54 protein-coding genes (1 of these 54 running past the window's edge) are annotated in these 56,591 nt (G+C 66.9%); 34 read left to right on the forward strand and 20 right to left on the reverse strand.

Annotation, left to right across the window (positions count from 1 at the left end; translation table 11 throughout):
- On the forward strand, positions 1-423 hold a 423-nt coding region (locus tag VLI63_RS00005; protein WP_409154873.1), incomplete at its 5' end, for a hypothetical protein.
- A 526-nt stretch (positions 424-949) separates the two neighbouring features.
- Here the strand turns inward: VLI63_RS00005 and VLI63_RS00010 are convergent.
- Together VLI63_RS00010 and VLI63_RS00015 are read right to left on the reverse strand one after the other, a co-directional pair.
- A complete protein-coding gene (locus VLI63_RS00010) occupies positions 950-2,386 on the reverse strand; it encodes an APC family permease (protein ID WP_409154874.1) in 1,437 nt (478 codons plus the stop codon).
- A 2-nt stretch (positions 2,387-2,388) separates the two neighbouring features.
- Positions 2,389-3,510: a Zn-dependent alcohol dehydrogenase gene (locus VLI63_RS00015; RefSeq protein ID WP_409154875.1), complete on the reverse strand. Its 1,122-nt coding sequence runs from the start codon at positions 3,508-3,510 to the stop codon at positions 2,389-2,391.
- Positions 3,511-3,691: 181 nt separating this feature from the next.
- Here VLI63_RS00015 and VLI63_RS00020 point away from each other — a divergent pair, with 181 nt between their 5' ends.
- The gene (locus VLI63_RS00020) at positions 3,692-4,294 is read left to right on the forward strand and encodes a helix-turn-helix domain-containing protein (RefSeq protein ID WP_409154876.1); all 603 of its coding nucleotides are present in this window, start codon (positions 3,692-3,694) and stop codon (positions 4,292-4,294) included.
- Positions 4,295-4,353: 59 nt separating this feature from the next.
- On the opposite strand, the gene VLI63_RS00025 is transcribed toward VLI63_RS00020, so the two are convergent.
- Complete coding sequence (locus tag VLI63_RS00025) at positions 4,354-5,331, reverse strand: malate dehydrogenase (RefSeq protein WP_409154877.1); 978 nt, start codon at positions 5,329-5,331, stop codon at positions 4,354-4,356.
- A gap of 183 nt (positions 5,332-5,514) precedes the next feature.
- Between VLI63_RS00025 and VLI63_RS00030 the strand changes: the two genes are divergently transcribed.
- Both VLI63_RS00030 and VLI63_RS00035 read left to right on the forward strand, forming a co-directional pair.
- Positions 5,515-5,865 carry a cupin domain-containing protein gene (locus VLI63_RS00030; protein WP_409154878.1) on the forward strand — a complete coding sequence of 117 codons (351 nt, stop codon included), beginning with the start codon at positions 5,515-5,517 and terminating at the stop codon, positions 5,863-5,865.
- 117 nt (positions 5,866-5,982) lie between these two features.
- Positions 5,983-6,534, forward strand: coding sequence for an OsmC family protein (locus tag VLI63_RS00035; RefSeq protein ID WP_409154879.1), 552 nt, complete (start codon positions 5,983-5,985; stop codon positions 6,532-6,534).
- A gap of 104 nt (positions 6,535-6,638) precedes the next feature.
- Here VLI63_RS00035 and VLI63_RS00040 read toward each other — a convergent pair whose 3' ends face one another.
- Both VLI63_RS00040 and VLI63_RS00045 read right to left on the reverse strand, forming a co-directional pair.
- Positions 6,639-8,030 (reverse strand): NAD-dependent succinate-semialdehyde dehydrogenase, encoded by a 1,392-nt coding sequence (locus tag VLI63_RS00040; RefSeq protein ID WP_409154880.1) that lies wholly within the window; start codon positions 8,028-8,030, stop codon positions 6,639-6,641.
- A gap of 120 nt (positions 8,031-8,150) precedes the next feature.
- On the reverse strand, positions 8,151-8,279 hold the full coding sequence (locus VLI63_RS00045; protein WP_409154881.1) for a hypothetical protein: 129 nt from the start codon (positions 8,277-8,279) through the stop codon (positions 8,151-8,153).
- 350 nt (positions 8,280-8,629) lie between these two features.
- On the opposite strand from VLI63_RS00045, the gene VLI63_RS00050 reads away from it, so the two are divergent.
- From VLI63_RS00050 to VLI63_RS00085, 8 genes are all read left to right on the forward strand, one after another.
- Entirely contained in the window at positions 8,630-9,907 is a 1,278-nt protein-coding gene (locus tag VLI63_RS00050; RefSeq protein WP_409154882.1) for an NAD(P) transhydrogenase subunit alpha, read from the forward strand.
- A complete protein-coding gene (locus tag VLI63_RS00055; protein ID WP_354575582.1) occupies positions 9,904-10,242 on the forward strand; it encodes an NAD(P) transhydrogenase subunit alpha in 339 nt (112 codons plus the stop codon). Before VLI63_RS00050 ends, VLI63_RS00055 begins: the two co-directional genes overlap by 4 nt.
- Positions 10,239-11,660 (forward strand): NAD(P)(+) transhydrogenase (Re/Si-specific) subunit beta, encoded by a 1,422-nt coding sequence (locus tag VLI63_RS00060; RefSeq protein ID WP_409154883.1) that lies wholly within the window; start codon positions 10,239-10,241, stop codon positions 11,658-11,660. The genes VLI63_RS00055 and VLI63_RS00060 overlap by 4 nt, the downstream gene beginning before the upstream one ends.
- Positions 11,661-11,708: 48 nt before the next feature.
- The gene (locus VLI63_RS00065; protein ID WP_409154884.1) at positions 11,709-12,782 is read left to right on the forward strand and encodes a 2,3-butanediol dehydrogenase; all 1,074 of its coding nucleotides are present in this window, start codon (positions 11,709-11,711) and stop codon (positions 12,780-12,782) included.
- Positions 12,772-13,218, forward strand: coding sequence for a pyridoxamine 5'-phosphate oxidase family protein (locus VLI63_RS00070; protein ID WP_409154885.1), 447 nt, complete (start codon positions 12,772-12,774; stop codon positions 13,216-13,218). The genes VLI63_RS00065 and VLI63_RS00070 overlap by 11 nt, the downstream gene beginning before the upstream one ends.
- Before the next feature lie 125 nt (positions 13,219-13,343).
- A complete protein-coding gene (locus VLI63_RS00075) occupies positions 13,344-14,054 on the forward strand; it encodes a histidine phosphatase family protein (RefSeq protein ID WP_409154886.1) in 711 nt (236 codons plus the stop codon).
- Positions 14,055-14,063: 9 nt separating this feature from the next.
- A complete protein-coding gene (locus VLI63_RS00080; protein ID WP_409154887.1) occupies positions 14,064-14,627 on the forward strand; it encodes a DUF3090 domain-containing protein in 564 nt (187 codons plus the stop codon).
- Between the two features lie 2 nt (positions 14,628-14,629).
- Positions 14,630-15,397 (forward strand): SCO1664 family protein, encoded by a 768-nt coding sequence (locus tag VLI63_RS00085; RefSeq protein ID WP_409154888.1) that lies wholly within the window; start codon positions 14,630-14,632, stop codon positions 15,395-15,397.
- Positions 15,398-15,410: 13 nt separating this feature from the next.
- On the opposite strand, the gene VLI63_RS00090 is transcribed toward VLI63_RS00085, so the two are convergent.
- From VLI63_RS00090 to VLI63_RS00110, 5 genes are all read right to left on the reverse strand, one after another.
- Positions 15,411-17,477, reverse strand: a complete 2,067-nt coding sequence (locus VLI63_RS00090) for a vWA domain-containing protein (protein ID WP_409154889.1) — start codon at positions 17,475-17,477, stop codon at positions 15,411-15,413.
- A gap of 5 nt (positions 17,478-17,482) precedes the next feature.
- Positions 17,483-18,868 (reverse strand): magnesium chelatase, encoded by a 1,386-nt coding sequence (locus VLI63_RS00095; RefSeq protein WP_409154890.1) that lies wholly within the window; start codon positions 18,866-18,868, stop codon positions 17,483-17,485.
- Positions 18,869-18,913: 45 nt separating this feature from the next.
- Positions 18,914-19,843: an aldo/keto reductase family oxidoreductase gene (locus tag VLI63_RS00100; protein WP_409154891.1), complete on the reverse strand. Its 930-nt coding sequence runs from the start codon at positions 19,841-19,843 to the stop codon at positions 18,914-18,916.
- A gap of 440 nt (positions 19,844-20,283) precedes the next feature.
- The gene (locus VLI63_RS00105; protein WP_409154892.1) at positions 20,284-20,925 is read right to left on the reverse strand and encodes a response regulator; all 642 of its coding nucleotides are present in this window, start codon (positions 20,923-20,925) and stop codon (positions 20,284-20,286) included.
- Positions 20,922-22,640 carry a GAF domain-containing protein gene (locus VLI63_RS00110; protein ID WP_409154893.1) on the reverse strand — a complete coding sequence of 573 codons (1,719 nt, stop codon included), beginning with the start codon at positions 22,638-22,640 and terminating at the stop codon, positions 20,922-20,924. Before VLI63_RS00110 ends, VLI63_RS00105 begins: the two co-directional genes overlap by 4 nt.
- Positions 22,641-22,822: 182 nt before the next feature.
- On the opposite strand from VLI63_RS00110, the gene VLI63_RS00115 reads away from it, so the two are divergent.
- From VLI63_RS00115 to VLI63_RS00140, 6 genes are all read left to right on the forward strand, one after another.
- Positions 22,823-23,716, forward strand: coding sequence for a universal stress protein (locus VLI63_RS00115; RefSeq protein WP_409154894.1), 894 nt, complete (start codon positions 22,823-22,825; stop codon positions 23,714-23,716).
- Positions 23,713-25,122 (forward strand): cytochrome ubiquinol oxidase subunit I, encoded by a 1,410-nt coding sequence (locus VLI63_RS00120; protein WP_409154895.1) that lies wholly within the window; start codon positions 23,713-23,715, stop codon positions 25,120-25,122. The genes VLI63_RS00115 and VLI63_RS00120 overlap by 4 nt, the downstream gene beginning before the upstream one ends.
- Positions 25,123-25,130: 8 nt before the next feature.
- Positions 25,131-26,165, forward strand: a complete 1,035-nt coding sequence (gene cydB, locus VLI63_RS00125) for a cytochrome d ubiquinol oxidase subunit II (RefSeq protein WP_409154896.1) — start codon at positions 25,131-25,133, stop codon at positions 26,163-26,165.
- A gap of 4 nt (positions 26,166-26,169) precedes the next feature.
- Positions 26,170-27,804: a thiol reductant ABC exporter subunit CydD gene (cydD, locus tag VLI63_RS00130; protein WP_409154897.1), complete on the forward strand. Its 1,635-nt coding sequence runs from the start codon at positions 26,170-26,172 to the stop codon at positions 27,802-27,804.
- On the forward strand, positions 27,797-29,512 hold the full coding sequence (gene cydC, locus VLI63_RS00135) for a thiol reductant ABC exporter subunit CydC (protein WP_409154898.1): 1,716 nt from the start codon (positions 27,797-27,799) through the stop codon (positions 29,510-29,512). Before cydD ends, cydC begins: the two co-directional genes overlap by 8 nt.
- Positions 29,513-29,598: 86 nt before the next feature.
- Positions 29,599-30,045 carry a pyridoxamine 5'-phosphate oxidase family protein gene (locus VLI63_RS00140; RefSeq protein ID WP_409154899.1) on the forward strand — a complete coding sequence of 149 codons (447 nt, stop codon included), beginning with the start codon at positions 29,599-29,601 and terminating at the stop codon, positions 30,043-30,045.
- Positions 30,046-30,843: 798 nt separating this feature from the next.
- Here VLI63_RS00140 and mgtA read toward each other — a convergent pair.
- The 3 genes from mgtA to VLI63_RS00155 are packed head-to-tail and all read right to left on the reverse strand — an operon-like array spanning position 30,844 to position 34,724.
- Positions 30,844-33,324 carry a magnesium-translocating P-type ATPase gene (gene mgtA / locus VLI63_RS00145; protein ID WP_409154900.1) on the reverse strand — a complete coding sequence of 827 codons (2,481 nt, stop codon included), beginning with the start codon at positions 33,322-33,324 and terminating at the stop codon, positions 30,844-30,846.
- A gap of 16 nt (positions 33,325-33,340) precedes the next feature.
- Entirely contained in the window at positions 33,341-33,889 is a 549-nt protein-coding gene (locus tag VLI63_RS00150; RefSeq protein ID WP_409154901.1) for a universal stress protein, read from the reverse strand.
- Positions 33,890-33,929: 40 nt separating this feature from the next.
- Positions 33,930-34,724, reverse strand: coding sequence for an ABC transporter permease (locus tag VLI63_RS00155; RefSeq protein WP_409154902.1), 795 nt, complete (start codon positions 34,722-34,724; stop codon positions 33,930-33,932).
- A gap of 79 nt (positions 34,725-34,803) precedes the next feature.
- Here VLI63_RS00155 and VLI63_RS00160 point away from each other — a divergent pair, with 79 nt between their 5' ends.
- From VLI63_RS00160 to VLI63_RS00190, 7 genes are all read left to right on the forward strand, one after another.
- The gene (locus VLI63_RS00160) at positions 34,804-36,096 is read left to right on the forward strand and encodes an APC family permease (RefSeq protein WP_409154903.1); all 1,293 of its coding nucleotides are present in this window, start codon (positions 34,804-34,806) and stop codon (positions 36,094-36,096) included.
- Positions 36,097-36,147: 51 nt separating this feature from the next.
- Positions 36,148-36,876, forward strand: coding sequence for a VIT family protein (locus tag VLI63_RS00165; protein ID WP_409154904.1), 729 nt, complete (start codon positions 36,148-36,150; stop codon positions 36,874-36,876).
- A complete protein-coding gene (locus VLI63_RS00170; protein WP_409154905.1) occupies positions 36,869-37,588 on the forward strand; it encodes a response regulator transcription factor in 720 nt (239 codons plus the stop codon). Before VLI63_RS00165 ends, VLI63_RS00170 begins: the two co-directional genes overlap by 8 nt.
- A 2-nt stretch (positions 37,589-37,590) precedes the next feature.
- Positions 37,591-38,940 carry an ATP-binding protein gene (locus tag VLI63_RS00175; RefSeq protein ID WP_409154906.1) on the forward strand — a complete coding sequence of 450 codons (1,350 nt, stop codon included), beginning with the start codon at positions 37,591-37,593 and terminating at the stop codon, positions 38,938-38,940.
- Between the two features lie 65 nt (positions 38,941-39,005).
- Positions 39,006-40,427: a ferric reductase-like transmembrane domain-containing protein gene (locus VLI63_RS00180; protein ID WP_409154907.1), complete on the forward strand. Its 1,422-nt coding sequence runs from the start codon at positions 39,006-39,008 to the stop codon at positions 40,425-40,427.
- Positions 40,424-40,927: an FMN-binding protein gene (locus tag VLI63_RS00185; protein WP_409154908.1), complete on the forward strand. Its 504-nt coding sequence runs from the start codon at positions 40,424-40,426 to the stop codon at positions 40,925-40,927. Before VLI63_RS00180 ends, VLI63_RS00185 begins: the two co-directional genes overlap by 4 nt.
- 4 nt (positions 40,928-40,931) lie before the next feature.
- Positions 40,932-41,681, forward strand: coding sequence for an FAD:protein FMN transferase (locus tag VLI63_RS00190; RefSeq protein WP_409154909.1), 750 nt, complete (start codon positions 40,932-40,934; stop codon positions 41,679-41,681).
- A 187-nt stretch (positions 41,682-41,868) separates the two neighbouring features.
- Here VLI63_RS00190 and VLI63_RS00195 read toward each other — a convergent pair whose 3' ends face one another.
- Entirely contained in the window at positions 41,869-42,648 is a 780-nt protein-coding gene (locus tag VLI63_RS00195) for a TetR/AcrR family transcriptional regulator (protein ID WP_409154910.1), read from the reverse strand.
- 152 nt (positions 42,649-42,800) lie between these two features.
- Here VLI63_RS00195 and VLI63_RS00200 point away from each other — a divergent pair, with 152 nt between their 5' ends.
- The 3 genes from VLI63_RS00200 (at position 42,801) to VLI63_RS00210 (ending at position 44,745) form a co-directional block, all read left to right on the forward strand.
- Positions 42,801-43,262: a MarR family winged helix-turn-helix transcriptional regulator gene (locus VLI63_RS00200; protein ID WP_409154911.1), complete on the forward strand. Its 462-nt coding sequence runs from the start codon at positions 42,801-42,803 to the stop codon at positions 43,260-43,262.
- A 140-nt stretch (positions 43,263-43,402) separates the two neighbouring features.
- Positions 43,403-44,254, forward strand: a complete 852-nt coding sequence (locus VLI63_RS00205) for a universal stress protein (RefSeq protein WP_409154912.1) — start codon at positions 43,403-43,405, stop codon at positions 44,252-44,254.
- A 32-nt stretch (positions 44,255-44,286) separates the two neighbouring features.
- The gene (locus VLI63_RS00210; RefSeq protein ID WP_409154913.1) at positions 44,287-44,745 is read left to right on the forward strand and encodes a DUF2269 family protein; all 459 of its coding nucleotides are present in this window, start codon (positions 44,287-44,289) and stop codon (positions 44,743-44,745) included.
- A 52-nt stretch (positions 44,746-44,797) separates the two neighbouring features.
- Here VLI63_RS00210 and VLI63_RS00215 read toward each other — a convergent pair whose 3' ends face one another.
- Together VLI63_RS00215 and VLI63_RS00220 are read right to left on the reverse strand one after the other, a co-directional pair.
- Positions 44,798-45,079 carry a hypothetical protein gene (locus VLI63_RS00215; protein WP_354575552.1) on the reverse strand — a complete coding sequence of 94 codons (282 nt, stop codon included), beginning with the start codon at positions 45,077-45,079 and terminating at the stop codon, positions 44,798-44,800.
- A gap of 146 nt (positions 45,080-45,225) precedes the next feature.
- Positions 45,226-45,915, reverse strand: a complete 690-nt coding sequence (locus VLI63_RS00220) for an endonuclease/exonuclease/phosphatase family protein (RefSeq protein WP_409155748.1) — start codon at positions 45,913-45,915, stop codon at positions 45,226-45,228.
- Positions 45,916-46,137: 222 nt separating this feature from the next.
- Between VLI63_RS00220 and VLI63_RS00225 the strand changes: the two genes are divergently transcribed.
- Both VLI63_RS00225 and VLI63_RS00230 read left to right on the forward strand, forming a co-directional pair.
- On the forward strand, positions 46,138-46,302 hold the full coding sequence (locus VLI63_RS00225) for a hypothetical protein (RefSeq protein WP_409154914.1): 165 nt from the start codon (positions 46,138-46,140) through the stop codon (positions 46,300-46,302).
- Positions 46,299-46,478 (forward strand): hypothetical protein, encoded by a 180-nt coding sequence (locus tag VLI63_RS00230; RefSeq protein WP_409154915.1) that lies wholly within the window; start codon positions 46,299-46,301, stop codon positions 46,476-46,478. Before VLI63_RS00225 ends, VLI63_RS00230 begins: the two co-directional genes overlap by 4 nt.
- Positions 46,479-46,551: 73 nt before the next feature.
- On the opposite strand, the gene VLI63_RS00235 is transcribed toward VLI63_RS00230, so the two are convergent.
- Positions 46,552-49,965, reverse strand: a complete 3,414-nt coding sequence (locus VLI63_RS00235; protein ID WP_409154916.1) for a TM0106 family RecB-like putative nuclease — start codon at positions 49,963-49,965, stop codon at positions 46,552-46,554.
- Positions 49,966-50,031: 66 nt separating this feature from the next.
- The gene (locus VLI63_RS00240; protein ID WP_409155749.1) at positions 50,032-50,883 is read right to left on the reverse strand and encodes a phosphotransferase; all 852 of its coding nucleotides are present in this window, start codon (positions 50,881-50,883) and stop codon (positions 50,032-50,034) included.
- A 407-nt stretch (positions 50,884-51,290) separates the two neighbouring features.
- On the opposite strand from VLI63_RS00240, the gene VLI63_RS00245 reads away from it, so the two are divergent.
- Positions 51,291-52,655 carry a hypothetical protein gene (locus tag VLI63_RS00245; protein WP_409155774.1) on the forward strand — a complete coding sequence of 455 codons (1,365 nt, stop codon included), beginning with the start codon at positions 51,291-51,293 and terminating at the stop codon, positions 52,653-52,655.
- A gap of 35 nt (positions 52,656-52,690) precedes the next feature.
- Positions 52,691-53,413: a DUF2510 domain-containing protein gene (locus VLI63_RS00250; protein WP_409154917.1), complete on the forward strand. Its 723-nt coding sequence runs from the start codon at positions 52,691-52,693 to the stop codon at positions 53,411-53,413.
- Between the two features lie 63 nt (positions 53,414-53,476).
- Here the strand turns inward: VLI63_RS00250 and VLI63_RS00255 are convergent, their stop codons facing one another.
- Positions 53,477-54,394: a J domain-containing protein gene (locus VLI63_RS00255; RefSeq protein WP_409154918.1), complete on the reverse strand. Its 918-nt coding sequence runs from the start codon at positions 54,392-54,394 to the stop codon at positions 53,477-53,479.
- Between the two features lie 217 nt (positions 54,395-54,611).
- On the opposite strand from VLI63_RS00255, the gene VLI63_RS00260 reads away from it, so the two are divergent.
- On the forward strand, positions 54,612-55,112 hold the full coding sequence (locus VLI63_RS00260; protein ID WP_409154919.1) for a glutathione peroxidase: 501 nt from the start codon (positions 54,612-54,614) through the stop codon (positions 55,110-55,112).
- Positions 55,113-55,199: 87 nt separating this feature from the next.
- Here VLI63_RS00260 and VLI63_RS00265 read toward each other — a convergent pair whose 3' ends face one another.
- A complete protein-coding gene (locus VLI63_RS00265) occupies positions 55,200-55,673 on the reverse strand; it encodes a hypothetical protein (protein WP_409154920.1) in 474 nt (157 codons plus the stop codon).
- Between the two features lie 187 nt (positions 55,674-55,860).
- On the opposite strand from VLI63_RS00265, the gene VLI63_RS00270 reads away from it, so the two are divergent.
- Positions 55,861-56,591: the beginning of a RecQ family ATP-dependent DNA helicase gene (locus tag VLI63_RS00270; RefSeq protein WP_409154921.1), read on the forward strand. The gene runs 1,369 nt beyond the window's last position; only the first 731 of its 2,100 coding nucleotides appear in the window; it begins with the start codon at positions 55,861-55,863; its stop codon lies off the right edge, out of view.

The following is a 56,591-nucleotide window of genomic DNA, read 5'->3' on the forward strand; positions in this document are numbered from 1 at the left end:
AGACAGGTGATCGGGTCGAGCCTCGGCAAGCATCCGCAGCGCACGCTCACGAAACTCCGCCGGATAAGGGTTAGTCATAGTTCCATCCTCCAAAAGGAAAGAGCGGAACGATACCCAGGGCGATTCACAATCGAATTTGGCGGTCTCAAGGGGACGCGGTGGACACCCCGAGAGGGTGAGGATCCAGCAGGGAAGCAGCTCAACGCCGACGTCTACGTGTTCTGTGCTCACCTCGAAGAAGAACACTCGAAATATGATCAGCTCGATGTGAGTCAGTGGAGCTTCTTCGTCGTGCCGCGTGCGGCCCTAGTTGAGTACGGCGCTGAAAGGATCCGGCTGACCACGGTGCTGAAGATGTGCGGTGGGAAAACTGCATGGGAGAGCCTGCCGGATGCGGTCAGAAACGCTGCGGCTACTTCCTAAACGGTCTCGAACACGTTGGTTCGGGGACAGCATTCCGCATTGAGTCCGACTGATTGTGTGAATCGCGTCGGACTCCTGCACTCCCCCGGAATTGCTGGGAAGTACGGTGCTTCGTGGAATCTCGGGAGTTATCCCGTGGAATGGCTTTCGGAGCTATCGAAAAGTGGCCAATGATGGCGGGGCAAAATCAATTGTCCGAATCACCCACAGCAGTGAATTCAGCCGTTACCGGGCTGGATCTGAAGATGGGTCACGACAACTGGTCAACAGTTGTCTGACCCATTTTTTGTGCCCTGATGGAGCTCTTCTGCCCGATCGGCCACTGACAGAACATCGCGTTAACGCACGATCGGCCCGCCAGAGTGATTTCTGGCGGGCCGAACCGTTCGAGTGAGCATATGCACGAGCCGGGTGATGCGGGCGACCTGGCCTGGAGCTTGGATTGTCTCGTCAGCGTGCAGTGCTGGACCGTCCCTGCGCCGGAAGGTAGGGCGAAACAACCGCCCTGGAAAGAGCGAGACGCGCCCTATTCGACGGCGGCGGAGTCGTCCGCGAAGGTACCCGCGCGTTCGGCGACCTCCGGGTGCCGCGCCCGCAGGATCGCGTAACCGACGATCCCGATCACGAGGCCGCCGAGGAAGTAGTACGGGAGCGTGTTGAACGGGTAGGCCGGTACGGGGAAGACGTTTGCGTAGAACACGTAGGCGAGAGACGCCACTCCGATGACTCCCATCACGGTCGCGAGGAGCACGCGTTTGACGCCGAGCTTCTTGAGGAAGAACGGAGCCCCGACGCAGACCAGGGCGTAGCTCACCATGTAGCCGAAGACGCCGACCGTGTCGATGTAGGTGGTCGCTGACAGCGGCGCGACTCCCGTCGACAGCACCGCGATCGCCGGGATCGCGACGATCGGCACGATGAGCCAAATCGCTTTGGAGGGCGTCTTGTGCCGCGGATGAGCGTGGCCGAGGAAGGCGGGAAGAATGCCCTCGTTGCTCATACCGAACAGGATTCTGGCCCCCACCGTGATGCAGGCAACGACGACGGCGAAGAACGATGCACAGAAGCCGAAGTCGAGTACCGGCTGGAGGAATCCGAGGCCCCACTGGCTGGTGAGGTCATCCATGGGCGACGCGCTCTTCGCCAGCGCGGCGGCTCCCCCCTTGAACTGAGCCACCTGGGAGTAGGTCGCGAAGATGTAGAGGAAACCCGCGAGGATCGCGCTGCCCATGACGGCCCGCGGAATCGCGCGGAACGGGTCCTTGGACTCGGCTCCGAGTGATGCCGCGCTCTCGAATCCGACGAAGCCGAGGATGGCGATGACGACGGCGAAGACGATGCCACCGAAGGTCGACCCGGTCAGCGTGAACTGCGCGCTGTCGAAGACGTTGCCGCTCTTGAAGTAGATGATGACGAGGGTCACCGTGATGGCGATGATCGAGATGACCTCCAGCGTGGCGGATACCCGCGCCGACACGCGAACACTCGTGATGGTGAGGAAGATCGCCCCCGCGAGCAGCAGCAGATCGAGGATGATCTGCCCGAGGATCCCGTCCAGCGCCGTAACGCCGAAGTGGCCGAGGAAGGTCGAGAGGAAGAACCCGGCGCCACAGAGCGATCCAGCGGCGATTCCGATCACTCCGAGGAACAGCGCCCAGCCGGTGACGAATGATCCGGTCGGTCCGAGGGCGGGACGCACGAGCGAGTAAAGAGACCCCACCCCCGCCCGGCGGCGGGCGAAGGTGACAATGGAGAATGCGATCACCAGCACGATGACGGTGCCGACGAAGAACGAGAACCACGCACCGTTTCCCGCGGATGCCGCCATTTGGGCCGGCCCGAACGCGATGACGGCGCTGGGAGCGACATTGGCGACGCTTTGAGCCCCCACTTCGAAGGGAGAGACGCTGCGGCGGGCCAGGCCTCCGCTGTGATCGGTGGCGGGCGTTGAGACTGTGGACACTTCTACTCCGTTTCGATGGGGGTTGGGGAGCCGATAAGCAACTGCCGAAGGGCGCGTCCGGCGGCGAGGTCGGCTAGGGCCTCCGGCGCCTCGGACAGCGGGCGGCGCGCGGAGACGAGAGACTCGAGATCGAGCTCGCCCGACATGTAGAGGTCGACGAGCCACGGGATGTCCCGCTGCGGAACGACAGACCCGTAGTTTGATCCGAGGATGCGCTGATCGGCCTCGGCAAGAGCAAGGGGATCGAACCGGGCATGCTGCCCGGTGGGCGGCAGCCCCACGATCACGGCTGCTCCCCCGAGTCCGAGCGCGGCGATGGCCTGCTCCGTGGTGGAGATCTTGCCGATGGCATCGAAGACGTAGTCGAGACCCTCCGGCACCGCCTCCTTCAGCGCCTTCACGGCATCCGTGCTGCTGCTGTCGATGACATCCGTGGCACCGAGTCGGCGGGCGAGCTCCAGCTTCTCCGGCATGATGTCGACGGCGACGATGCGCGCGGCGCCGGCCAGTCGGGCGCCTTGAATGCAATTGAGTCCGACCCCGCCGCAGCCGATCACGGCGACGGTAGACCCCGGCTGCACATTCGCCGTCTTGGTCACCGCCCCGACCCCGGTGGCGACGGCGCAGCCGACAAGCGCGAGAACGTCGAGCGGGGCATCCTTGCGCACTCGAATAGCGCCGGAGACCGGTACGACGACCCGCTCGGCGAAGGAGGAGACGCCGAGGTAGTGGTGAAGGGTGCGGCCCTGCTGCGTCAGCCGGCTCGTACCGTCGTGCAGCACACCGAGGGGCGCAACCACCTCGGCCACCAGCACGCACTGCGCGGGCCTGCCGGCCAGGCAATATCGGCAGACACCGCAGGCGGGCACCCACGACAGCACGACGTGATCGCCGATCTCCAGATCGGTGACGCCCGGTCCGAGCGCGCTGACGACGCCCGATCCTTCGTGACCGAGTACAACAGGCGTCGAGATGTCCCAGTCCCCGGAGATGACGTGCAGATCGGAATGGCACACCCCCGCCGCGGTGATGGTCACCTCCACCTCACCGGCTTTGGGGTGCGCGAGATCCACTTCCGCGAGAACGGGCGTCGAACCCGGTGCTTCGAAAACGATGGCCTTCATCGCGGCACCCCAATCGAGTGCGGGACCGGAAGGCTTGCTAGTGCCAAGATGGCGGTGTCGGACATTGAGACCTCTTTTTCGGCGACGGCGGCGAGGTTTAGCAGCACTAAACTTTGATGCAGAGTGGCAGAGGCCGCGCGACTTGTCAACGATTCGCCGAAAATCGACCAGTAGGAGACGGATGCCGCACCAGCCCTCCGACCTGCGCGACACCTCCTCCGGCATGAACGAGGCAGGCCCGAGGCTCCGGCAGTTGCGCAAGTCCCGCAGACTGACCCTCCTCGAGGTCGCCGAGCGGTCCGGCGTGACCAAGGGATTTCTCAGCCTGCTCGAGCGCGGTCACTCGCGAGTCTCGGTGCCGACCCTGCTGCGTATTTGTGACGCGATAGGCATCACTATCGGCTCACTCTTCGACTATCCGGTCGAGACCGTAGTGCGCAAGGGGTCCCCGCTTGACATGGGCGGAGTCGACATCGATGAATACCTCTTGACCCCGCGGGATGAGGAACTGATCCAGGTGATGCGCACCCTGCTCCGACCCGGAGGAGGTTCTGCTGGTGCCTACGCCCTCGACGCCGTCACCATCTTCGCAATCGTGTTGCGGGGCGAGCTCGACCTCATCGTCGACTCGGTGCCCCGCCCACTGTCGGCCGGAGAGTCGACCACATTCTCTGCTCGTCTTCTGCACGAGTGGTCCAACGCGACCGATGCCGAAACGGAGGTGCTCTGGGTTATCGCGCCGCCACTCCCCCGTGACCTGCTGCCTCCGGCACTGCGCGGCTGAGCGATCCCAGCGGTTCAGGAATTCCGGCTGTAAGAAGGGACCGACGTCCCCTATCGCGGCTAGGCCTGCCCCGGCAGCAGCCCGAGCGTTGCCACCGCAGAGCGTTCCTCGAGCAACTCCGCCACCGAGGCATCGATGCGCGACCGGGAGAACTCGTCGATCGGAAGTCCGCGAACAACCTGCCAGTCCCCGCCCGATGAGGTTACGGGGAACGAGCTGACCAGCCCTGCCGGGACGTCGTACGAGCCGTCCGAAACGATGCCGGCAGAGGTCCACTCCCCCGTAGTCGTGCCGTGGACCCAGTCGCGCATGTGGTCGATGGCGGCATTGGCTGCGGATGCGGCAGACGAGGAACCGCGAGCCTCGATGATCGCCGCTCCGCGCTGGGCGACCGTGGGGATGAACTCGTTCTCGACCCAGCCCTGATCCACCGTGACGGGATCACCGGAGCGAAGCGCGTGGCTGAGATCCGGATACTGCGTGGCCGAATGATTGCCCCAGATGGCCAGGCGGGAGAGCGAGGAGACGGGCGCATCGAGGTGACGTGCGAGCTGTGACAGTGCCCGGTTGTGGTCGAGTCGGGTCATCGCGGTGAATCGTGAGGACGGTACATCCGGGGCGTGCGCGGCCGCGATCAAGGCATTGGTGTTGGCCGGGTTGCCGACGACCAGAACGCGGATATCGGCCGCCGCCGAATCGTTGATCGCGCGACCTTGCGGCCCGAAAATACCGCCGTTGGCCGCCAGGAGGTCACCGCGTTCCATGCCCGCCGTGCGCGGTCGGGAGCCGACCAGTAGCGCAACGCTGCTGCCGTCGAAGGCGTGCGTCGCGTCATCCGAGATGTCGATTGACGTGAGCAGCGGGAAGGCACAATCGTCCAGCTCCATCGCGATCCCCTCCGCGGCTCGCATCGCCGGCGGTACTTCGAGCAGTCGCAGCTCGACCGGGACATCCGGGCCGAGCATCTCGCCGGACGCGATGCGAAAGAGGAGGGCGTAGCCGATCTGTCCGGCTGCGCCGGTCACGGTGATTTTCACACTTCGACAGTACGCCGCTCGACCAGGAATGAAGGGCCGCAAGCCGAACGATCGGCCCGCCTCTCAGCATCCGAGGATCTTAACGGAACGCGCCGGATGCGGTGACTATGGACCTCGCCGCGATCGTGACGGACAATGTTGGCCAGCATCTTCGCAGCGCGGCGACCGAGAGGAGAACATGACATGAGCGGTGATCAGGCGGCACCGGCGTCGCGGGGCGTGTCAATCGAATTGCTCTCGGCGGTGGACCTCGGCCCCGAGATCGCGGGTATGGCGGGGCGCCAGCTGAGGATGCGAAAAGTGACCATCGACCCCGGAGGGGTCTTCGGCCCCGTGCACGACCACGTGGGCAGACCGGGCTCGGTCTATGTCCTGCAGGGAACGATCACCGACCACCGGGAGGGCGAAAGCACGGAGTACGGGCCCGGCCCGGGGTGGCCGGAAGACAGTGACACCGAGCATTGGCTGGAGAACACGGGCACGACACCAGCCGTCGAGATCTCGGTGGATATCGTGTCGGTGTCAACAGCCTGACGTGGGCCCTCCACCGACTTCCGCTTGTGCGGTAGCCGATCTCCCGGTGTTACGCCCCGAGACGCCGTGTGACGTAACGCTCGACGGATGCCGCGCGGTCGACCATATGGTGTGGCCATGACACTTCTCGACTCAGCCACAGCACCGACCTCTAGCGCGGTGGACCGTGCCGAACGACTCACCGCCGCCGGCGCCTCCTGGGGCTCACGCATCGCCGCCGACCCCGCACAGGCTCACCTCACCTACCGGGTGAAGGGCCGAGGCGAAGGCTCGGTGGCCTCCGCCATCACCGCAGGCAAGCACCGCTTCCTCGTGGACGAACCTGCCGCCCTCGCCGGTGATGACGTCGCCGCCAGTCCCGTCGAGATTGCGCTCGGCGCCCTCATTTCCTGCCAGGTCGTGGTCTACCGCCTCTATGCGCAGGCGCTCGGCATCCGGGTCGACGACATCTCGGTCGTTGCGGAAGGCGACCTCGACGCCAGCAAGCTGTTCGGCATCAATGAGGGCGTGCGTGCCGGCTTCAGCGACATCCGTCTCGACATCACCCTCACCGGACCGGAGTCGGACGAGCGGTACCAAGAACTGCGCGAGGTCGTCGACAAGCACTGCCCTGTACTCGACCTCTTCGCCAACCCCACCCCCGTGAGCGTCGCGGTGGTCAAGGGCTGACAGGCGCGAGCGCACCGCACATCCGTGTGCCGACGCCACGAGAACGGCCCGCCGGCGAAGTCACCGGCGGGCCGTTCTTCGGTCAGAAGGCGGGCTGGCTCAGATCAGAACGCAGCGTTGATGTCGACGATGTCGATGACCTTCTTGTTGATGAATTCCTGGATGCCGAGATTGGTCAACTCGTGACCATAGCCGGAGTGCTTCACTCCACCGAACGGGATGTCGGCCTTGACCATGGTCGGGTGGTTCACGTAGACCATCCCGGTCTCGATCTTGCGGGCCACCTTCTCCCCGTTGACCGTGTCCCTGGTGAACACGGATCCGCCGAGGCCGAACGGCGAGTCGTTGGCGACGGTGATCGCCTCTGCCTCGTCCTTCACACGGATGATGATGGAGACCGGGCCGAAGAACTCCTCGAAGTACGAGGGGTTCGCGCTGGTCATTCCGGTGAGGATCGTCGGCTGGTAGAAGGCGCCATTCGCGGGCACCTTCTCGCCGAGAGTCTCGGCGGTGGCGCCGCCGGCGATGGCCTTCTCGACTTGGACGGCCAGCTTGTCGGCGGCTCCCTGGGACGAGAGCGGGGCGAGGGTTGTAGCCGGATCCATCGGATCCCCCATCTTCAGCGCGGTGACTCCGGCGCGGTACTTCTCCATGAATTCGTCGAAGACCTCGTCGACCACGATCAAGCGCTTCGCGGACACGCAGACCTGCCCGGCATTCCAGTGGCGTCCGAACACGGCCCACTGCACTGTCTTGTCGATGTCGGCGTCGGCGAGCACCACGAACGCATCCGAGCCACCGAGCTCGAGGGTGCTCTTCTTCACGGCCTTGGCGGCGTACGCGGCGATGATCGCGCCCGCCTCCTCGCTGCCCGTGAGGGCGACGCCACGAACGCGGGGGTCATTGATGACGTACTCGGTGAGGTTGTGTGGGAGGTAGAGGTTCTTGAATGCCCCGGCTGGAAGACCCGCGCGCTCGAAGAGGTCGTCGAACATCGCGGCAGCCTGGGGTACGTTGCTGGCGTGCTTGAGCAGGATCGTGTTGCCGGCAAGCAGCTGCGGGCCGGCCACGCGAACCACCTGGTAGTACGGGAAATTCCATGGTTCGACGCTGAGAAGCACACCGAGCGGCTGGCTCACGATCTCGACCTCTCCCTCCGCGGCAAAAGCCACGGGCACGGTGATCGTTTCGAGCAACGACTCACCATGTTCGGCGTAGTACTGCAGGATGTCCGCCGACAGGTCGACCTCGGCCTCCGCCTCTCCGATCACCTTGCCCATCTCGAGGGTGAGGAGCTCCGCATAGCGACGTTTGTCGGCGCGCAACAGCTCGGCTGCCTTGGCGAGAACAGCCGTCCTGGTCGAAAAAGGGGTCTCCCTCCAGGCGAGGAACGCACTGTGTGCGGCAGCAATGGCAGCGTCGACCTCTTCAAGCGTCGCATCGGCGAAGGTCGCGACAGTTTCATTGGTGTAGGGATTGATCGTCTGATACGTCATGTCGAAGGACCATTTTCTGCAGCGGCGCTGCGTCGTCTTCGAGCCTCACATCGCTGCCGGACGCTACTAGGGACTTTGGGCCTTCAGCACTCCGTTCGAGCTCGGTTCACAGGCGAGTTGTCAGCTCAACGCGATCGAGAGCGAGCCCGACGCCCGGCCGGCGCGGAGGTCATCCACGGCGACATCGACTGTAGCGAAGGCGTAGACGGTGACCTCTGGCGCAAGCGCGAGGTGGTGGGCGGTCCGCAAAAAGGCATCCCCTCCGTCCTGGTTTTCGCCGTTACCGTTCGCAGATCGCGCTCGTAGAACAGGTCACGTTCGTTGTTCATGGCGGGGATGTCAGCCCGGTGGATGCCGGCAATGACGACGGTCCTGCCCCGCTCGGTGGCAGCGAGGGCCTGGGGAACGATCTCCCCGACGGGCATGGACTCTGCTTTTAAACCCAGTGCAGGGTGAGCTCGCGATCGATGCTCGGGACCTAGGTCCCTCGACTTGGATGGTGACCGGCTGTTGGACTGTAAGCCGTTCACCGCTGCGGCAACGGGCTGTCCATCGCCCGGGTCGTCGGTGAAACGCATCGCCACCCAGCAAGGGATCCCATGGAAACGTCGATCACCGCCACTCCTCCCAGCGCTCCCGGTGGAACGACGGAGCCCACTTCAGACACCACAGCGCCATCGGGCAGCGAGACCCCCGCATTGACCATCGGGCTGCTGAAGGAATCCGCGGCGGGTGAACGCCGGGTCGCCCTCGACCCCGCAGCCGTGAAACGACTCACCGCCGACGGTCGAGTCGTCTCCGTCGAGTCGGGGGCCGGAGCGAGCGCGGGCTTCGAGGATGCGGCGTATACCGAGGCCGGTGCGACAGTGGTTCCGCGAAAGCAGATCATTGCGACGTGCACGGTCATCCCCGTCCTTCGGTTTCCCGACGACTCACTCGCGGGGGCATTGCGATCCGGGCAGATGCTGGTGGGGCTCATCGATCCGCTCAATCACCTCCCCGGCATCACGGATCTCGCGGACCGGGGCGTCACCGCCGTCGCCCTCGAGCTGCTTCCCCGCACTCTCAGCCGTGCCCAGTCGATGGATGCGCTCAGTTCGCAGTCGAGTGCGGCCGGGTATCGCGCCGGAATCGTTGCGGCGGCGGCCTACAGTCGCTATCTGCCGATGATGATCACGGCATCCGGTACCGCGACCCCGGCAAAGGCCATGGTGATCGGTACCGGGGTGGCCGGGCTGCAGGCCATCGCGACGTTGAAGCGCCTGGGCGCGGTGGTCACCGGATACGACGTCCGGGCGGCATCGCGCGGTGAGGTCGAATCGCTCGGAGCCAAGTTCCTCACCTCGTCCGTCGCCCAGGGTGCCGGAAAGGGGGGTTATGCCCGTGCGATGACCGATGCGGAGCAAACCACCCAGCGGGCCGAACTCGCCAAGGCCCTTCTCGACTTCGACATCATCATCACGACGGCGAAGGTCCCCGGTCGCACTCCCCCTGAGCTGGTCTCAGAAGCCACCCAGAAGAACCTGCGCTCCGGAACGGTGTGCGTCGACCTCGGATCGAGCGATAAGGGCGGGAACGTCGCCGGTTCCATCGACGGCAAGACCATGGTCACGGCCGGAGGGGTCACGATCATCGGAGCGGGCGAACTCGCCTCCGACCTGCCGGCCTCCGCCTCCCAGATGTACGGGCGAAACGTCATCGCCGTCATCGCCTCCCTCGCACCGGCGAACCTTGTCGTGATCGACACTACGGACGAGGTGCACAAGAACATCGTCGTGAGTTACGACGGCACCGTCACCAACGCGGCGGTCCGCACGGCTTTGCAGCTCGACGCTCTCCCGGCAGAGCCTGAAGCATCGAAAGTGAAGGCATCATGATCGACACCCTGTTCGGCAATCTGGCCATCTTCATCCTGAGCCTCCTGGTGGGGGTCGAGGTGATCAGCAAGATCCCGTCCACCCTGCACACCCCGATGATGTCGGCCGCAAATGCCATCCACGGCGTGGTCATCGCGGGCGCGATCGTGATCGCGTCCGTGGCGAGCAGCCCGGCCGCCTACGTGCTGACGTTCATCGCCGCGGTGCTCGCGGCGGCGAATGTGTTCGGCGGTTACGTCGTCACCGATCGGATGCTGCAGATGTTCACCCGGCCGCATCCCGCCCCCACCGCCGCACCTGCCCCACCCGCCACGGGCGAAGAGGTCGCATCATGAGCATGTTCGAATTCCTCGTCGGAATCTTCTATCTGGGCGCGGCGACACTCTTCGTCGTCGGGCTGCACAAGATGCGCGCTCCCTCCACGGCCCGGCAGGGCAACCTGATCTCCGCCGGAGGTATGGCCATCGCCGTACTGACGACCATCGTGTTCGCCCTCGTCGACTTCGGCGGCAACGTGATCGGTTGGGGTGCCCTCGTGTTGGGGGCAGCAGTCGGCGCGAGCTACGGGGTCATCCGGGCGCGCACGGTGAAGATGACCGCCATCCCGCAACTGGTCAGCGTCTTCAACGCCGTCGGAGGTGGGGCCGCAGCGGCCGTGGCTTTCGCGGACTTCGTCGCCAACCTGAGCCGGGCATCCCTCGACCTCACGGTTTCCATTCCGATCGTGCTCGATGTGCTCATCGGCTCGATCACCTTCTCCGGTTCGCTCATCGCGGCGGGCAAGCTCCAGGGCATCATCTCCGGCAAGCCGCTCACCTTCCCGGGCGCGCGAGTGCTGAATGTGATCGTCGCCCTCATCGCGGTCGGCGCTGGAGTGCTGCTGCTCATCGTGCCGCCGAACCTTCTGATCCTCCTGGTCATCATGGTCGCCTCCCTCGTGTTCGGCGTGCTCATGGTGCTCCCGATCGGCGGGGCGGATGCCCCGGTCATCGTCTCTCTTCTCAACGCATTCACCGGGCTGGCCGTCGCCATGGCCGGCTTCGCGATCGACAACCAGGCGCTCATCATCGCCGGTGCCCTCGTCGGCGCAGCCGGCACCATCCTCACCCTGCAGATGGCCAAGGCGATGAACCGTTCGGTCGGGGCGATCATCCTGGGGGGATTCGGCACCGGTGACACGGCGACCGCGGGCGGAGCCGCCGCGGCCGATCTCACGAACGTGCGTGAACTCACCGCCGATGATGTCGCCATCCAGCTCGCCTACGCCCAGCACGTGATCATCGCGCCCGGTTATGGGCTCGCTGCCGCGCAGGCCCAGCACGAGGTCGCGGAGCTCGCCAAGTTGCTCACCGATCACGGGATCGACGTCAAGTACGCGATCCACCCCGTTGCCGGGCGCATGCCGGGCCACATGAACGTGCTGCTCGCGGAAGCGAATGTGCCGTACGAGCAGATGCTGCAGCTCGACGAGGCCAACGCGGCCTTCGGCAACTGCGATGTCGCGCTCATCGTCGGCGCTAACGACGTCTGCAACCCCGACGCGAGGAAGCCTGGCAATGCCGTCTCCGGCATGCCGATCCTCGATGTCGACCACGCTAAGTCGGTAGTGGTGCTCAAGCGGTCGATGCGTCCGGGCTATGCGGGCATCACCAATCCGCTGTTCACCGACCCGAAGACCGGCATGTTCTTCGCCGACGCGAAGAAAGGCCTGGCCGATATCACGACGGCGGTGAAGGAGTACGTCACCGCCTGATCCACCTCACGTTCACGACGACATCATCGCAAGAGAAAGCAGATTTTCATGAAAGCCGCACGTTTCCACGGACGCAAAGACATTCGCATCGACGACATCCCAGAACCAGAGCTGAGAGCGGGAGCGGTAGCCATCGACGTCGCCTGGTGCGGCATCTGCGGCACCGACCTGCACGAGTACCTCGAGGGACCCCTCTTCATTCCGCCCGCTGGTCACCCCCATCCTCTGACTCACGAGCAGGAGCCCGTGACGATGGGCCACGAGTTCTCCGGAACGATCTCCGCCCTCGGAGACGGGGTCACCGACCTCAGCGTGGGAGAGAACGTCGTCGTCGAACCGTATTTCGTCTGCGGTGAGTGTGCACCGTGCATAGCGGGCAACTACAACCTCTGCACGAAGATGGGCTTCATCGGTCTCGCCGGAGGCGGAGGCGGACTGGGCGAGAAGATCGTCGTGGACCGGCGGTGGGTGCATCCGATCGGCGACATCCCCCTTGACCAGGCCGCTCTGATCGAGCCACTGTCGGTGGGGCACCATGCCTTCGTGCGCAGCGGTGCGAAACCCGGCGACGTCGCCTTCGTCGGGGGTGCCGGACCGATCGGGCTCCTCCTCGCCGCCGTGCTCAAGGCCGAGGGGATCACGGTGATCATGTCCGAGCCCAGCGCCGCGCGTAAGGCGAAGGCCATTTCGACCGGGGTCGCGCATCACGTGATCGACCCGACGACGGACGATGTGGTCGCTCGGGTTCTGGCGCTGACCGACGGCGTCGGAGCGGATGTCGCGTTCGAGTGCACCAGCGTCAACGCGGTGCTCGATCAGCTCTACGACCTGGTGAAGCCCGCCGGTGTGATCGTCAACGTGTCCATTTGGAGCAAACCGGCCACTATCGACATGCAGAAGCTCGTGCTCAAGGAGATCGACCTGCGCGGCACCATCGCCTACGTCAACGATCACCCCGCGACCATCGCCCTCGTGCAGGCGGGAAAGGTGGATCTCCTGCCATTCATCACCGGCCGTATCACCCTCGACCGGCTCATCGACGAAGGATTCGACACCCTCATCGACCACAAGGAGACCGCGGTAAAGATCATCGTCAGCCCCGAGGTATCCGATGTCGCATGACACGACGGAAGACGGCTGGTCACCACAGGGCACGGTCGAGGAACTGTCCGATGCGGCGAGCTGGGATCTGCTGCGGGGCCGCAACTTCGGTCACCTGGGACTGAGCGAGGGCGACCGTCCGGACATCTATCCGGTCAACTATCTCTGTGACGGCGAGACGATCCTCTTCCGCACCGCCGAGGGGTCGAAACTCCGCGAGCTCACACACAATCGGCACGTTGTCTTCGAGGTGGATGCCGAGACAGACGGCGGTGTCTGGAGTGTCATGCTGAAGGGCCACGCAGCCCACCTGGATCTCGATCCCACCCTGACCGACCAGGAACTCGATTCTCTGCCGCCGTGGGTGCCGATTCAGACCTACGTCTACGTTCGAATCACCCCCGATTCTTTGCGTGGGCGACTGTTCGAGCATCGCCTGCCGATCGGACGGTTCTAGCAGTTCGATCGACTCGGGAGATGATGCGACTTCGCTTCGGTGAGACCCGCAACAACTCCCGACTCGATGCGGTTTAGGGCGTCGGCGGGTCAGTCCGCCCGGGGACGATGTCTAGGCTTGAGCACATGGCCACAGTGATCCTCGTGCGGCACGGTCGCACCACCGCGAATGTCGCCGGCGTGCTCGCGGGGCGAGCCGCCGGGGTGCGACTCGACGACCTCGGGCGTGAACAGGCGGGACGGGTCGGGACGCGTCTCGCTGCGGTTCCCCTCGTCGGAGTCGTCTCGAGTCCCCTCGAGCGCTGCCGGCAGACGGCACAGGCGATCATCGCGCACCGGGCCGATCTCGCCGGGATCGTTCTGGACAAAGGGATCACCGAGTGCGACTACGGCGAATGGCAGGGCAAAGCCCTCAAGGATCTCGCGTCTGAGGCGCTCTGGTCCGTGGTGCAGTCTCACCCCTCGGCGGCAATATTTCCCGGCGGCGAGTCGATGGCGACTATGCAGGCACGGTCCGTGGCCGCGATTCGGCATCACGATGCGGCGTTCGAATCGCAGCATGGGCCAGGCGCCGTGTGGGTGGCGGTGAGTCATGGCGACATCATCAAGTCGATCCTCGCGGACGCCCTCGGGATGCACCTCGACCTGTTCCAGCGGATCAGCGTCGGCCCGGCATCCGTTTCGATCGTGCGGTACGGGACGCGTCGACCCGAGGTCATCGGCACCAACACCGATTCCGGCGACCTCTCCTGGCTGCGCGCTGTCGCCCCGGCCGGGGACGCACCGGTGGGCGGCGGCGCAGGCAACGCTGAGGAACCACCCACATCCCCCTCGTAGGATGTGGGTATGCCAACCATCGTTCACGGTTTCGACTGGCCCGATCGGGTCGTCGTCGGCACCGTCGGTGAACCCGGTGCACGCACCTTCTACCTTCAGGCCCGGGCCGGAAGGCGAGTGGTCAGCGTCGGGATCGAGAAGGAGCAGTCCGCACTCCTCGCCGAGAAGATCGAAGAGATCCTCGACGAGCTGATGAACGCCGAAGGCAACCCGGCGAGCGTGCCGGTGGAGACTCCGATCGAGCTCGTCGACAATGATCCGCTCGAACAGCCCGTGGATGCCGAGTTCCGCACCGGGGTGATGAGCCTGGGCTGGGATCCTTCGACGGCCCAGATCGTGATCGAGGCCTACCCCCTCGTGGTGACCGAGGACGACGATGCGAGCCCCTTCGACCCGGAGCCCGTTGAGGTAGAGCCGGCGGAGATGCTGATGGTGCGGATCCCGGTCGGCACGGCTCGGGCCTTTGCGAAGCGCACTCTCGAGGTGGTGGGTGCCGGTCGTCCGATCTGCTCCGTCTGCGGGTCGCCGATCGACCCGGACGGGCACGTCCACACGCTTCCCGGCGATCTCTGACGATGCCCGCTGCCGACCTCCAGCATGGTGAGCTCGAACTCACGGGTCGCATCAGGACCGCGTCGAACGCGACCTTCCTCGCGCAGCTGGACGGCATCCCCGTGGTCTACAAGCCCATCGGCGGTGAGCGCCCGCTGTGGGACTTCCCCGACGGGGATCTCGCGAGCCGGGAGGTGGCGGCCTATCTGGTCTCCGAGGCCTTCGGTTGGGGTGTCGTGCCGCGCACCTGGCTCCGCGACGGCCCGCTCGGCACCGGGATGGTGCAGCTCTGGCAGGACGTCGATCCCGGCCAGGATGCCGTGGACCTGATGGCCACGGATGCCGTGCCCGACCACGGCTGGCGTCGGGTCTTCGACGGCACGGACCACGCGGATCGTGCGGTGACGCTCGTGCACGAGGACTCCCCCGCCCTGAGACGGATGGCCGTCTTCGACATCGTCGTGAACAATGCCGATCGCAAGGGCGCTCACGTGCTCGCGATGGCGGACGGACATCGCCACGGTGTGGACCACGGGCTCACCTTCCATGAGCAGCACAAGCTGCGAACGGTGCTCTGGGGATGGCTCGGCGAAGAACTTGCTCCAGAGGAGCTCGCCGGCATCGACCGCGTTCGATCGGCTCTCGCCGGGGACCTCGGAGCAGCCTTGGCCTCACTGATCACCGCCGAGGAACTGGCGGCTTTCGCCGGCCGATGCAACCGGCTTCTCGCCAAGGGGCGTTTTCCGGCGCCGCATGGCGAAATGCCCGCGATGCCCTGGCCGCTCTTCTAGCCGGAGCGTGGGGTCAGCCCCAACGCCCCCACCCGCGACCGAACATCCCGTCGAAGTCCTCGCCGGCGCCAGCCGATCCGCCGGAGCCTCGTGAGCCGAGGTAGGAGCTCACGACCGCGGCGCCGAGATCGTCGAGTTCGGGAGCCACCACTGTGCCGCCGACCCGCTTGGCCATCGAATCGATGAACCGGGCGAGACCGGGGTCTTCGCCGAGGCGGAAGAACGTCGTCTGGGCCCCGAGTCGCATCGAATTGTCGAGCTCCCGCACCGCCACCGCGACCGTCACGGGATGCGGCGGGTAGCTGAAGAATACGTCGCCGCTCGCCTCGAGGTGCGAGGTCGGCTCTCCGTCGGTGACGATGAGCAACACCGGTTGGGCGTTCGGATGCTTACGGAAGTGTCGGTTCGCCAGAAGGAGGGCGTGATGAAGGTTGGTGCCCTTGTCATACTGGGCGTCGAGGCCGGTGAGCTGCTCGATATCCATCACCTCGGCATGGCGACCGAAGGCGATGAGTTGCAGGTCGTCGCCACGGAATCGACTGGTGATGAGCGAATGAAGCGCGAGGGCGGTGCGCTTCATCGGCACCCATCGCCCATCCATGGCCATCGAGAATGAGGTGTCGACGAGCAGGGCGACGCAGGCCTGGGTGCGAGCCTCGGTCTCCTGAACTTCGACGTCTCCGATCTCGATGCGGATTCCGGCCGTGGTGTCGCCGCCCTCGCCCGCCGTACGGGTCAGCGCGTTGGTGATCGTGCGGGTGACATCCCAGGCCTCGGTGTCGCCGAAGGCCCACTCGCGGGTGGCGCCGGAGCGCTCTCCCGCGGCGCCGGCCTGGCGGAGGTCGCGGTTGCCCTGACGCCCGGACAGGCGTCCGGCGACATCCCGCAGCAGCGCCTTGCCGAGCTGGCGCATCGCCTTGGGGGTGAGCTTGAGCTGGCCGTCGGAGCCCCGTTTGAGCGTTCCGGAGTCGCGCAGCGCCTTCTCGAGTTGCTGGAGGGTGCGCGCATCGACGGCGGCTTCTGCTCCGAGCTGGCGTGACAGGACATCCAGGTCGAGGTCGTCCATGCGTGAACCGTCGTAGGACTGGGACAGCTGGTCGGAGAGGGCATCGAGCTCGGCGATGTCCTGGAATACCCCCGTGCCGTCACCGAGGCCGAGTCCCTGCTCCCCGTCCATCTGTTCCGATCCGCCCCAGTTCTCAGCGGGACGCAACGCGCGCAGTGTGCCGTCGAGCTGCGAGAGGGACTGCATCAGTTGCGGCGAGCCGAAGGCCTGCTGGGCGAGGGCGTCGAGTTCATCCCGCTGCTCCTGGCTCATCGAATTGCGCATGCGCTGCGCGGCGGCGGCGCGCTGGGCGAGCGAGTCGAGCAGTTCGTCGATGGTGGTGGGGTTGTCGGGAAAGTAGTCGCCGTGTTTCCGCATGAACTCGTCGAACTGCTCGGGCGTGTCTTCGCCCCGAGCGTGGGCTTCCAGCAGGGCATTGAGGTCGGTCATCATCTCGGTGATGGCGGCGCGGTCCTCGTCGATGGCGTTCTCGAGGGCGTCCTTCATGCCGGCGAAACGCTGGTCGAGCATCTCGCGACCCAGCAGATCTTTGATTTTCTCGAAATCGGCGCGCGCCTCGCTGCTCTTCCAGTCGTACGCGCCCAGCTCGCTCACCGCTGCCGCCGGGGAGGCCGGCAGCGCGTCTAGCTGCATCTCGGCCAACATCCGATCGCCGTCGTCCATCTCGGTGTCGCGGGCGAGTTGTTTGCGTTCGGCCAGGACCGCCTTCTCGAGAAGCTCCTTCACCTGCTGCAGCGTGCCGTCGAGGTTGTGCTTGCGGGTGAGGTCTCGTCGGCGCTCGGCGACCCGGCGGGCGAGGTCGTCCAGACCGGCCCGGTCGGCGCCGCCCCGGCGCAGGAACTCCCGCATCGCGCGCTCGGGCGATGAGCCAGCCATCACCTCCTCACCGATGGCATCGAGAGCCTCGGACAGGTCGATGGGCGCAGCGAGCGGATCCGGCCCGCCGTCGTACCGGCCGTACCGGGCCCGGAGGAGTCGACGATTGGCCCTAACCACGATGGTCGCTGACGACAATCGGGCTAACCATAGATGACCTCGCCGCCACCGCTCTCCTTGCTGATGCGGCGCATCAGGTAGAGACCCTCGAGGGCGAGCTCGATCGCGCCGGCGCGCTGGCCGTCGTTGGTCGCACCGAGGCGATCGCAGATCTCGTCGTAGAGTTCCGATTCGCCCAGGGCAGGGAGCCCGGCGAGGAAGTCGCGGGCGGTGACCTGCTCCCCCGTGGTGACCATGGCTCCGCTTTCGATGGCCTCGACCAGCACGGCGAAGTCGAGACCCCGAAAATGCGTGCGCACCGTCTCCGCGGTCGCGGTGCGGAGCAGGTGGTCGAGCACCTCGTCCTCCCGCCCCTCCTCGCCCGATTCGAACTCGATCTTGCCGCCGAGCACGTCGACGGCCGTCTCCAGGTCCACCGGGCGGGCCACGGCATCCGCCTCGCCCTGGCGGGTGGCCCGATGGATCGCCGCCGCGGCGATGGTCTCGGCACCCGCGATGGCGAAGCGGGCACTCACGCCGCTGCGCTGGTCGACGGCGCTCGACTCGCGGAGCGCGCGGGTGAAGCGGGCGAGGATCTCGACCAGGTAGTCGGGCACGTCGGCCACCAGGTCGGATTCCTGACGGATGATGGCGATCTCGTCGGCCATCTCCGTCGGGTAGTGCGTGCGGATCTCTGCGCCGAAGCGGTCCTTCAGCGGGGTGATGATGCGACCACGGTTCGTGTAGTCCTCGGGGTTTGCGCTCGCCACCACCAGGACGTCGAGCGGGAGCCTCAGCACATAGCCGCGGATCTGGATATCCCGCTCCTCCATCACGTTGAGCATCGCCACCTGGATGCGCTCGGCGAGGTCGGGCAGTTCGTTGATTGCCACGATGCCCCGGTGGCTGCGCGGGATGAGCCCGAAGTGGATGGTCTCCGGGTCTCCGAGGCTCCGTCCCTCGGCCACCTTCATGGGGTCGACGTCTCCGATGAGGTCGGCGACGGAGGTGTCTGGGGTGGCGAGCTTCTCGGCGTAGCGGTCGTCCCGCGCCCGCCAGGTCACCGGCAGCTCGTCGCCGAGTTCGGAGGCACGCCGCCGACTCTCCGTCGTGATGGGCTCGAAGGGATGCTCGCCGAGCTCGGAGCCCTCGATCACCGGTGTCCACTCATCCAGGAGTCCGACCATCGTGCGCAGCAGCCGGGTCTTGCCCTGTCCGCGTTCGCCCAGGAGCACGATGTCATGCCCGGCGATGAGGGCCCGCTCCAGCTGCGGGATCACCGTTGACTCGAAGCCGTGCAACCCGGGCCAGGGGTCACGTCCCTCGCGAAGCGCCGCGAGCAGGTTCTCGCGAATCTCGACGCGAAGCGTCTTCTGCACGTGGCCGGAGGACCGGAGCTCGCCGACGGTGGTCTGGGTTGGACGTATCACCCTCTGAATTTTGCGCCCGCCCCCGACCGCACTTGCTGGGCCCTGCTAGGGAAGTACGTGACCGGCAGCCGTGAAAAGCCGGTACCACTCCGGCCGCGTGAGAGGCAGGTCGGATCCGAGGGCCGAGTCGCGCATCCGCTCGATGTTCGTCGTTCCGAGCACCACCTGCATGTTGGCCGGATGACGCGTGACCCATGCCACCGCGATGGCGGCCGCTGGCACGTCGTAGGCGATCGCGAGGTCGTCGATCGCATCATTCAGCTCGGGATAGTTCTCCCGGTCCCCCAGGAACACCCCGTCGAAGAATCCCTTCTGGAACGGCGACCAGGCCTGGAGGGTGATCCCTTTGAGGCGGCAATAGTCGAGGATGCCATTGTCGCGATCGATCGACTGGTCGAGGCCGGCCATGTTGGCGGAGACTCCCGCGGCGATCAACGGTGCGTGCGTGATGCTCAGCTGCACCTGGTTCACGACGATGGGCTGGTTCAGCGACGCGGCGAGCAGTTCGATCTGCCCGGGGGTGTGGTTCGATACCCCGAACTGCCGCACTTTTCCTGCGCTGTGGAGCGTGTCGAAGGCCGCTGCGACCTCATCGGGCTCGACCAGGGCATCCGGGCGATGCAGCAACAGCAGGTCGAGGTAGTCGGTCTTGAGGGCGGCGAGGGATTCGTCGACGGACCGGAGGATGTGCTCTTTCGAGTAGTCCCAAAAGCCCGAGCGAATGCCGACCTTCGACTGGATCGTGATGGCGGCCCGGTCGGCCGGCGACAGCGTGACCGCGTCGCCGAAGCGGCGCTCGCATCCGTGGGTGGTGTCGCCGTAGACGTCGGCATGGTCGAAGAAGGTCACGCCGGTGTCGATGGCGGCGCCCACCAGGGCGCGGATCTCCTCGTCGGAGAGCGGTTCGATGCGCATCAGCCCGAGAATGATGTTGGGGACTTCGACGGATGAATTCAGCAGAGTCTGTTTCTTCATCCCCCAAGTCTGCGCCATCGCGGTTGGTCGCGCTCCGGGAGGTCAGCGGGGAAGCCTCGGTGTGGCGTCGGTGTGGCGGCGGGCCGCCGCGTGAATCCACTCGGGGCTCATGCGACTGGGCGGCGGGAAAAGTCGCCATAACTCCCGACTCGACCTAGGGCCGTCGGGAGTCCGGCGGGCCGTCGGGAGTCCGGCGGGCCGTCGGGAGTCCGGCGGGCCGTCGGGAGTCCGGGTTCGTCTCTGGGCAACTCAGGAGCCGCGAGAGGCCTCGGTAGCCCCGGCTCGGCCGGACGCCCCCGCGAGGCTGCAGCGAGTCGGGGGAAGGAGTGACTCTGTCGAAAGGCAGGTCGCAACGAGTCCCGACTCGATCGGCAGCCCGATCGGCAGACGCGGTCGGCAACACGGTCGGCACGGGCGAAGGCCCCCGGCAGAACTCCCTGTCACTCCTCGGGCGCGGGATGGGATCCCAGGTGCAGGATCGCCGCCTGGGTCCGACGCTGCAGACCGAGCTTGGCCAAGAGGCCGGACACATAGTTCTTCACGGTCTTCTCCGCGAGGGAGAGTTCGAGGCCGATCTGACGATTCGTGAGCCCCCCGGCGATCAGGGACAGGATCTGCGTCTCCCGGGCGGTGAGCGACCCGAGGCGCGGGTCGGTGTCGGTGCGGGTGTGGATGCGCTCGATCACTTTGCGAGTGAGCATCGGATCGATCAGGGACCGCCCGGCCGCGACCTTGCGCAACGAATCGACAAGGCCGCTGCCGCGGACATCCTTGAGCACGTAGCCGGATGCCCCGGCGATGACGGCCGCGGAAAGTGCCTCGTCGTCGTCATACGCGGTGAGGATGAGGCACTTGACCTGCGGATTCTGCGAGCGCACATCGCGGCAGACATCGATGCCGCTCCCGTCGGGAAGTCGAACGTCGAGCAGCGCTACGTCGGGAAGGGTCGCGGCGATGCGGGATCGGGCTTGCGCGGCTGTGCCGGCTTCACCGACCACCTCGATGTCGTGCTCGGCCCCGAGCAGTTCGGCGATCCCGCGCCGCACGATCTCGTGGTCATCCACCAGAAAGACTCTGATCATGCAGCATCCGTTCCATCGTCCGAGCCATCGATCGGCACGCTCCAGTCGACCGAGGTGCCCTCCGGCCCGGTGCTCACCGTGAATGATCCGCCGCGCGCCGTCGCCCGCTCCTCGAGGTTGGCCAGCCCACTCCGTCGCGAGGTGTCGGTGATGCCTCCGCCGTTGTCGGAGATCACGAGCCGGATGGTTCCGTCCACGATGTCGAGCGTCACCCCGGTCTGGCCGGCGTTGGCGTGCTTGGCCGCGTTGGCGAGGGCCTCTCGGGCCACCGCGACTACATCGTCCGCGAGCGTGCCGGTGACCACGAGGTCCACCGGGCCGGTGAAGGAGACCGTTGGGCTCTTCTGCAGGCCGGGAGCGAGATCGTTGGCGAGATCGAGGATGCGGTGGCGCACAGAGTCTCGGGTGTCTTGGCGCGGGGAGAGAGCGAAGATCACCGTACGGATCTGGGTGACGGCAGCATCGAGGTTGGTGACGGCCTGCAGGATCCGCTCCCGCTCCATGGGCGATTCGATCGATCCTGCGACGCTCTGCAACTCCAGACCGGTACCGAACAGCTGCTGGATGACGTGGTCGTGAAGGTCACGGGCGATGCGTCCGCGATCCTCGAGAAGCAGCATGCGCTGTTCGGACGCCCGGGCTCGCGCCAACTGCACCGCGAGGCTCGCCTGGCCGGCGAAGTCCGCCGTCATCTCGAGGTCGGCGGGGGTGAATCGCAGTCCCCCGGCCACTCGGGCGACGAGCAGCACTCCCTCGGCACGGCCGGCAGAGATCAACGGAACCGCCATCATCGGGCCGAGGGCATTCTCGATTGCGAAGACCTGCGCATCCGCACCGCCGTCCCCCACCAGTCGAGGCTGCTTGCCCTCGAGCACGCTCGCCGCGAGGGAGCCCGCCGCGGGGAAGATGCGCCCGGTGAGCTCGGTCTCCCCCTGCCCGCGGGCGACCTCGACGACAAGGGTTCCCTCGGTGGGACCGGGCAGGATCATGCAGACGAGATCGCTCTCGGCGAGCACGAGCACCCGGTTCACGATGGTCGACAGGGAATCGGACTGGTTGATGGAGAGCATCGCTGCGGTGATCTCGGCGGACGCCGCCGACCACGCCTGCCGGCGACGGGTCTCCGCGAAGAGTCGAGCGTTGTCGATGGCGAAACCGGCGGAAGCGGCGAGGGACTCCACGAGCTGCTCGTCTTCGCGACTGAAAGCACCGGAGGACTGGTTGCTGAGGTAGAGGTTGCCGTAGACCTCGTCGCGCACCCGGATCGGCACGCCGAGAAAACTCTCCATCGCGGGGTGCCCGGCAGGGAATCCGCTCGAACGCGGGTCGTCGTGCAGATGCTCGAGCCGGATGGGGCGCGGGTCGTCGATGAGGGCCCCGAGCAAGCCGTGCCCTTCGGGCAGGTGCCCGATGATGCGCGCCTGCTCGGGAGGGATGCCCACGTGGATGAACTGTTCGAGCCCACCGCCGGGAGCGATAACACCGAGGGCACCGTATTCGGAGCCGACAAGTTCGACGGCTGCCTCGATGATCCGCTCGAGAACCACGGGTAATTCCAGGTGCTCAACGACGGCGAGGTTGGCCCGGAGCAGCGCTCGGAGGCGACCCTGGGTCGCGAGCACGTCCTGGGCGCGATCGACCAGGTCGCTGAGGGCGCGATCGAGGTCGGCCCGCGGTTCGTCCGGAAAGGTGAGCCTCTCGTCGTGCGATGCCACGTGACTCCTCTGCCGGCGGTGATCCGGGCTTCACGATGGGGAAGCCGAGGTGCCTCGCGTGCCGACACATCGAGCGTAGTACGTCGGGGGCCGAGCCGATCCGAGCGCGACGGGACTTTAGGCCCGGTCGAAGCCTGAGCATCCGTACAGGCTGGGAGAAACAGAAGAAGCGGGGCGGTGTGATGAACGGAATGATCCTTGTCGGCGCGGACGGGACCTCGGCGGGTCGTGCGGCGATCAGCTGGGCGGTGCGGCGCGCGGCATCCGTCGGATCGCGGGTGATGCTCGTCCACATCGTCGATGACGAATGGGGCATGATCGGCGAGCAGTCGATCTCCGAACTCCATCCCTCAGCCTTCGAACTCGTGGAGAAGGATGCGGTCTTCGCCCGCTCCATCGATTCCAGCGTCACCGTCACCACGCGGGTGATGCTCGGCGACCCGATGGTCGAACTCGGAGTCGCCTCGCGGGAGGTCGACCTCGTGGTGATCGGCACCCACAAGACAGGTTTTCTGCACGGTCGAGCCTTCGGTTCACGCAGTCTCCAGCTCGCCGCGACGGCCTGGTGCCCGGTCGCGGTGATTCCGGAGGGATCGACGATCGAGCGACACGGCGTCGTCGCGGGGATCGACGATTCGGATGCCGGTCGGGTCGCCGTGCGCTTTGCGGCGATCGAGGCCCGTCGGGCGCACGAGGAGCTCATCCTGCTGCGCGCCTGGAACGCCGGCAGCGCATCCAGCACGGATGCGGAGCGCACCGATACCCGCGCGCGGCACGCCGCCGAGACACTCTGCGCCGAGTCCGTCTCCCTCGCCCGCAGTGCCGGAGATGATCTGCTCGTGCGAACCCGCACACTGCGGCGACCTCCGGCGGAGGCCCTCGTCGATGCGGGGATGTCGGCGGAGCTGCTGGTGATCGGCAGTTCCCGGCGACACGGGGCCCAGATGTCCGCCCTCGGCCCGGTAAGCCACGACGTGTTGCTCAACATTGCCGGCCCCACTCTCGTCGTGCACGGAGACACCGTCCCCGCCCCCGACCTCACAGCCCTCGACCAACCGATCCGGAGACATCAGTGAACGACATCCTCAGCCCCCTCGTACTGTCACAGTGGCAGTTCGGGCTCACGACGATCTACCACTTTCTATTCATCCCCATCACAATCGGCATGGCCACGACAACGGCGGTCTTCCAGACGGCGTGGTATCGCACGGCGAAGGTGAAGTACCTGCACCTCACCCAGTTCTTCGGCAAGATCTTCCTCATCAACTTCGCGATGGGAGTGGTGACCGGCATCGTGCAGGAGTTCCAGTTCGGAATGAACTGGTCGACCTACTCTCGATTCGTCGGGGACGTCTTCGGCGCTCCCCTCGCGATGGAGGGCCTGCTCGCCTTCTTCCTCGAGGCCACCTTCATCGGTCTGTGGATATTCGGCTGGGACAAACTGCCGAAGGGCATCCATCTCGCCACCATCTGGCTCACTGCGGCAGGCACGATCCTCTCGGCCTATTTCATCCTCGCCGCGAACGCCTTCATGCAGCATCCGGTCGGCTTCCGCGTCAACGAGGCTCGTGGCCGAGCCGAGCTCACCGACATCTGGGCGGTGCTCACCAACAAGGTCTCGCTCGCGTCGTTCCCGCACACGATCGCCGCCTCCTTCATGGTCTCCTCCGCGCTGGTGATCTGCATCGCAGCCTGGCACCTCGCCCGCAGGCAGAATCTCGACACGATGCGACCGGCGATGGTCTTCGCGCTCTGGACGATGATCGGTGCCGGAATCCTCACCGTGCTCACCGGCGACCAGCTCGGGCTCGTGATGGTGCAGACGCAGCCGATGAAGATGGCTGCGGCCGAAGCGGCCTACAACACGGTGAGCGGGGCGGATGCCTCGTTCTCGATCTTCACCCTCGGCACACCGGACGGGGTGAGCGAGCTGTTCTCGATCCGCATCCCCTACCTGTTGTCGTTCCTGTCAACGCACACGCTGACGGGCACGGTCGAAGGCATCAACGACCTGCAAGCGCAGTACCGCACGCTCTACGGTCCCGGTGGCTACGCTCCGGTCGTCTGGGTGACCTACTGGGCGTTCCGGTGGATGATCGGACTCGGCATGCTCTCGGTTCTGTTCTCCGCTGTCGGCCTCTGGCTGATGCGTAAGGGACGCCTGCCGCAGAACAAGTGGGTCTGGCGGATCGCCGTCTGGGCGTTCCCGCTGCCTCTCGCCGCGATGATCGTCGGCTGGATCTTCACCGAGATGGGTCGCCAGCCATGGATCGTCTTCAGCCTGCTGAAGACCAAGGATGGCGTCTCCCCCAACCTCACCGGTCTCGACGTGCTGATCTCGATCGTCGCGTTCACCCTGATCTACGGCATTCTCGCGGTCGTGGAATTCCGACTGCTCAAGCGTGCAGCCCAGAAGGGACCAGAGGGTGCGCCGGTCACCGACGCCTCCGATGCCCCGACCGCAACCGTGACTGTGTACTAGGAGCAATGATGGATCTCAATATTCTGTGGTTCTGGATCGTCGGATTCTTCTTCATCGGCTATTTCGTGCTCGAGGGCTTCGATTTCGGAGTCGGGATGGCGCTGCCGTTCCTCGGCCGGGACGACATCGATCGCCGCGTGATGATCAACACGATCGGTCCCGTCTGGGACATGAACGAGACCTGGCTGATCGTGGCCGGCGCGTCCCTCTTCGCGGCGTTCCCGGAGTGGTACGCCACCCTGTTCAGCGGGTTCTACCTCGCGCTTCTGCTCATCCTGCTCGCCCTGATCGCGCGAGGTGTCTCCTTCGAATACCGCCACCACCGGCCGGAGTCGCGCTGGAAGAAGTGGTTCGACGGCATGATCGTGGTCGGCTCGGCCGTGCCTGCCCTGCTGTGGGGTGTCGCATTCGCGAACATCGTGCAGGGCGTCGCGCTCGACTCCGGGCACAACTACACGGGCACCCTTTTCGACCTGCTGAACCCCTACGCGCTGCTCGGCGGTCTCACCACGCTCATGCTGTTCTTCACCCACGGCGTGGTGTTCGTGTCGCTGAAGACCGATGGAGACCTGCGCCTGCGTGCCCAGAGACTCGCGGTGCGGTCAGGGGCGATCACTGTCGTCCTCGCCGCGGTGTTCCTGCTCTGGACCAACCTCGCCCACGGGCAGGTCGCCTCCTGGCTCCTTGCGTTGCTTGCCGCTGTGCTGCTGATCGGCTCGTTCTTCGCCAACCTCCGTGGTCGCGAACGGTATGCCTTCGGACTCATGGCGGGCACCATCGCCATCGCGGTCGCGAGTCTCTTCGCAGCGCTCTTCCCGAATGTGATGCCCGCGAGCAACGATGTGGCCAACAGCCTCACCATCGCGAATGCCTCGAGCACGCCGTACACGCTGTCCGTGATGAGTTGGGTCGCCATCGCTGTGCTGCCCTTCGTGCTGGCCTATCAGGCCTACACGTATTGGGTCTTCCGCAAGCGCATCACGCGTGACTCGATCCCGGAAGACACGCAGCCGCTCGCGGACGCGACAGTCGTCGGCGGCTGAACCGATGCGTCCCCTCGATCCCCGGCTGCTGCGCTACGCGGCTTCCGCCCGCACCTTCATCGGAATGGGCGTCGTGCTGGCGATCGTGCGCACGGCGTGCACTCTCGCATTCTGCGTGCTGCTCTCGCAGGCCATCGTGGGCGCCATCGGGGGGCGATCGCTCGGTGAGCTCGCGCCGGGCATCCTCGCGCTCGCCGGGGTGGGAATCGTGCGGGCCGGGGCGATCTGGGCGATGGATGTCGCATCGGCCCGAGGCGCCGCCACGGTGAAGAGCCAGTTGCGTCGTCGCCTCGTGGCGGGGATCACCCGGCTCGGACCCGGCTGGCTCGGCACGCGCAACAGGGTGGATGTCGTGACCACCGCCGGACCGGCCCTCGACGCACTCGACGGCTATTTCTCACTCTTCCTGCCCCAGATCGTGCTCACCGCGATTGCGACCCCGCTCGTGATCGTCACGATCTTCCTGCAGGACGTGCTGAGCGGCATCCTCGTGGTCGTCGCCCTGCCGCTGATCCCGGTCTTCATGATCCTGATCGGGCTCGCCACCCAGGCGGTGCAGCGCCGACAGTGGTCGGTGCTCGCTCAGCTGTCGAGCAGGTTCCTCGATGTGGTCGGCGGGCTCGCCACTCTCAAGATCTTCGGACGCCAGCACCGCCAGGCCACGCGGATCGCGAGCCTGACCGAGGACTATCGCGTCGAGACTATGAAGGTGCTGCGGCTGTCGTTCCTCAGCGGCTTCGCACTCGAGCTGATCGGCAGCCTCTCCGTCGCTCTCGTGGCGGTGTCCGTGGGGCTGCGGCTCGTCGACGGCAGCCTTGCCCTGTCGGTCGGTCTCTTCGTGCTGTTGCTCGCGCCGGAGGCCTTTCTCCCCCTGCGCCAGGTGGGCGCGAACTATCACGCGGCAGCGGACGGGGTGGCGGCTGCGGAGGATGTCTTCGACATCCTCGATGCCGCAACGGCGGTGACCGCCGAGGCCCCCGCCACCCGCGGCGGGACCGGTTCGCTGGTGGAGCGCGAGCTGCGTTTCTCGGAAGTGAGCGTGCGCTATGAGGGCCGGGCTGTCGTCGATCGGTTCTCCGCGGTGATCCGCCCCGGCCGGCTGACCGTGCTTGCCGGGCCGAGCGGCTCTGGCAAGTCCTCACTGCTTTCGGCCCTCCTGGGCTTCGTACCCTCCGACGGCACGATCGAGATCGGTGATGCGGCTCTCGCTGCCGACCGGCGGTCGCTCACAGCCTGGGCCGGCCAGGGTGCGCCTCTCCTCGCGGGCACGATCAGCAGCAACGTGTCCCTCGGTGATGCGGCGCCGGATCTGCCGCTCGTGCGCCGCGCCCTGGACCTCGCCGCCCTCGCCGAGCTCGATCCCGGCACAGCGGTGACCATCACCGGCAGCGGACTCTCCGGCGGGCAGGGCGAACGCGTCGTCGCCGCTCGGGCGATGTATCGCGCGCTCGCCCGTCACTGCCCCGTGGTGGCCTTCGACGAACCCAGCGCGGCGCTCGATCGGCAGGCCGAGGACGAGCTGCTTCAGGGCCTGCGGCAGCTCGCCGATGAGGGCTACACCGTCCTCGTGGTGAGTCATCGCCCCGCAGTGATCGCCGCCGCGGATGATCTGATCGAACTGGGAGTCGTGCATGTCTGACCTCCGCGCGCGCGCCGACTCTCCGACGGCGGCCGTTCTCCGTCTCGCGCAGCCCCCGATTCGCCGGTTCGCCCCCGGGGTCTTCTTCGGGCTGGTCTCGGCCCTCAGCTCGGTCGGGCTGCTCGCGACCTCGGCGTGGCTGATCACGAGGGCGGCCGAACAGCCTCCCATCCTCTTCCTCGGCGCTGCGATCGTCGGCGTTCGGGCTCTCGCGCTGTCGCGGGCCGCCTCCCGCTATGTGGAGCGCCTCAGCAGCCACGATGCGGCGTTCCGGCAACTCTCCGCCCTGAGGATCGGCATCTACCGGCGGCTGGTACCGCTCGCCCCAGATGGGCTTCGGGGGGATGCGGGAGGCCCCGGTCGCGGCGATCTGCTCACCCGGCTGGTGAGCGATGTCGACGAGTTGCAGAATCTTCCCCTGCGAGTCGTGCAGCCTCTGGTGGTGACCGTACTCACCGCGGTGCTGAGCGTGATCGGCGTGAGCATCGTGCTTCCTTCCGCCGGCGTCACCCTCGCTGTCGCGCTCGTGCTCGCCTTCACCGCGGCGGTAGTCGTCCAGTCGGCGATCGCTGGCCGGGCGGAACGCTCGATCGCGCCGCTGCGTGGCGTGCTCTCCGACCGGCTGCTCGACTACGTCTCGAACCTCGATGTGCTGGTGGCCTACGACGCTGTTCCGGAGCGGATGACCCGGGTCGAGGCCGCCGACACGGGCTTGCGCATCGCGACCCTCGCCCGGGCAGGGGGCGCCGGTGCGACATTCGCCATTCTCTCCGCGCTGGCGACGCTGGCCTCCGTCGCGGCGCTGCTCGTGGGCATCCCGGCGTTGGGGCACGGACTGCAGGGCCCCGCTCTCACCGTGATCGCTCTGGTACCGCTCGCCGTCTTCGAGGTCGTCGCAAGTGCACCGCTCGCTCTCGGCGCCTTCCGGCAGGTGCGGGCGAGTGCCGCGAGAGTGGCGGATGCGACGCCAACCATGATCCCCGCAGAGATTCCCGACGAGGTGCCCGAGCCGGGCTCCGGCGTCGATCGCCAGCCGACGTCGTCGATGGTGGAGCTCCTCGGGCTCGGCGCCCGCTGGCCGGGTGAGACCGCGCCAGCGTTCGACGGTCTCGACCTCAGGGTGAATCGCGGCGACCGGATCGTGATCGAGGGCGCATCGGGCTCCGGAAAGACCACTCTCGCGCATGTGCTCGTTCGGTTCCTCGGCTACAGCGGCAGCTACCGCATCGGAGGGGTCGAAGCACGTGAGCTCTCCGCCGATGCCGTGCGCGGCATCGTGGGACTCTGTGAACAGTCGCCCTATCTCTTCGATGAGGACATCCGTCAGAACCTGCTCTTCGCTCATGACACGGTGACCGACGACGAACTCCTCGCGGTGCTAGCCCGCGTGGGCCTCGCCGAGTGGACGCGTGAGCGCGGTGGCCTGTCCGCGCGGGTCGGCGACGATGGGGCGCTCGTGTCGGGGGGCCAAGCCCAGCGCCTCGCCCTCGCTCGTGCGCTGCTCGCAGACTTTCCGGTGATCGTGTTCGACGAGCCGACTGCCAACGTGGATCCAGTGCGCGCTTCCGAGCTGATGCGCGACATCCTCTCCGTTGCCTCGGACGCGCACGGGGAGGATTCTCGCACGGTCATCGTGATCTCCCACACACCGGTGCCCGATGACCTCGTCACCCAGCGTGTGCGGCTCGGCGCACCGGTGCTGCCGTGAGTAACGCGCGCGCCACCGTTCTCGGGCGCAGGTGTCGCTCACGGGGGCGCAGTCCGCGATAAACAAGACGAAAGGCAAGAGGAATCATGATGGATACTGATGGCTCGACAGGGCGGTCCGGCGATGACGCCGTTCAACTGCTCACCGATGCCGAGTGCTGGCACCTGCTGGATGGCGCATCTTTCGGCAGGCTCGCGGTGAGTGTGGGCAACCAGCCCGAGATCTTCCCCGTCAACTTCCTGGCCGACGGCCACACCGTGCTGTTCCGCACGGCGGAGGGCACGAAGCTTCTCGAACTCACGATCAATTCGCTCGTCGCGTTCGAGAGCGATTACTACAGCGATACGGATGCCTGGAGTGTCGTCATCAAGGGACGCGCCCGCGCGATCGAGAGCCAGTCGGAGATCTTCGCGGCCGATCAACTGCCGCTTGCGCCCTGGATTCCCACGCTCAAATACGTCTATGTGCGCATCCAACCCACCGAGGTCACCGGGCGTCGGTTCGCCCGCGGTCCGGAGCCGGACCGTTACTGACACCCCAGCGGCGGGCTGGGTGTGGTCGCGGCTGGTGGCTGGTGGCTGGTGTCTGGCGGCTAACGGCTGACGGCTGACGGCTCGCGCGGCTGGTGCCTTGCGGCTCACCGTTCGCGGGGCTCGTGCCGAGCGCAGACGTCATCCGTCACAAACTGCTTCTTCACAGCACGGAGTCGGCAGAAAGTGACGGTTGGGCTGACGAGGTGGGCCGCTTGAACTCCTCGCGCCGGACAGCCTCTTGCTCATCCGTCGCTGGGTGCTCCCTCGTGGGGCGGAGACGGCTGTTCGTGACGGTTGGGCTGGCGAGGTGGGCCGCCTGAGCTTCTAGCGCCGGAGGTCCTTCCGCTCATCCGTCACTAAGTGCTCCCTCGTGGGGCGGAGGCAGCGGTTTGTGACGGTTGGGCTGGCGAGGTGGGCTGCGCCCAAGCTTCTAGCGCCGGAGGTCCTTCCGCTCATCCGTCACAAAGTGCTTCCTCGTGGGGCGGAGACGGCCGTTTGTGACGGATGAGTGACGTGGGAACCCCGGGTGCCCAAGGCACCCCGGCCGGCTGACGGGACACCCAGGAATCCTCGCGGGCCGCCAAGGTACCCGGCCGGCCAACGGGAAACCCTGGCGCCCGACTGGAGCCCCCGTGCACCCCAAAGGAACCCCCGTTGCACTCCAAGGGAACCCCCGTTGCACTCCAAAGGGAACCCCCGTGCACCCCACTAGGAGCCCCGCCCACCCCGACAGGAGCCAACGTGCACCCGAACAAGAGCCTCCCGCTACTGAGCCTCCCCCGCCGCGAGAGCATTCCCCTACCGAGCCGGCCCGCGATCGAAGCCCGACCACGGCGCTCTCTTCACCAGTTCGAGGCTGCCGAGGTAGACGGCCGCGAGGGAGAAGAGCAGCGCGATCATCCCGAGAGGCGGTGCGGTGAAGCCGATCGCGGCCGCCACCGGGAGGAATGGGATGACGAGGGTGAGGAGGGCGATCGCGAGCACAGCTCCGCCGAAGAGCGCATCCGGCCGGCTGCGGAGGAAGCTCCGCCGGGTTCGCAGGGTGACGAGCACGATCATCTGGGTGAGCGCGGACTCGATGAACCATCCGCTCTGGAACAGAGACTCCGAGGCGTGGAAGACCGTGATCAGCAGCGCGAACGTGGCCAGGTCGAACACGGTACTGAGCGCGCCGAACACGATCATGAAGCGACGGACGGACCGCAAGTTCCAGCTTCCCGGCCGCTCGAGGCGCTCCGGATCCACCCGGTCGCGGGAGAGCAGCATGCTCGGAAGGTCGGCGAGGAAGTTGAGGAGCAGGATCTGCCCGGGCAGCATCGGCAGGAAAGGCAGCAGGGCGGATGCGATCACCATACTGAGCACGTTGCCGAAATTCGAGCTCGAGGCGAAGCGCACGTATTTGAGGGTGTTCGCGAAGGTGCGACGTCCGAGTCGCACTCCGTCGGCGACAACCGCCAGGCTCTTCTCGGTGAGCACGATCGCGGCCGCCTCGCGGGCGACATCGGTGGCACCGTCGACGGAGATCCCGACATCTGCAGCATGAAGCGCCGAACTGTCGTTGATGCCGTCACCGAGAAATCCGACGGTTCGCCGGCCGGCCTTCAGTGCCGTGACGATCTCCTCCTTATGCCGGGGTTCGACCTCCGCGAAGACGTCGCATTCGGTGACCGCCCGTCGAAGGCGAGCGGGACTCATCCGGTCGATGTCCGCGCCGGTGACGACCAGCTGGGAGCGCAGCCCGATGCGGGACGCCACGGACTGGGAGACGAAACGGTTGTCTCCGCTCACCATGACCACCCGAACCCCGAGCCCCGAGAGGTCCGCTATCTCGAGGTTCACGTCATCCTTCACGTCGTCGCGGAAGGTCAGGATGCCCGCGAAATCGAGCGCAGCCTCCGAGGCGACGCCGATCTGCTCGCCCGCGTCGAGCGAGCGAGTCGCGAGGCCGATGGCCCGGAATCCGTCGACCCCCAGGGCGCGATAGCTCGCGCGCACGAGCTCGAAGGCGGCGGGCGAGCGGTCACCCCGAACGCTCGTGCAGGCCGCCAAGACGGCCTCGAGCGAGCCCTTCGTCACAAGGGTGGGCGTTCCTTCGAACTCCACTCCGATCGAGAGCCGTTTGCGCTCGAAGTCGTAGGGCACCTCGCCGAGAGACTCCGCCGCCGCGGGCTGGTGCACCCGCAGGATGGCGTCATCGAGGGGATTGCGGTAGCCCTTCTGCAGCGTGGCGTTGAGTGCCCCGAGTTCGAGGATTCGGGCATCCGCCGTGCCGTCCGGGGCGAGGGCCTGCGAGAACTCGACGGTTCCCCTCGTGAGAGTGCCCGTCTTGTCGGTGCAGAGGACAGTGAGCGACCCGAGGTCCTCGATCACGTCGAGACGCTTGACGATGACGTGGTGTTTGGAGAGGGCGCGGGCTCCGGCCGAGAGGCTTACCGAGACGATGGCGGGCAGCATCTGAGGCGTCACTCCGACGGCGAGGGCGAGGGAGAACAGGAGCGCATCCAGGATCGGGCGGCCGAGCACCAGGTTGATCACGAAGACGGCGATCGTCAGCGCGATGGTCACCTGAAGCAGCAGGATGCCGAACCGGCTGAGGCCGTGCTCGAATGCCGTGGGAGCCGGGTGTTTCATCAGCCGAGCGGCGACGGCCCCGAATTCGGTGTCGCGACCGGTGTAGACCACGAGGGCGATGCCCGTGCCGCTCACCACATGGGTGCCGCGGAACACGCAGTTGGTTCGTGCGGCAAGCGGTGTGTCCGAGGCGAGCGATGCCTCGGCGGACTTGTCCACCGGGAGGGACTCGCCCGTGAGCGCCGATTCATCCACGACGAGGCTCTGTGCGGAGACGAGTCGGCAGTCCCCGGGCAGGATATCGCCGGCCGAGAGGTGCAGTTCATCCCCGACCCGCACGTCCGCGAGCACCATGGTGAGCATCTCACCGCGCCGGTCAACGTCCACCGTCGATGAGACGCTGGCGAGGAGCAACTGCACATCCCGCGAGGCACGAAATTCCTGGGCGAAGCCGAGCCCGGCGCTCGCGAGCACGATGACGCCGATGATGATGCCGTCGGTGGCATCCCCCACCGCACTGGCGACAGCGGCTGCCATCACGAGGATGAGCGTGACCGGGGAGAGGAACTGCCTCAGCGCGAGCGCCGGCCAGGACAGGCTTCGTGGCGGAAGAGTCTCGATGTGGGGTCTGGCCGCGATGGCCCGCACGCGCTCGATCGACGCGCTCCACAGCTCGGCGGGTATCGGCGCCCCGGCAGGACCTGTCACCGCACTCCGCGTGCGCTCAATGGACGACAAGGACGGCGCAGTGCGCCTTCTCCGCGCAGGCCGAGCTCACCGAACCGAGCAGCAGGCCGACCACTCCCCCGTGGCCGCGGCTGCCGACCACCAGCATCTCGGCGCCTTCGCTGGCGTCGATGAGGCGCTGGGCCGGGTTGCCTTCCGCGGAGTTCGGAGCCACCCACTCGGGCAGGGTGGCTCCGAACTGGCTGCGACAGGCATCCCCCAGGATCTCGGTGGCGTCTTTCTCGGGCGACCAGTCGGTCACCCCGATGTCGTTGTATTCGGTGAAGAACCTCCAGGTGGTGACCACCTGCAGTCCCGTGTTCAATGTCTCGGCGAGACTTGCGGCCTTCGCGAGGGCGCGAAGGGATGCCTCGGAGCCGTCTACCCCCACGACGATGCGTCCCGTGCGCGCAGGGCGCACGGCGGACCCGGAGTGCGCCGCCTCTGGCTTGTGGTTTACCCGGCTGTCGGACTCGTAACGCGCCCCATCCGGGTCGGCCACGAAGTGGGAAGGCTGCGTGGGGGCGGTGCCGTTCATCGGTTGCATGACACCATTTCACGCCAGCGGCCGGCGCGAGCCTAGGGACCTAAGGCCCGATTCTGTGGGGAGCGCGACTCACCGAGGGGGCACGACGCCCACCGAGCGGGCGTTCGTCGAGAGGAAGCACCTCCGGCGCACCGAACACTCCCGTGAACGACGCGGCGGTCAACGCTCCCGCCGCGAGGATCGCGGCCAGCACGACGATCTGGAACTGCGCGGCCTGGATCGGCGACGCCCCCGCGAACACGGCTCCGACGAACGCGCCGGGCAGGGTGACGATGCCGGTGGTCCGCGTCTGGTCCGTCGACGGGATGAGCGCGGTCGAGGCCGCCGAGCGCACCGCCTGGAGCGCCGATCGCCGCGGCGTCGCTCCGATCGAGAGCCAGGCTTCCATCTCGTCGCGCTGGGAGAGGTAGAGCGCGCCGAGCGAGCGGCCCATCAGCGTGCAGACCGTCATCGTGTTCCCGATCACGATTCCGCCGAGTGCGAGCAGGTATCGCGGACTGAAGGCGACGGCTCCGGTCGCGAAGACCACCACAAGGGGCACCGCGGATGCCGCCATCACGGTGCCGACGATAGGCAACAGGAACCGCGCATCCACCCTCAGTCGGCGGTACACCACCCAGGTCGCCGCGATCACCATCACTGCGAGGAACGCCGCGACCAACCAGCGACTGCTGATCACCCCACCGAGGATGACACTGAGAATGCCGAGTTGCACGACCGCCCGGAGTACGGCCCAGGGCTGAAGCCACGGATGCTCGAGCCTCAGGGCGAGCACCACCGCGAGCGTGATGGCGGCAAGCACGGCAACTGCCACGATCGTGACGAAGGGGGTCACCGCGTCTCCGATCCGGTCGCTCCAGGGGTGAGCGGGCTCGTCGATTACATCACAGCCGCTCCCCCGGCCGTTTACTCGGATGCCGTACAGTGCGCGCGTGGCATCTCCCGTGACCTCCCCCGCGCTGTCCCGCCGCCTGGGACTCGCCGACGCGGTCTACATCGGTCTCGGATCGATGATCGGGGCGGGCATCTTCGCCGCCTTCACCCCGGCTGCGCAGGCCGCGGGGGCCGGATTGCTCGTGGGATTGGTCATCGCCGCGATCGTCGCGTTCTGCAACGCGACCTCCTCCGCTCAGCTCGCCGCGACCTATCCCACCTCTGGCGGCACCTACGTCTACGGCCGGGAGCAGCTCGGGCCGTGGTGGGGCTTTGTCGCGGGCTGGAGCTTCGTGATCGGCAAGACCGCCAGCTGTGCGGCCATGGCTCTCACCTTCGCCGCCTACGCGGTTCCGGAGGTCTGGGGGAAACCGGTCGCCATCGCCGCCGTCGTCGCACTCGTGGCCGTCAACTACCGTGGCGTCACGCGCACGGCGACGCTCATTCGCATCCTCGTGGTGATCGTGCTCGCGGTGCTCATCGTGGTCGTCGCCGCGGGAGCCGTCGCCCCGCGGGCGGCGTTCGACCCGGCGGCGGATCTCGCCGCGCACGGCTGGTACGGCGTGCTGCAGTCGGCCGGGTTGCTCTTCTTCGCCTTCGCCGGCTACGCACGCATCGCCACGATGGGGGAAGAGGTGCGTGATCCGGCACGCACGATCCCGCGAGCAATCGTGATCGCGCTCTCGATCACGGTCGTGGTCTATGCGACGGTGGCTGTCGTGCTGCTCGGCACCCTCGGCAGCGCTGCGCTTGCGGGTGCCGCGGCCCCCCTCGAAGCCGTCGTGCGGGTGAGCGGATGGGGCTGGGCCGGTCCCATCGTGGTGGCCGGGGCGGCCGCGGCCTCCCTCGGCGCCCTGCTCGGGCTGATCGCCGGCATCGGCCGCACGGCCCTCGCTATGGCCCGTGAGGGTGACCTGCCGCGTGGCCTTGCGGCGGTGCACCCGCGATTCGGCGTGCCCCACCGGGCGGAGGTCGCCCTGGCGATCGTGGTGTGCCTGATCATTCTCGTCGTGGATGTTCGCGGCGCCATCGCGTTCTCCTCCTTCGGGGTGCTGCTGTACTACCTGGTCGCCAACCTTGCGGCATTCACCCAGGGCAGGCAGCAGCGGCGCTATCCCCGAGCCGTCCAGGTGCTCGGCGCGGTGGGATGTGCCGTGCTGGTGCTGACGCTGCCCCTTGTCGGCACGCTCATCGGCGTCGGAGTTCTCGGGGTGGGAGTGCTCTACCGGGTCGCGCGCCTCCGGGTGGATGCTCGGCGCGAGCGCACGGGGTAGGCGAGCCTGTCCTTTGTGGAAATCCGGCGCGAAAACAGGTTCCATTAGCGTATGAGCTCCGAGACCGCACCCGACCAGCAGATCGACGAACCGCACATGGGCGGCGTCGCGCAGAGGCTCAACTGGCTGCGCGCCGGAGTGCTGGGTGCCAACGACGGCATCGTGTCGGTAGCGGCCATCGGCGTCGGTGTCGCCGGGGCCACCACCGCGATCGCCCCGATCCTCACCGCCGGCGTCGCGGCCCTCGTCGGTGGAGCCATCTCGATGGCCCTCGGCGAATACGTCTCGGTGAGTGGGCAGCGCGACAGCGAGCATGCTCTCATCGAGAAGGAGCGTCGCGAACTCCTGGAGACCCCCGACGAGGAGCTCGCCGAGCTCGCCGGCCTGTACCGGGCCAAGGGGCTCAGCCCGGAGACCGCGCTCACGGTCGCCACGGAGCTGACCGCCCACGATGCGCTCGCCGCACACCTCTCCATAGAGCTGAATATCGACCAGAACGACGTGGTCAGTCCCTGGCACGCCACCTTCGCTTCGGCGGCGGCATTCCTCATCGGGGGCATCATCCCCCTGCTGGCGATCCTGCTTCCGCCCCAGCAATTGCGAGTGCCGGTCACTTTCGCCGTCGTGTTGATCGCCTTGGCCGCGACCGGACTGGTCAGCGCCCACCTCGGCGGCGCTGGTCGGGTGCGCGCAGCTGCCCGTGTGGTGATCGGCGGCGCTCTCGCCCTCATCGCGACCTTCACGATCGGTGCACTGCTCGGTACCACCGGCGTTGTCTAACCCCGCGCTACCCGGTCTCACCGGCACGGGCCCGACCCGCATCCTCGTCGTGGAGGATGACGAGGCGATGGGTGCTCTCATCGTGCGGGGTCTCACGGGCGAGGGCTACGACATCACCCTCGTGACCAACGGCATGGAGGCGCTCATCGCCGCCGCCGGTTCGGAGTTCGCCGCGGCAGCCATCGACGTGATGATGCCGGAGATGACCGGATTCGAGGTGTGCCGGCACCTCCGCCAGCACGGCAGCACGCTTCCGGTATTGCTCATCACCGCTCGGGATGCCGTCGAGGACCGGGTGTTCGGGCTCGACTCCGGCGCGGACGACTACCTCACCAAGCCCTTCGCCTTCGCCGAGTTCAGCGCGCGCATCCGGGCCCTCGTGCGGCGGGATGCGGCGACCCCCAAGCCCGTGCTGCGTCTGGGTGCGCTCTCCCTCGACACCGCGAGCGTTCGGGCCTCCGTCGAGAACAGGCCCCTGCCGCTCAGTACCAAGGAGTTCTCGCTGCTGCGCTACCTCGTCTCTCGGCAGGGCGAGGTGGTCTCCCGCAACGACATCCTGCAGGAGGTCTGGGGCACCACCCGTCACATCGACCCCACGATCGTCGACCAGTATGTGCGGTACCTTCGTCGCAAACTCGATCCGGTGAACGCCGAGATCACCATCACGACGGTGCGCGGTTCCGGGTATTCGCTCACGGCCCGGGCATCCTGATCATGTTCCAGCGACTCACCATCCGCGCCAGGATCACCATCGGAAGCGTGGTGGTCGCTGCCGTGATCTTCACCATCGCGATGGTGGCGGCCCAGTCGCAGGTGGTCTCCATCCTCTCCGCCTCCGACGCCTCGCTCGCCCGCGTCGATCTCGACTCCTACGCGCAGGAGATCGTGGCGAACCCCACGGGACTGGTGGATGACTCCGGCAAGGGCCTGCTCGTCTTCGTCCGTGACCAGAGCGGAGTGGTGAAGCTCGATACGCTCCCCCACGACATCCACCAGGCAGTGGAGCACAGGGCGGGCCGCGACGAGACCTTCACCTCCGGCGAGGATGGCACGTCCTTCGTCGTCGTCGGCAGGATCGTCTCGACCAAGACCGGGGACTGGTCGCTCTGGGCGGCGCGCAGTACGGCCGCGAGCCTCCTCGCCATGCAGAGTCTCGATGTCGCCTTCGTCATCGGAGGGATCGTGCTGCTCGCCGCGTTCGGCTTCGCCTCATGGTTGCTCGCGTCCGCAGCGCTCGGCCCGGTGCGACGCATGCGGCAGAGGGCGGAGTCCCTTGGCATGGATTCGGCCGCAGTGCTCCCCGTGGGTGAGGCGAATGACGAACTCTCCGAGCTCGCCACGACCCTCAATGCCTTCCTCGGCCGGGTGCGCGCCTCGAGTGCGCGCGAGAAACAGGTCGTCTCGGATGCCGCCCACGAGTTGCGCACTCCGCTTTCGGCGCTCAAGACCCAGCTCGAGCTCGCCCATGACGACTTCGACGACGCCCCCGCTCTCGCCGCCCAGGTCGTTGCGGCAGAGAAGTCGGTGGCCCGGCTCTCCTCTCTCGCGAGCAACCTGCTCGAGCTCTCGCGGCTCGACGCGCAACCACTGCCGGTGCGTGCGAGTTCCGCCGACCAGCTCGTCTCCGAACTCATGGGCAGTATCGATCGTGCACGCATGATCGGACTCGTGGACGATGCGGAGGTCGGCTTCACGGTCGCCGGTCTCGACAGTGAGGCCCGCTACGCCATCAGCGCGGAGAATTTCGCGCGCCTCATCGACAACCTGCTGGCCAACAGTCTCGCGGCGATTCCGCCGGGCGGTTCGGTGGACGCCGACCTCACCGGGGAGGCCGGCACTCTCGTGCTCCGCATCACCGACTCCGGCCCGGGAATGGCCGAGGATTTCCTGCCGCACGCGTTCGACCGGTTCTCGCGGCCGGATGATTCCCGCTCGGCCAACACCGGGGGAAGCGGCCTCGGGCTCGCCCTGGTTCACGCCATCGTGACGGCAGCACACGGCTCGATCCAGCTCCAGAACACCGGCAGCGGGCTCACGGCAACGGTCTCTCTGCCCAAGATGTGAGAACTCACGCGGGAGTCCTCTCCCGTTCACGGCAAGCGCATAGCAAACCACCAGAAGCTGTAGTCATGTCAGCAAACACCACCACCCGACGCCCCGTTCCCTCGGGCTCGTCGCGGGTGGCGGTGCCCGATCGGCGCAAGCAATACCGACGTCGCGCGCGCATCGCCGACGTGCTCGTCACCGCCCTCTGGGCATCCGGCGCTGCTGCCGCCGCCCTCTTCCTCGCCACCGGCGGGGCCGCCAAATTCGGCTCCGCTGCGGATGCCATCACGAGCCTCGGAATCGTCACTGGCCTCATCGGCACCGACTTCGTGCTCGTGATGATCGTGCTCGCGGCCCGCATCCCCGTCATCGACCGCACCGTCGGTCACGACCGGGCGATCGCCGTGCACCGTTTGCTCGGAAAGCCCGCTCTCTACCTGCTGCTCGCCCACGGAGTGCTCCTCCTGGTCGGCTACGGGATGAGCTCCGGCTTCAACCCGATCGCCGAGATCGGGCCGATGCTCGCCATCCCGGACATGCCGCTCGCCTTCATCGGCCTCGGTCTGCTCATCGCCGTCGTCATCACCTCGCTCGTGGCCGTGCGTCGCAAATTCAGCTACGAGGGCTGGCACATCGTGCACCTGCTCAGCTACGTCGCGGTGCTCGTCGCAGTGCCGCACCAGTTGAGCGTCGGCGGCATCCTCGCGGCCGGCAGCGTCGAGCGGGTCTACTGGATCGCGCTCTACGTGCTCGCCTTCGGATCGATCGCCACCTATCGCTTCGCCGAGCCGGTGATCTCGACCTTCCGTCATCGCCTTCAGGTCTCCCGGGTGGAGAACGTGGCACCGGGAGTGGTGTCGATCCACTTCTCCGGTCGCAACCTCCGATCGCTCGAGTCGGCCGGCGGCCAGTTCTTCGTCTGGCGCTTCTGGACCGGACGCACCTGGTGGCATTCGCATCCGATCTCCCTCTCGTCGGTTCCGACCGACACGAGCGCTCGCATCACCGTGCGTGACCTCGGCACCGGCAGCAGCGCCATCAGTTCGGTGCGGCCCGGAACCCGGGTCTCGTTCGAGGGCCCCTACGGCATGTTCACGGATGCCGGACGCACCGCTCCCAAGCTGGCGATCGTCGTCGCGGGAATCGGCATCACCCCGGTGCGGGCATTCCTCGAAGACTCGAAGGTGCGGCCGGGTGAGACCACGATCCTGCTGCGGGCGTCCACCCAGGACGAGACCTATCTCTGGAACGAGATCTCCGAGCTCGCCGCCAAGAAGGGCGCCCGCCTCTACACGATGGTGGGTAAGCGAGCACGATCCGGACCGGGGTGGATGCCCCAGGCCGATGCCTCGCGCGGCGTCACGCTGAAGAGCGTGTTTCCCGACCTGGCCAACTCCGACCTCTATATCTGCGGCCCGACGGCGTGGCTCGACCTGGTCGAGAACGATGCGCGACGTGCCGGAATCCCCGAGCATCAGCTCCACACAGAAAGGTTCGACTGGTGAGAACACGCGCAACACTCAGCGGCATCTTCGCCTCCGTCGCCATCCTCGTCGTCGGCTGGCAAGCCGGCACCGCCGCGGTGACCGCCGCGGCAGGCGGCACCGCCGTCAGCACGAGCACAGGTTCGAGCGCGGGAGCGAGCACCGGTACGACGCCGGCGCCGGCGGCCTCGGCCGCTCCGACCGCGACCGCCCCGACCGCCGCCGCGCCAGCCGCCACAGCGAAGAGCGGGACGTTCACCGGATCCGATGTCCGTACGCAGTTCGGCAACGTGCAGGTGAAGGTGGTGGTGGCGAACGGCAAGATCACCGACGTCACGCCGCTGCACCTCACCGATAACGGCGGGCGTTCCGTGCAGATCAGCAACTATGCGGCCCCGATCCTCCGGTCCGAAGTGCTCAGCTCCCAGTCCTCGCAGGTCTCCACGGTCGGTGGCGCCACCTATACCAGCGACGCGTACCTCACGTCGCTGCAGTCCGCGCTCGACCAGGCCGGGATCTGAGTTCGTGCCTTCACACGTCTTCGAGACGATGGGTACGGTTGTGTCCTTCGCCATCGCCGACGCACCCGGTGTCGCTGATGCAGTGACGGCCGTCGAGCACCACTTCGGTGCCTTCGACGCGCGCTTCAGCCTCTACTCTGCGGACTCCGAACTCTCCCGTGTCGCGAGCGGGCAGCTGGCACTGACCGCCTCGAGCGATGAGCTGAGGTCGACCTATGCCTCCGCCCTTCGTTGGCGGGACGACACCGGAGGCGCATTCACCCCCCATCGCCCCGATGGCGTCATCGACCTCAACGGCACGGTGAAGGCCCTGGCGATGCAGGCGGCGGCGGACGAACTGCTCGACCGGGGATGTACAGACTGGTGCCTGAATGCGGGCGGCGATGTGCTCTGCGCGGGCAATCAACCGGACGGCTCGCCCTGGCGGGTCGGGGTGGTCGATCCCGCGGACCGCGGTGCTCTCCTCTTCAGCATCCCGGTGGACGGCACCCGCCACGCCGTCGCCACCTCCGGAAGCGCGGAACGCGGCGATCACATCTGGACAGCCACCGCGATCGACCGGAGCTACCTCCAGGCGACGGTCGTGGCTGATGACATCGAGACGGCGGACGTGCTCGCCACCGCGATCATCGCTGGCGGACCGGACGCCCTCGCCTCGTTCGTCGAGCGCTGGTCGATCGATGTGCTCACCGTCGCGCGGGACGGATCGCTCGCCGCAACACCGGGCCTCACCGCTGCTCTCGAACGGCCGTAGCCGGGGATTTCCTGATACTGAGGTGCCTCACTGATTGAGCAGCTAGATAACTAAGTGAGAACAGCTAGTATGACCAGTGCGCCTTGGGCGGCGCCGCTGGAGGCCGTTCGGGATGGCCTCCAGCATCCCCCTCAGTCCAGGTCTTTCCAGCTCAGCTCAGCTCAGCTCACCCCGAAGTGATGTCTGCTCAGAGGCCGTACTCGAATTCGAAGGCAGCGTCCGCCTCGAGGGCGGAGACTCCGCCAGAGCTGCTGGGCGAGTCCTGGTCGCTGAGTAGGTCATCCCACTCGCTCCACTCGACCCCGATGCTGTGCGTCTCGGTGAGCCCGATCTCCCGGTGCTCACGGATCAAGGCACGCGCCATGGTCTGGGCGCGCCGGGCGGCACGGAGATCCCCCTCGGCTGCCGCGATGATCGAGCCCTTCATCAGGATGTGCCAGGAGCGTGCGAACTCGTCCGGCTCGGGCAGTTCCATCTCCTCGGCGAGGGCCGTCACGATCTGGCGACTCTGCCCGAGGTACTCGATGCAGGCCTTGCCGAGCGGATGCTTCGCACCCATCTCGAGCATGACGCTGATGAACGAGCACGCCTCGAAGTCCTCGCGATGAAACCATTCGTCGAACACGTCGAAGATGGCGAGAAGTCGTTCCTCGGCTGTGTTTCCGCGCGCACGCGCTCCGGCTTCGACGGTGCCGACGGTCCAGTCACGGGCATGACGAGCGAGGAACTCGGCGGCGGCCTCATCCCGGGAGGCGTAGACCGAGGCGAGCTCGTCTGAGTCGACACCGGCGGCGCGCTCGATGTCATGCAGGCTGACATCCCGCACTCCCCGACGGATGAACAGAGGGTAGGCCGCATCGCTGAGGCGTTCTCGCAGTGATGTGCTGAGCGCCACGTCTCTCGCATCCAGCGCGAGTCCAACGGGCCGCCTCAGGGTCGCGGCGGTATTGTCCTCTGACGAAAACATCGGGTTCCTTTCGATCGCCGCGAGCCGGCGGCGCGTTTCATGTCTCAAAGTACAAGCCATTCAGCGTATGAAATACTAGACCTTGACAAAAGTACACATCGAGTAGTTCCCGGGAGTATCCGGATCCGACGACTCGATAGACAGGGGTTCTCATGTACAAGCAGTTCGGGGCCGCCCATACACTCGACGGCTTTCCCGCCGCCGCGCTCGTCTTTCTTCGAGCGCTCGACAGCAACCGCCACCGCATCTCGCGTGAGGCTGGCGTGACCGGCAGTGAGCTTCGTGCCCTGTCCCGGGTGGCCGAGGCCGGGAGCATGACCCCGAAAGAGCTCGCTGAGTCGATGGAGATGACCACCGGCGCCGTCACGGCGATCTCAACCCGGCTCGTCGAGGCGCAACTGATGCGCCGGGTCGATCATCCGAGCGATCGTCGCAGCCTGTTCCTCGAGCTCACCCCCGCCGCGGACGAACTCATGAAACAGCACTACCGTGTGTTCGAAAGCTCGATCGGAATCGCCACCGAAGGCCTCAACGAAGAAGACCTCCGTGCCTGTTCTGCGCTGCTCCTGGCGGTTTCGGAGCAACTCGCCTCCATCGAGACCGCGGCCCCCTAGCCGAGAGTCTCCCGGAAACGGCCCGATGCACCGCGGCAGTCGGGGGCCTTTAGTCCCGGGACACAGCTGTCACCCTCGGCATCCTGAGTACACGCACCCGCCGCCCAGGCGGATGCCCGCTGCGGGAGGATCGTCCGGCAATGCCCGAGAGAATCATCCTTGCCATCGACGGCGGGATCGCGAGTGCGGTGGCCCTCGAGTGGGCGCTCGCCCGAGCGTCGACCACCGCAGTGGACGTGCGGCTGATCACGATCGACGAGTCCGGCGCCTCCATCAAGGATTCGCTCAAACAACTCCAGGCGGCACAGGCCCTCGGGAGGGCCGCGGCCCGCTTTTCGGCGGTGGCCCCGCGAGGAAAGGTCGAGATGGCGATGCTCCGGGGAGATGCCGTCGACCGGCTCGCTCGCGAATCGAAGAACGCCGATCTCATCGTCATCGGATCTCACCCCGTCGGACGGCTTGCCGGGCTGCTCAGCGACACCGTGCCACTGGCGATCGCAGCGCGGAGCGCGTGCCCCGTGATCATCGTGCCGTTCGGCTGGCGCCCCTCGACCGGTCCGGTGGTGGTCGGAGTCGATGAACCCACTTCCGGGAGAGCCCAGGAGTTCGCCGCCGCTGAGGCCGAACGTCTCGGCCGCGAACTCCTGATGGTGCGGGCGTGGGAGCTACCGCCGATGGTGACCCCTCAACTGCTGGGCGTAGGCACCGTCGAGCAGGCGATCCACGAAGCGAATGCCGAACTGCTCGCCTCCGCTGCATCCACCGTGGCGAGCCGTCACGGGACACTCTCGCTGCGTGAGAAACTCAGCTATGCGACCCCGTCCCTGGCGCTCCAGGGCGGTGCTCAGATGATGGAACTCGTCGTGGTCGGCACTCATCATCGTCACGGGCTGGCAGAGTGGATGCTGGGCTCGGTCGGTCATGAACTGGTGATGCACCTGCAGTGCCCGATCGCGATCGTGCCCCCTGCTGTGCTCCCGGCCGTCGCCTGAATCCGCTTCGACATCACCTCCGAAAGGTCACCATGGACACCCTGTTCAATGTTCTCCACGTCGTCTCCGCCGTCTTCATCATCGGTCCGATGGCGATTCTGCCGATGACTGCCATGCGTGCGGCCCGCGCCGGGAACGGCACGCAGGTGCAGTCTTTAGCCCGCGCGACATCCATCTTCACGCTGCTGTCGCTCATCGTGTTCGTGTTCGGTTTCGCCGTGCTGGGGATGAGCGATCCGAAGGATCACTTCAGCTTCGCGTCGGGCTGGATCATCGGCTCGATAGTGCTGTACGTGCTCGCCCTCGGGATCAACCTGTTCGTCACCGTTCCGGCGATGAAACGAGTCGCCGCCGGCGTCACAGAGGCGAGGGGCTCGGACGGCGCAGTCGCTTCCGGTCGTCCCGCCGGCTACGGTGCGATCGCCGGTGGCTCCGGCCTCGCGAGCCTGTTGCTGGTCGCCGTGGTGGTGCTCATGGTCTGGAAGCCCTAGGACCGTCTCCTGCCGCACCCCGCGGCCGGCCGGCAACGGGGAGCTACCGGACTCAGGCCGCGCGAAGGCCCCGGCGCAGGATGTGGCGAACGGCGGACCTCCAGGTCTCGAACCGCTCCCGCTCCCCGTTCTCGTCGTCGACGACCGCGAACCCCGCATCCTCGCTGACGAACTCCCCCACGAGCGATCCGGAGGATTCGAGAAGGGACCAGCTCCCGCCATCCTGCACGGCGATGGCGTGGCGCAGGTTGCCGCTCCAGAAGGTGACCGGGGGCTCCCCGAGGGCGGGAAGCTCGCTGATCTCGCTCAACTGGGCTTGGTGTGAATAGCGCATGGAATTCCTCCGCCGGTGCGACAAGTGGTGTGCGCGATTCGTGCGCTGCTCACCAGCCAACTCTCTGCGGACGTCGCCGTCAAAGGGCTTGCGCACAGGGCCGGGACGTGCAGGGGATGTCACCCCACTGGAGAGGGGTACGAATGCTAGAGAGTGGCAACCGCATTCTCGCGGTACGACGCGCTCACCATGATCGGCATGTGGTCGGATGCCCCGCGCTGAAGAGTTTCGACGTTGTCGATGCCCAGGCCAACGGAGGTCGCGAAGTCGAAGTGACCGCGGAAGAACTTGTACCGCGTGTAGGTGCGGCGATCGCTGAGGGACAGGTCGTAGCCCGATTCATTCACCTTCTGGGTGAGTGAATTAGTGAACAGCGGGTAGTTGTAGTCGCCGACCATCAGGGTGGGAAGGCCGTGTCCGAGGGTGAGCAGCAGCTCGTGAGCCGCGCGAATCTGCTCCCGGCGCAGCGAATTGCGCGCGGTGAGCGGAGCAGCGTGGAACGAGGCCACAACGAGCTGACGATCGGTCTCGTGGTCGACCAACCGCGTGCCGATCAGTCTTTCGTGCGCGGGCTTCAGCACCATGTCGTGCAGGGACTTCTTGAGGGAGAAGGCCTGGGTCTCGAGCGCGCTGAAGCGGTCGGTGCGGAAATAGACCGCGAGGCCGAGCCTGTTGCGTTTGGTGGAATCCGCAAGATGGAGATGTCCGACATCCGCGGGCAGGTCTGTGGTGTCGCATTCCTGCAGGCACAGAACATCCGGGTTGAACTTCTGCACGAGCTCCACGAGCTCGCCGCTCGCGTGATTCTTGCGCAGGTTGTAACTGATGACTCTGATCACTGGGATCCCGCTCGACTCGCCCATCGGGCACACCGGACGGAGGCCACCGCAAAAGCCTACGGTGGCCCGCGGCATCCGCACGACATTCATCGCCTGTGAGAAGGCTGGATCGGGCTCTCTCGTGCGACGGCAATTCCGCGATGGGGGCTAGCAATCGCCCTCGCCCTGTCTATCGTTGGAGTGCGACAGTGTCGACGCGGTCGTAGAAGGAGAATGCCTATGAGCGGCCCACCGACCGATCACGCGAAAGCCGATGCGGTCTACGGCGACGGCGAGATGCCCGCCGACGCAGACCTCGTGGCTCCCGGCGCAGAACAGGGAGACAGCGCTCACGGCAATGACGACGACACCACCCCATCCCACAGGACAGCGGAGGAAGAATGACTGACAACGCAGGAGACGCTCGCGACGAACGCGAGCCGGACGGCAAGTTCACCGACGAAGAGTTCAAGGACGGATCGCACACCTCGGATCGCTCGGAGGCATCCGAACACGAGGGCGAGTACACCGATTCGGAACTCTCTGAGACCGAAAAGGACCGCACCGAACGTCACGACTGACTCGGCAGCAGCAGAGTCGAACAGAGGGTGCCCCGACCAACCGCCGGGGCACCTTTCCTGTTGGGGCTTCTGGTCAGGGCCGAAGGGCTGCTGTCGGCTGCCCGTGGGGCTCCACGAGGGTGATGAACGCGCTCAGCTGGGCCAGCGCCGTGATGCTGGTGGGCAGCGCTTCGGTGATCCCGGGCGAATAGACCAGCCAGGCCGCCCACTGGGCTCGCGAGATCGCGACATTCAGCCTGTTGGCCAGAAGCAGGAACTCGAGCCCGCGCGGCACATCGGCAGCAGAGGACGCCGCGAGCGAGACGATCGCGACGGCCGCCTCCCTGCCCTGGAATCGGTCGACGGTACCCACCGCCACCGCCTCGAACCCCGCCGCGTCGAGGGTTTCGCGCAACAGTTCGACGTGCGCGTTGTACGGCGCAACCACGATGACGTCGTCCGGCCTGAGCGGTGCGGTGGTACCGGCCGAGGTCCAGGCGCGGCCCACCAGGTCCCGCACGATCGCGAGCACGGCGGCCGCCTCCTCCGGAGAAGATGTCGAATTGTCGTGCGCGATGACCGGCACCGGATGCAACCCGGGCTCGACGCCGGCGAGACTTCGGTCTGAGGGATGCGAGTGAAGACGGCCCTCATAGGACAGCCTCGAGACGGGCGCACAGACGGCCGGATGCATGCGGTGACTCACGTCGAGGAAGAAGCCGAACTCGGGCGGCAGCACGTCGTGCCCGTCGCTCAACCACCCCAGGGCCGAGACATCCACCGGCTCCGGATGCGTGCCCTGGCTCACCTGCGGCAGCTGCTGCGGGTCGCCGAGCAACAGTAGTCGTGTGGCGCTGACGGACGCCGCGATCGTGGCGGCGAGGGAGTACTGCCCGGCCTCGTCGATCACCAAGAGGTCGAGAGATTCGCGGGGGACGCGCCCCTCGTTGCTGAACAGCCAGGCGGTGCCGCCGAGGACGAAGCCCGGTTGTGCGGTGAAGTCGCCGAGCGATCGGTCGGTCAGGGGCGTCCAGACGGTCCGCTCTGACTCACCACCCGGTCGCGGCTTCTTGCCGACGAGAGAGGGCTCGAGCCCGGCGGCGACCACCGCGCTGAGCATGTTCTCCACCGTGGCATGGGACTGTGCGACCACGCCGATGCGCCAGCCGTGGTTCTGCACCAGGTCGGCCACGACCCGCGCGCCGTTCCAGGTCTTTCCGGTGCCGGGTGGCCCCTGTACCGCGAGGTAGGAGTGATCGAGACCGAGAAGGGAATCCCGCATCCGTTCGGCGATCGTGCCGCCCGTGTCGGTGACGGCGTCGCCAAGGCCGCGAGGAGGAATACGGCGCAGGATGTCGAGGGCCGCGTTCGGAATCGTCTCCGGATAGGCATCGAGCACGGCACGACCCCACTCGGAGATCGCGGTGACCTGCGTGCCAGGATTCGGCGGCGAGCCGGGAGTGAGCGCGAGCGGCACCTCGTCGTAGGGCGGAGCTCCGGATGCCAGCCTTTCGGTCAGTAGCAGAGAGCCGTCATCCGCTGTGACGACGGCGGAGCGACAGTGGGCGACCCGGGCGGCGGGATCGCGACCGGCAGCGATCGGCGGGAACGGCGGGTCGTAGACCACCCACGGGGCATCCGCTGCGCCGAAGGAGCTTCCGGGGGCGGCGGTGCCGGTGAGCCGAAGCACGCGGGATTGGTTTCGGGCACGCCCTTCGATCCCCCAGCGACGCACGATCTCCGCACCCTCCACGACGAAGACATTGCGCGTGTCGGCCCACTCCTCGACCGGTGCGACGAGTCGGGCGAAGTGGTCCCACCAGAAACTCTTGCCTTCGCGGCGATGGTAGTCGATGGCGGCGGAGGCGAGTGCGAGTGCCGTCTGATCGGCCGTGCGCTCCCCCGGGGGAAACTCCGCGACTATGGCGGCGAGCTCGACGTAGACCGGATCTGGCTCAGGAAGAGCCACGTCGAGCACGAGCTCGTCCCGGCTCGCCGGGGACACCGCGTTCTCCGCCGCCCGTTCGAGCAGCCAGTCGCGCAGGGCGAGGGTCGAGACGCAGTCGTACTCGTTGTAGCTCGCGATCTCCGCGAGAACGCGCGCCGCCTCATCCGCATCGCCGGCATCGAGAAGGTCGCGCGAGCGCACGTACTCGGTGATCGAATCTGCGGCATTGGCGACGCCGGTGCGGGCGCGCGAACCCATGTACAGCGGTTCCAGCTTCTTGAGCGAGTAGCTGCGGCTTCCCACCCGCAGCGACTGCTTCACTATCGGGTAGAGGTCGACGAGAACGCCGTTTCGCAGAAGGTCGTCGACGGCCTCCTCGCCGACACCGTGCCGCGCCGCGATCCCCAGCAGGTGCGTGCGTTCATAGGACGCGTAGTGATAGATGTGCATCGCCGGATGCGTGCGCCGACGCTCCCCCACGTAGTCGAGGAAGTCGAGCAGAGCCTTCTTCTCCCCGGCCAGGTCATGGGCCCAGAACGACCGGAACGTCTCATCTTTCTCGACGAGCCCGAAGAGGTAGTCGAGCCCCCATTCGGTGCCCTCCTGGTGCAGCGGGTCGCCCTCGAAGTCGAAGAAGATGTCCCCGGGGTCCGAAACGGGAATGGCGGCGAGGGCGCTGGGAGCGACGACCCGCCAGGCCAGCCCAGGCGAGAGCTGGACGACGGCCTGCTCGCGGAGGGCGGCGAGCGTCGCGTCGGAGAGCCCGGGCACGGGCCCGGTCGCGCCGGCGAGCAGCTCGATGGTGTCGATCCCCGATTCGATCAATCGGGCACGCTGGGTGACGCGGAGGCCCGCCACGAGCAGGAGATCCCGGTGCAGTTGCACCTGCTCCTCGCAGACCGCGCAGCGCCCGCAGGCGACGTACCGGGGGTCGCCCCACTCCGTCGCCGCGGTGTCGGCCAGCCGCTCGTCGACCAACTGTTCGAGTCGCGCGCGTCGAAGCCGGTACACCGGCAGTATGTCGGCGAGACAGTGTTCGCTCACGCTGTCGTCGCCGAGGATCAGCGAGACCCGATCGGCGGTCGGGATACCGAGCCGCTGGAGTTGCTCACCATAGGCCGCGAGCTGCAAGAGCGCGGTGATCTTGGCGTGCCGGGCCAGCTTGGTGTCGTACACCTCGTAAGCGCCAGAGGAATTGCGGATGATGAAGTCCGCGTAGCCGAGAAACCGTCCGTCGAAGAAAGCGGCCTGGTACACCGCGGGAGCCCCGGCCTCGAAGGCTGCGGTGGTGAGCTCGACCACCTCGGCCGGATCCGTCGGGCTTTCTGGCCGGGGGATCTCCACCACCGGCGTCTCTGTTCGGAGGCGCTCGAGCAAACGCTCCTCGTGCCGGTCGCCGAGGCGCGCGGCCCGCTCGAGCATGTCGTCGGTCGTCGCGGGGGGCGGCGCGATGCGCCCGAGGCGAGCATCGAGCTTGCGCAGCACCGCCCATTCACAGCCGGCTGCCGCAGTGAGGTCGGAGGCCGAATAGACGACGGTGCCGTCATCGAGCAGGAACATTCCGTATCCTCCGGATCAGCATGGGGTCACCCTGAGGTGACCGGGTCGGAACTGCACCAGTGTGCCTCACCCCGGTGACAGCAACGCGCGCACGATCGCGATTTCCCGATCGAGCAACCAGAGTCGCCGACGCTCGATCACATCGCCGACGCCCTCCTGCCACATGCGTGCCCAGCCTCCGCCTGACTCGGCGCGCAGCCTCATCCGATGCCAGCTCAGGGCGGCGCGATCGGCCGCGAAACGGGCAATCATTCGGCGCTCGGAGGCGGTCCAGTCCGAGGCATCCGCGAATATCCTCAAGCGCGCGAGCTGATCGAGACCGAGGGATGACGCGGGGAGGTCGACCGGGTCGCGGAGCGGCACCCAGTGCATCGCCGTGTTCACCGAATCGATGAACCGGGTGCTCGGTCCGGCGAGATCGAAGTCGACGAGTCCGACCGCGCGACCGTCGCGAACCACGACATTCTGCGGGGTCACATCCAGGTGGGTCACCAACTCGAACGGATCCTGCGCGATCTCCCGGGGTGGAAACGGCTCGGCGACCGGCTCGAATCCGGCAGAGGCGCGGTGAAGGGCGGTGACGAGCAGGGCAACTGATTCGAGCAGCGCATCCGTGAGCACCCAGGGCTCGAGCGCCGCCGCGGCCACGTTCCCGGGGATGAAGCTCAGCGTGTCCCGTCCTTCGGAATCGAGTCCCAGAAAACGGGGACTCGCAGGGAGGCCGTCGATGGTGAACCCCACAGACGCGAGGTGATCGAGGTAGGTCGCAACGGCCCAAGACTGCTTCTGGTGAGGCCGGCGCACGGTCTCTCCGATACGGATGACCCCGACCGTGACATCGCCGGCGGGCAGCTCGACGACCTCGCCCCGGCCATTGTCGAGGTACTTTCTCGCCCTCACCGCGCCGTTTGGAACCATCACGATGCAACCTACCAGTGGCCCGGCGACACGGCGCAGAACCCCGCGTACTGGGGTACATCGGAGCCTAGATCGCCGGGACCCCCGCTTGTAAAATCAGAGTCTGCCCAGTCCAGGCGGGTCTACCCGGGGGAATCATCGTGTCACTCACTCTGCAATCGGATACCGAGGCGCAGCCCGCTGCGCCGTCTCGAAGAAGCGCGCTTCACGGAGTGGGGCCGGTGCCCGCCGAGCCGAGAGAAGACACGGTCGCTTCGGCGACATCCGAGATCGCCCCCGGATGGTACGCCGATCCCATGGGCGCGCCCCTGTCACGCTGGTGGGATGGCACCGCGTGGACGGCGGAATTGAGTGCCGAAGCTCCCACAGAACCCGGTAGTGCCGAATCGACCAGAACCGGCGAATCGATGACTGCTGAAGTCGTCAGTGTGCCCGCTACCGCGGAACCGGCGGCCGTGGTCCCGACCGCGATGCCCGGGACCCCTTCCGCCGCGCCGGCGGATGCCCCCGCTGCGCCCCTCAGCCGCCGACAGCTCCGCGAGCTCGTCGGACCTCTCACCACAGGCCCGGTTCCGACCGATGCCGCGGAGGCCGGCGCCGTTCAGGCGCACGCCGCGGATGTCGCCGTCGCCGGTGATCCCGGACCCGCTCCAGAAGCTACACCCCTGTTGTTCGCGGCATTCGCCGCAGGAGTCCCCACCGAATCTGCCGCGCCCTCGCCCTTCGAGGCGCTCTTCTCTCCGTCCCCCGCCGAGCGGGAATCGGCGGAGTCGGCGCCGTTCGACGCGACCGCCTTCCTCGGGACCACTCCCGTGTCCGATTCCTCGGTCGCGCGCCCCTGGATCGCGGCCGCTGCGCCCCTGGTGCCCGCGGCATCCGTCCCCGCTGCCGTGGCTGTCCAGCCCACTCCGACGATGCGCGCCGAGGCGCCCGCTGCGGGCGTGGCCGAATCGGCCACGCCGTCGTTCTCCGCCGCGCCCCTGGGGTTCCTTCTCCCGCCAGACCCCTTCGCCACCGCCGCTGCAACGGGTGAGGCGGAGCCCGTCGTCTTGGCTCCCACGTTCGTAGCGCCTGTGGCGCTGGTCATCGTGCCGACTCTCGCCAAGCCGACGCGGTCGAACACGGCGGCCGTCTGGCTCTTCGTACTTCTGCCCATCCTCCACGTCGCCCTTGTCTGGTGCGTGCTCGTCTGGCTGGATCTCGGGGGTGACCTTCTGGTGCGCTATACGGTGCTCGCCGCACCGTTGCTCCTGTATCTGGTCTTCGCCTTCGCTGATCGTCGCGTGCTCCGCTCGCGCGGCTTCGAACGCCCGGCCTCCGTCGTCCTCGCTCTCATCCCTCCCGTCTACCTCCTGGTGCGGGCCATCCGTGTGGGGGCTGCGGGAGTAGTGCCCCTTCTCCTCTGGCTGCTGCTCCAGACCGCGGCGTATTCTTTCGTGCTCCTTCAGTTTCCGGCGGTATTCGCGCTTGCGCCACTCACCCCAGCCGCCGACTCCGCGCCGGTAGCGGTCGTCAGCGGTCCGATCACCGATGCCCAGCGCGCCGCAGAGCTGACCCCGACGGGTATGGCCGCCGAGCTCACCCGGCAGACCCTGGCGAAGAACCTCACGTTCTCCTCGATCAGCTGCCCGACGATCCCGGTCACCCTCGACGGAACCGCCGTCACCTGTGTCGGCACCCTCGATTCGGTGAAGATGAATCTCAATGTGGTCATCGACTCCACCCTGCCGAATTCCGCCTTCGCTCTCGTGAGCGAAGCGCCGGCCAGCTGAGCGTGCCCGAAAGAGGTGCGGGGTGGTGAACCGTCGTGGATGACGACGGACTCGTGGTCGCTCCGCCGGGGTGGTTCGCTGATCCGGTCGGACTGAGCGACCTGCGCTGGTGGAGCGGTGCGGAGTGGACGGCACACGTGGCGCCGAGCCCCGCGATGCATCCCGCGGATATTCCGCGCCCCGGCACGGTGCTCGGGAACGTCGCCCTGACGAACGGGTCGTCGCCGGTACCTCCTCCCGGGTCGTTCGTTCCCGCCCAGCCCGTGACACCGCCCGTTTCTCTCTTCGCGGAGACCCCAGCCGAACAGAGGCGGTCCGCCAGCCCTCCGGCGACTACCGCGGCGACCACCGGTCCAATCCGCTGGAACACCGGCGGGGCTTGGGCGCTCAGCGCCACCCCGCTGGTTGGAGTGATCAGCGGTGTCGGGGCGCTGTTCGCGGGCAACGTCGTGCCCGGGGCGTGGTTGTGGTCCCTTCCGATCGCCCTGTTGCCTCTTCTGTGGACGATCGGCGCGGCCACCCGGGATCGCGTCGCTCTCGAGGCCTTCGGCTACAACCGCCTGCCCAGTCGGTGGTGGTTGCTTCTCGGCCCGCTCCCCTACCTCATCGCTCGCACCGTGTTCGTTCGACGGCAATCCGGCCGCGGATCCGCCCCGCTCTGGTGGTACGTCGCAGTCTCGCTGGTTCTCACCGCGCTGGTCATCGCCGTGGGGTTCCTGGTCTTCGCGCGAATTTCTGCCGCCCTTCCTACCGGGTGACGGCTCCACGCCGCTGACAGCTCCACGCCGCTGACAGCTCCACACCGGTGACCGGTGCCTCGATCAGACGAAGCGGATGCCGGCCTGCAGCCGCGTGCGCACGTCGAAGAGCTCGTTGCCCCCGATCAGTCGCGCGCCTGGTACTCCGTCGCGCAGAAGCGCCGGGAGCATCGACTGGCGCGCGATCACCGTCGTGGCGCCGCGGATGGTGCCGAGCACGGTGAAGGACTCGTCGAGGGCATCGTCCGGAAGCACGATGAGCAGGGCGGTGAACTTCACCCGAGTCGCCCGGGACACGATCTTGGCGCGCACACCGAGGTCGTGCATCGGTCGTGCCTCACCGAGCGGCTTGCCCAGGAGTTCGCCCCGGCGACTCTTCACCGGCTCACCGTAGTCTTCGGAAAGTATCGCGAACAGTCCGGTCGGGCCGAGCACGACGTGGTCGATCTTCTCTTCGGGAGCCCCGGTGCTCACGTCATGCCACGCGGTGAAGCCGATGCCGAGCGCGGCAAGGGTGCGGGCGGTGGCTTCCTCGGCGAGGGCATCCGCGAGCAGATGGCGGAGGTCCATGGGCGCCGATCTCACCAGGGCGGGGTCGTAGGGGTCGTCCAGCGGCTCCCCGCGGCCGACCCATTCGCGCATCAGCACCAGGTAGCGTTCCCGCCTCCACCCGCCCGGATGTCCGTAGGAGCGCGCCCGTGGGCGCGTGTCGGCCTGTTTCGGCCTCGCCCGCGGAGCCCAGGTGAACGGAGTCTCGTCGCTGGTGGCGGGACGTCCGCGATCATAGGCCGCCCGGTCATCCGGGTCGCCGACGCGCTCCCAGGCGACCTGCACGGCAGTGAAGCGCGCGGCGTCTCCCCCGGTGTCGGGATGCGTCTCCCGCATCAGACGGCGATAGGCGCGGCGCAGGTCGTCCTGGCTTGCCGTCGAACTCACGCCGAGCACCTCGTAGGGGGTGGCGGAGATCGGGCTGTCGGGCATGACGCGCTTTCGGTGGGGATGTTCGTGTGGGGCGGTGGAACGCATATCAGGTGCGCACCACCTCACGACGATAGCGAAAGCTGGCTGGGATCGGCGTGAAGAGACCCTTTGCGAGCGCTGGGCGCGCGCCTGCGGCGTTGACGCGGACGAATCCCTCAACCCATTCCCAGCTTCGCGCCAAGGGAATACCCGGCTGAGGCCGATAGGTTGCTCAGTTATGACCCTCAGCGACAGCGCCCTTGGAACTATCCCCCTCACCACGATCGATGGGAGCACGACCAGCCTGTCCGATCTTGGAGACAAGGTCTATCTCGTGGTGAACGTCGCGTCGCGATGCGGGCTCGCCCCCCAGTACGAGAAACTCGAGGATCTTCAGAAGACCTACGGCGAACGGGGATTCAGCGTGCTCGGCTTTCCGAGCAACCAGTTTTTGCAGGAGCTCAGTACCGAGGATGCGATCAAGGAATATTGCTCCACCACGTGGGGAGTGACCTTTCCCATGTTCGAGAAGACCCGCGTGAACGGCAAGAATGCGCACCCGCTGTACGCCGAGTTGACGAAGAGTTCAGACTCGGCCGGCAAGGCCGGCAAGGTGAAGTGGAACTTCGAGAAGTTCGTGATCACCCGCGACGGTGAAGTCCACCGCTTCCGCCCGACGACGGAACCGGATGCCCCGGAGATCGTGAATCTCATCGAGGCATCCCTCCCCACCGCCTAGTCGCACGCGAGCCGGCCGTACCGATACCGCGGGCCGTACCGATACCGCGGGCCGTGTCGAGGACCCGGGTAACCGCAAGTGGATTTCTCACGAATGATCGCCGGCGTCTCTTGCAGCCGCGGCATCTCTCTCCTCCGCGGCGGAATCCCAGCGAAAATCGTCCGCGGCGAACCAGCGCACCCCACGGCTGTGGCTGACGAGGGTGGCCCGCACGGGTAGTCCCGCTCCGGCGAAGCCCTCGCCGAGGGCGCGCGCCCACGCCTTGTCAGCGGAGCTGAACTGAGGGCCGGCATACCGTTCGAGCACGACGATCACCGACCGGGCGTCGAGGTGTTCGACCCCCTGGGCGATGGTGTCGGCCAGCCGAGATGTCGCAGCATCCGGAAGCAGTGGCGGGTCGGCGACCGGAATGATCAGGGGCAACTGCACATCCTCGCCGTCCAGGAACAGGAACCAGACTTGTCTTTGGCAAGCGCGGCCGACGAGGTCGGATACCCGGCTATGGATGAGCTCATCGCTCGTGAGGGGCTGTGTGACAGTGTCTTCATAGTGGGGTTTCATCGCCTCAGGATGATCCCGTGCTGGCTCCGAAGGCACGCGCCCCGGGGATCGGGGGAGCGCTGAGGCGACTCTCCGGGAGTGGAGGAGGAGTGCCGCCTCTCCTCCCCATCGCCGATCACGCCCCGAATCCGCAACGGTATCGGGGGCCGAGCGCCCCTCTGTCGCCCGGGCCTGTCAAGCTGGCTCGATGACCGACAGCCGCGCTCCCGCCCTCGCCATCCTGCGCACCCTCGTGGGTCGCGATGATGCCGTGTTCCACGAGGGCCAGTTCGAAGCGATAGAGACGCTTGTGGACCGCCGTCGTCGAGCCCTCGTCGTGCAGCGCACCGGCTGGGGCAAATCCGCGGTGTATTTCGTGGCGACCCTGCTCCTACGGCAGCGGGGTGCCGGTCCGACCATTCTGATCTCCCCTCTCCTCGCCCTGATGCGCGACCAGGTCGCAGCGGCGGCTCGCGCTGGGGTGCGAGCGGTCGCCATCAATTCTGCGAACGCGCACGAATGGGCGGAGGTGCTCGAGCGCTTGCGGTCCGACGAGGTGGATGTGTTGCTCGTCTCCCCCGAGCGGCTCAACAATCCCTCCTTCCGCGACGAGCAACTCCCCACGCTGATTGCCCGTGCCGGGCTTCTGGTGGTCGACGAGGCACACTGCATCTCGGACTGGGGGCACGACTTCCGACCCGACTACCGCCGGTTGCGCGATCTCATCGCTCAGCTCCCGGCAGGAATCCCCGTGCTCGCGACCACGGCGACGGCCAACAGCCGGGTGGTGGCGGATGTCGCGGAGCAGCTCGGCGACACCGCCGGGCCGGCCGACTCGGAGGTATCCACCATCCGGGGACCGCTAGCCCGGGCCTCCCTGCGCCTCGGCGTGCTGAGACTTCCGGATTCGAAAGCCCGGCTGGCCTGGGTGCTGAGCCA

The sequence above is a fragment of the Lacisediminihabitans sp. H27-G8 genome (assembly GCF_046156175.1).
In the GTDB taxonomy this organism is placed as follows: domain Bacteria; phylum Actinomycetota; class Actinomycetes; order Actinomycetales; family Microbacteriaceae; genus Lacisediminihabitans.

What these genes read in the sequence shown, in the direction of transcription:
- VLI63_RS00080 (WP_409154887.1), top strand. Translation starts at nt 14,064, where the DNA reads ATGCCAACCATCGTTCACGGTTTCGACTGGCCCGATCGGGTCGTCGTC.
- VLI63_RS00260 (WP_409154919.1), top strand. Translation starts at nt 54,612, where the DNA reads ATGACCCTCAGCGACAGCGCCCTTGGAACTATCCCCCTCACCACGATC.
- VLI63_RS00060 (WP_409154883.1), top strand. Translation starts at nt 10,239, where the DNA reads ATGAGCATGTTCGAATTCCTCGTCGGAATCTTCTATCTGGGCGCGGCG.
- VLI63_RS00020 (WP_409154876.1), top strand. Translation starts at nt 3,692, where the DNA reads ATGCCGCACCAGCCCTCCGACCTGCGCGACACCTCCTCCGGCATGAAC.
- VLI63_RS00035 (WP_409154879.1), top strand. Translation starts at nt 5,983, where the DNA reads ATGACACTTCTCGACTCAGCCACAGCACCGACCTCTAGCGCGGTGGAC.
- VLI63_RS00175 (WP_409154906.1), top strand. Translation starts at nt 37,591, where the DNA reads ATGTTCCAGCGACTCACCATCCGCGCCAGGATCACCATCGGAAGCGTG.
- VLI63_RS00115 (WP_409154894.1), top strand. Translation starts at nt 22,823, where the DNA reads ATGAACGGAATGATCCTTGTCGGCGCGGACGGGACCTCGGCGGGTCGT.
- VLI63_RS00255 (WP_409154918.1), bottom strand. Translation starts at nt 54,394, where the DNA reads ATGCCCGACAGCCCGATCTCCGCCACCCCCTACGAGGTGCTCGGCGTG.
- VLI63_RS00265 (WP_409154920.1), bottom strand. Translation starts at nt 55,673, where the DNA reads ATGAAACCCCACTATGAAGACACTGTCACACAGCCCCTCACGAGCGAT.
- VLI63_RS00165 (WP_409154904.1), top strand. Translation starts at nt 36,148, where the DNA reads ATGAGCTCCGAGACCGCACCCGACCAGCAGATCGACGAACCGCACATG.
- VLI63_RS00040 (WP_409154880.1), bottom strand. Translation starts at nt 8,030, where the DNA reads ATGACGTATCAGACGATCAATCCCTACACCAATGAAACTGTCGCGACC.
- VLI63_RS00065 (WP_409154884.1), top strand. Translation starts at nt 11,709, where the DNA reads ATGAAAGCCGCACGTTTCCACGGACGCAAAGACATTCGCATCGACGAC.
- VLI63_RS00240 (WP_409155749.1), bottom strand. Translation starts at nt 50,883, where the DNA reads ATGGTTCCAAACGGCGCGGTGAGGGCGAGAAAGTACCTCGACAATGGC.
- VLI63_RS00150 (WP_409154901.1), bottom strand. Translation starts at nt 33,889, where the DNA reads ATGCAACCGATGAACGGCACCGCCCCCACGCAGCCTTCCCACTTCGTG.
- VLI63_RS00160 (WP_409154903.1), top strand. Translation starts at nt 34,804, where the DNA reads ATGCCGTACAGTGCGCGCGTGGCATCTCCCGTGACCTCCCCCGCGCTG.
- VLI63_RS00195 (WP_409154910.1), bottom strand. Translation starts at nt 42,648, where the DNA reads ATGTTTTCGTCAGAGGACAATACCGCCGCGACCCTGAGGCGGCCCGTT.
- VLI63_RS00100 (WP_409154891.1), bottom strand. Translation starts at nt 19,843, where the DNA reads ATGAAGAAACAGACTCTGCTGAATTCATCCGTCGAAGTCCCCAACATC.
- VLI63_RS00070 (WP_409154885.1), top strand. Translation starts at nt 12,772, where the DNA reads ATGTCGCATGACACGACGGAAGACGGCTGGTCACCACAGGGCACGGTC.
- VLI63_RS00140 (WP_409154899.1), top strand. Translation starts at nt 29,599, where the DNA reads ATGATGGATACTGATGGCTCGACAGGGCGGTCCGGCGATGACGCCGTT.
- VLI63_RS00085 (WP_409154888.1), top strand. Translation starts at nt 14,630, where the DNA reads ATGCCCGCTGCCGACCTCCAGCATGGTGAGCTCGAACTCACGGGTCGC.
- VLI63_RS00180 (WP_409154907.1), top strand. Translation starts at nt 39,006, where the DNA reads ATGTCAGCAAACACCACCACCCGACGCCCCGTTCCCTCGGGCTCGTCG.
- cydC (WP_409154898.1), top strand. Translation starts at nt 27,797, where the DNA reads ATGTCTGACCTCCGCGCGCGCGCCGACTCTCCGACGGCGGCCGTTCTC.
- VLI63_RS00055 (WP_354575582.1), top strand. Translation starts at nt 9,904, where the DNA reads ATGATCGACACCCTGTTCGGCAATCTGGCCATCTTCATCCTGAGCCTC.
- VLI63_RS00205 (WP_409154912.1), top strand. Translation starts at nt 43,403, where the DNA reads ATGCCCGAGAGAATCATCCTTGCCATCGACGGCGGGATCGCGAGTGCG.
- VLI63_RS00235 (WP_409154916.1), bottom strand. Translation starts at nt 49,965, where the DNA reads ATGTTCCTGCTCGATGACGGCACCGTCGTCTATTCGGCCTCCGACCTC.
- VLI63_RS00075 (WP_409154886.1), top strand. Translation starts at nt 13,344, where the DNA reads ATGGCCACAGTGATCCTCGTGCGGCACGGTCGCACCACCGCGAATGTC.
- cydD (WP_409154897.1), top strand. Translation starts at nt 26,170, where the DNA reads ATGCGTCCCCTCGATCCCCGGCTGCTGCGCTACGCGGCTTCCGCCCGC.
- VLI63_RS00105 (WP_409154892.1), bottom strand. Translation starts at nt 20,925, where the DNA reads ATGATCAGAGTCTTTCTGGTGGATGACCACGAGATCGTGCGGCGCGGG.
- VLI63_RS00015 (WP_409154875.1), bottom strand. Translation starts at nt 3,510, where the DNA reads ATGAAGGCCATCGTTTTCGAAGCACCGGGTTCGACGCCCGTTCTCGCG.
- VLI63_RS00030 (WP_409154878.1), top strand. Translation starts at nt 5,515, where the DNA reads ATGAGCGGTGATCAGGCGGCACCGGCGTCGCGGGGCGTGTCAATCGAA.
- VLI63_RS00245 (WP_409155774.1), top strand. Translation starts at nt 51,291, where the DNA reads ATGACTGCTGAAGTCGTCAGTGTGCCCGCTACCGCGGAACCGGCGGCC.
- cydB (WP_409154896.1), top strand. Translation starts at nt 25,131, where the DNA reads ATGGATCTCAATATTCTGTGGTTCTGGATCGTCGGATTCTTCTTCATC.
- VLI63_RS00200 (WP_409154911.1), top strand. Translation starts at nt 42,801, where the DNA reads ATGTACAAGCAGTTCGGGGCCGCCCATACACTCGACGGCTTTCCCGCC.
- VLI63_RS00210 (WP_409154913.1), top strand. Translation starts at nt 44,287, where the DNA reads ATGGACACCCTGTTCAATGTTCTCCACGTCGTCTCCGCCGTCTTCATC.
- VLI63_RS00050 (WP_409154882.1), top strand. Translation starts at nt 8,630, where the DNA reads ATGGAAACGTCGATCACCGCCACTCCTCCCAGCGCTCCCGGTGGAACG.
- VLI63_RS00215 (WP_354575552.1), bottom strand. Translation starts at nt 45,079, where the DNA reads ATGCGCTATTCACACCAAGCCCAGTTGAGCGAGATCAGCGAGCTTCCC.
- VLI63_RS00230 (WP_409154915.1), top strand. Translation starts at nt 46,299, where the DNA reads ATGACTGACAACGCAGGAGACGCTCGCGACGAACGCGAGCCGGACGGC.
- VLI63_RS00225 (WP_409154914.1), top strand. Translation starts at nt 46,138, where the DNA reads ATGAGCGGCCCACCGACCGATCACGCGAAAGCCGATGCGGTCTACGGC.